Raw genomic sequence first — 56290 nt, forward strand, 5'->3', positions numbered from 1 at the left:
GTCATGGCGGGGGGCAGGTAGGTCGAAGGGGCGGCCGGTATTGTTCTTTATGATGCGGCCATCCGGGCTTGCGCGCAGTGTAGCCGGCAATGCCCGGCAAGAACATTCCATGGCGTGAAGGAGACCTCGCATGCTGCAGACTCAGGCCACGAGCGGCGCCGGGCCGGTGCAAGGGGATCGCGAGATGCACGCCCGGTTCCTGTCCCACAGCCTGCCCATGCAGCCCGGCACCGTGGCCCGCCACCTGCTGCCCGACGGCCGCACCGCCTGGATCAAGAAAGCCGGGCCGCGCCATGGGCGCTGGCGCTACTGGCTGATGGGCGCGCTGGCGGGCCTGCTGCGCCTGGGCGTGCTGCGACCGGTGCCCAACCTGGGCGGCGAAGCCGCGATCGCGCGCGAGGCCCAGCGCCTGCGCGAACTCTGGGCCCTGGGCCTGCGCGTGCCCGAGGTGCTGGCCCAGCAGGCCGACGGCCTGCTGCTGGCCGACCTGGGCGCGCCGGGCCAGGCCGCGCGCAGCCTGGGCCAGGAAATGGACCAGGCCGTGGCCCAGGGTGCGGCCGCGCTGCTGCCGCTGTGGCAGGACGGGCTGGACGCGATCGCCCTGGTGCATGCGCGCGGCAGCTGCCTGAGCCAGGCCTTCGCGCGCAACCTGGTGCGCTGCCCGGACGGGGCGATCGGCTACATCGATTTCGAGGACGACCCGCGCCTGGCGCTGAGCCTGGCGCAGTGCCAGGCGCGCGACTGGCTCAGCTACCTGCACGCCACCGCCGTACTGCTGCACGAGGCCGGCGCCCTGCCCCAGGCGGCGGCGCTGTGGCGGCGCCGGCTCGACCAGATGGGCCCCGAGGTGCGCGCCGAGTTGCGCCTGAGCGCGCAGCGCATGGCCTGGATGCGGCGCCTGCCGGCCCAGCGGCGCTGGGGGCGCGACGTGCAGCGGCTGGGCGCGGCGGCACAGCTGATGGCCTTGGCCCGCGCCGATCAGGCCGCCTGAACGCAGCCCATGGTCCGGCCGGTCGGAACCTGCAGCGCCAGCAGCCGGCGCGTCAGGCGCAGCACGGCGCGGTCCTTGCTCAGCAGCAAGGCCCGGTGGGCCACGGCCAGGTCGATGAACTTCTGGTCGTCGGGGTCCTTGCAGACCACCTGGGCCCGGGGCGCCGTGGGCAGGATGCGGGCGTGGCGGTCGAAGGCCGCCAGCACCTGGGCGGCGTCGAGGGCGTAGTAGGCCAGGCGCGGCCGGATCTGCGGGTAGCCGAGCACGCGCGCGAGCTCCTCGCGCATGGCGGCGTCGGCGATCCACTGCAGACCGCCGTCCTGCAAGCGCTCGCGCAGCGGCAGGGCCGCTTGGTCGCTGAACACGAAGGTGTCCAGCACGATATTCGTATCAAGTACGACCAGACTCGGCGGCAGGCTTGTCACGGGCGGATCCCTGGACCAGGTCGAAACGGAACAGCCGGCATTCGATCGGGCCGTTCCACATCGGCACGCGGCGCGACTCCTTCAGGCGCATGCGGCCCGGCAGCTTGAGGTCGGGGGTCAGCATCCAGGCGGTCCAGCCGCTGTAGTGCTTCTTCCAGTGCGCGGCCAGCTGCAGGAAGAAGTCGCCGCCGTCGTCGGTCTGCGCGGTCTCGCGGCCGGCGCGCGCAGTGCGGGACAAGGCCAGGGCGCCGGGCTGGAAGCCCTCGCGGCCGCGGCCGGCCACGCCGGCGGCGGCGATGCGCTCGCCATAGGGCGGGTTCAGCAGCATCACGCCGGGCCGCTCGCTGGGCGGCATGCGCTGCAGCGCGTCGCCGCCGCGCAGCTGCACGGCATGGCTCACGCCGGCGCGCTCGGCGTTGCGCTGGGCGAAGTCGACCATGCGGTGCGCCACGTCGCTGCCGAACACCGGCGCCACGGGGGCATGGACGGCGGCCTGGGCCTCGGCCTTGAGCGCCTGCCAGACATGGGGCTGGAACGGCAGCAGCTTCTCGAAGCCGAAGCGCCGCAGGCCGCCGGGCGCGATGCCGCAGGCGATCTGCGCGGCCTCGATGGCGATGGTGCCGCTGCCGCAGCAAGGGTCGTACAGCGGCAGGCCGTCGGCGCACTGCTGGTCCCAGCCGCTGGCCGCGATCATGGCGGCGGCCAGCGTTTCCTTGAGCGGCGCCTCGCCCTTGTCCTCGCGCCAGCCGCGCTTGAACAGCGGCTCGCCCGAGGTGTCAATGTAGAGCGTGGCCTGGTCCGAGGTCAGGTGGGCATAGATGCGCACGTCGGGCCAGCGCGTGTCCACGTCGGGCCGCACGCCGCCCTTGTTGCGGAAGCGGTCGGCCACCGCGTCCTTGATCTTGAGCGCTGCGAAGTTCAGGCTCTTGAGCGGGCTGTGCTGGGCCGTGATCTCGATCTTGAAGCTCTGCTTGGTGGTGAACCAGATCTCCCAGGCCACGCCGGCGGCCGCCTCGTAAAGGTCGGCCTCACCGCGGTAGGGGCGCTGCGCCAGCTGCACCAGCACGCGCTGCGCCAGGCGGCTGTGCAGGTTGAGAAGCATCGCGTCGCGCCAGGAGGCGCGCGCCAGCACGCCGCCGCGGCCGGTCAGCAAGTCCTGGCCGGTAAGACCGGTCAGTGCATGCACCTCGTCGGCCAGCAAGCCCTCGACGCCGGCGGCGCACGGAAGAAAAAGTTGTAGTTGATTCATGTATTGAGCGCCGCCGGGCCGCCCCAAGGCGCGAAGGCCCCCTCGGGGGGCAGCGCAGTACACGCAGTGACAAGCGTGGGGGCCATCCTTACAGGGCTTTTCTGAGGTTGGCGGGCGCGATGCGCAGCGCCTCGCGGTACTTGGCCACGGTGCGGCGCGCGCACTCTATGCCCTGCTCCTTGAGCATGTCGGAAATCTGGTTGTCGGACAGCGGCTTCTTGGGGCTCTCGGAGGCGACGAACTGCTTGATCAGGGCGCGCACCGCCGTGCTCGAGGCGTTGCCACCGGCCTCGGTGCCCAGGGCCGAGCCGAAGAAATACTTGAGCTCGAAGGTGCCGTAGGGCGTGGCCATGTACTTGGCGGTGGTGACGCGCGAGATGGTGGACTCGTGCAGGCCCAGTTCGTCGGCGATCTCGCGCAGCACCAACGGGCGCATGGCGAGCTCGCCGTGCACGAAGAAGCTCTTTTGCCGCTCGACGATGGCGTTGGCCACGCGCAGGATGGTGTCGAAGCGCTGCTGGATGTTCTTGATGAACCAGCGCGCCTCCTGCAGCCGCTGCTGCAGCGCCTGGTGGCCCTCGCCGCGGCCACCGCGCAGCGCGTTGGCGTAGATGTCGTGCACGCGCAGGCGCGGCATCACGTCGGGGTTGAGCTGCACGCGAAACTGCGGCTGCGAGGCGCGTCCGGTCTTGACCACGATCACGTCGGGCACCACCACCTGGCGCTCCACGTCGACGAAGCGCCGCCCGGGCTTGGGCTCGAGCCGGGCGATCAGGGCGATCGCGGCGCGGATCGCGGCCTCGGGCTCGCCGCACAGCTGGACCAGGCGGCGCATGTCGCGCCGCGCCAGCAGCTCGATGGGCTGGGCGCAGATGCGCAGCGCGGTGCGCGCCACCGCGTCCTCGGGCGCCTCGGCCAGGCGCGCACGCAGCTGCAGGCTCAGGCATTCGGCCAAGTTGCGCGCGCCCACGCCGGTGGGCTCCAGCGACTGCAGCAGGTACAGCGCCAGCGTGAAGCGGTGCACCAGCTCCTCGAACTGCTCCAGGTCCTCGCGCCCGGCCAGGCTCTCGGCCAGCGACTCGAGCGAGTCCTCGAGGTAGCCGTCGTCGTTGATCGACTCGATCAGGAAGCGCAGGACCGCACGGTCCAGTTCGGACAGGCGCAGCGCCAGGGCCTGGCGGTGCAGGAACTCGGTCAGCGACTCCTGGCTGCGCGCCAGCTCGCCGGCGTCTGCCACCTCGTCGTCATCGCTGTGCTTGCGCGCCGGCGCATCGCCGCCCCACTCGCTGTCGTCGGGTGCGAGCTCCACGCTGCCATCGCCCTCCCAGCTCTCGGTGCCGTCGAGCTCGGCCTCGACTGTCGCCGCGGGCCCCTCGTCGGCACCCGTGCCGACGGGCTCGGCCGCGGCCTCGGACAGGCGATCTCCGGCGCTGGGCCCGGCGTCGGCCTGCTCGAGGCCGTAGTCCTCGCGCGGCGCCTCGTCGTTGGCCAGCTCCAGGAAAGGGTTCTCGTCGAGCATCTGCTCGACCTCCTGGCTCAGCTCCAGCGTGGACAGCTGCAGCAGGCGGATCGACTGCTGCAACTGGGGCGTGAGCGCGAGGTGCTGCGAAACGCGCAGCGAGAGACCCTGTTTCATGGCACGGCCTGTGGCGCTTACATGCGGAAGTGCTCGCCCAGGTACACGCGGCGCACTTCGGCGTTGTTCACGATCTCCTGCGGCGTGCCCTGGGCCAGCACCCGCCCCTCGCTGATGATGTAGGCGTGGTCGCAGATGCCCAGCGTCTCGCGCACGTTGTGGTCGGTGATCAGCACGCCGATGCCGCGGCTCTTGAGGAAGGCGATGATGCGCTGGATCTCGATCACGGCGATCGGGTCGATGCCGGCGAAGGGCTCGTCGAGCAGGATGAAGCGCGGCGAGGTCGCCAGGGCGCGCGCGATCTCGACGCGGCGCCGCTCGCCGCCCGACAGGGCCACGGCCGGCGAGTCGCGCAGGGGCTCGACGCGCAGGTCCTGCAGCAGGTCCGTGAGGCGGCGCTCGATCTCCGCGTCGGCCAGCGGCTTGCCGTCGGCGCCGCGCTGCAGCTCGAGCACGGCGCGCACGTTGTCGGCCACGCTGAGTTTGCGGAAGATGGAAGCCTCCTGCGGCAGGTAGGACAGGCCCAGGCGCGAGCGGCGGTGGATGGGCATGTGCGCCACGGCTTGGCCGTCGATGCGGATCTCGCCCGCGTCGGCGCGCACCAGGCCCACGATCATGTAGAAGGAGGTGGTCTTGCCCGCACCGTTGGGGCCCAGCAGGCCCACGACCTCGCCCTTTTTCACCGACAGCGAGACGTCGTGCACGACCTTGCGGCTGCCGTAGGACTTCTGCAGCTGCAGGGCCTCGAGCCGCCCGTCGCCGGCGGCCTCATGCGACCCGGTGGCCGCCGGGTGGGAGCGCGCCACCGCCGTCACGGGCGCTCCCCGCCCAGGCTGGTGCTGGGGCGCAGGTTCGGCGTCCCCTGGGGCGCTGCCGGCGCCGAGGCGGCCGATCGCGGCGCCAGCATGGCACGCACGCGGCCGCCGGGTGCGGCGGCGCCGCTGGCGCCGGCCGGGCGCGGCGTGCCGTCCACGGTGAAGACCTCGGTGCTGTTGTTGTAGACGATCACGTTGCCGGTGATCTCGTCGTTCAGCGTGCTGCCGCGGTAGCGCCGCAACTCGGCGCGGCGGGTGAAGCGCACGCTGTCGGCGCGCCCGTCGTAGTCGATGACCTCGCCCTCGCCCTCGATGTACTCGTCGGGCGCGCCGCGCTTCTGGCGGAAGAAGGCGCGCTGGCCGGCTTCGGCGGTCAGAGTGCCGTACTGGCGCCCCTCGGCGTCCTGGCGCACGTCCAGCCGCGCGCCGCGCATGACGATGGTGCCCTTGGTCACGACCACGCGCCCGGTGAAGGTGCTGGTCTGCTTCTGGTCGTCGTAGCGCAGCGTATCGGCCTCGATGTTCATGGGCTTGTCGCGGTCGGCACGCTCGGCGGCCGCAGGCAGCGCGCAAAGGACCAGGGACAGGGCGAGCAAGTGCTTGGCGTAGGGCGTTTTCATAAGGGCATGAATCTTGCTCGATTGTAGCGGCGCAGGCCGCGGAGACCTGGCGCCGCCGCATGAAAAAGCCCGCATCGCGGGCTTTCGACATGACCTGGCCGCGCGCTCAGCGGCCCTTGCGCGTCTCGTCGACCAGGTAGTTGACCACCTGCAGGGCGCGCTCCATGCTGCCGGCCAGCGAGCCATCGGTGTAGTAGCGGCCCGCGATGCCCAGCGAGGGCACGCCCTCGACCTTGAAGGCCTCCTGCAGCTGCACCGCGCGGCGCAGCTTGCTGGCCACGCCGAAGGACTTGTAGACCTCGGCAAACTTGGCCTTGTCCAGGCCCTGCTTCTCGGCCCAGGCCAGGATGGTCTCGTCGCGGTTCAGCGCCTGGCGCTCCACGTGCACGGCGTGGAACACCTTGCGGTGCAGCTCCTCGAGCTTGTTCATGGCTTCCAGCGTGTAGTACAGGCGCTGCTGCGGCGCGAAGTCGTCGCGGAAGGCCACCGGCACGCGGCGCACGCTCACGTCCTTGGGCGCGGCCTTGACCCAGGCGTCGAAGGCCGGCTCGAAGGCGTTGCAGTGCGGGCAGCTGTACCAGAAGAACTCGATCACCTCGACCTTGCCGGCCCCGGTCTCGACCGGCACGCGCTTGTCCAGCTCGATGTAGTCCTTGCCCTCGCGCGGCTTGAAGGCCTGGGCCGAGGAAAGGGCCGGGACACCCGCCAGCGCGACTGCGGCCGCCCCCATGGAAAATTCACGACGTTTCATTGATTGATTCACTCCTGTTCCTCACAGAGCCCGGCCGGTGGCCGAAGTTCCTCAGCGCTGCACGCGCACCAGGGCCGCCTCCACGCCGTTGCCCTCCAGCCGCTCCTTGAGGCGCTCGGCGGCATCGCGCTGGTCGAACGGGCCCACGCGCACTCGGTAGACCGTGCGGCCGGCCTGCTCGCGCTCGCTCACGCGCGCCTCCACGCCCATCAGCGAGAGCTTGGCACGGTGCGCCTCGGCGTCCTCGGGGGTGCGGAAGGCGCCGGCCTGCACGAAGTAGCTGAACGGGTCGGCCGTCGCGGCGCCCGCCTTGGCGCGCGCCAGGTCGCCCAGCGGGTCGGCCGAGGCGGCCGGCCGGCTCGCCGGCGGCTTGGCGGCGGGCGCCGCGTTGGGACCCGCGCCGCGCAGGATGGGGATCTCGGGCGCCGGCGCCGGCGTGGCCGCAGGGGCCGGCGCGGGAACCACGGCGCCGACGGGACCGCTGGCCGCGGGCGGCGCGGAGCGCGCCGGGCTCTTGCCGTACAGCGGCGCGTTCGGGTCCCAGTCCTTGTTCTTCCTGGCCTCGGCCGCGTCCTGGTCGGCCGAGCGCGGCTGGTTCTTGTTCAAGAAGGGCACGGGCATCTTGGTCACGTAGATCGCCACAGCCAGCGCCACGCCCAGACCCACCAGCAGGCCGACGATGAAACCGAGGAAGGTTCCGCCTTGTTGCTCTCGTCTCATCTGGGCCCTCACATCTTGCTCGGAGCCGACACGCCGAGCACCGCCAGGCCATTGTGCAGCACCTGGGCGGTCGCGGCGACCAGGGCCAGGCGCGCGCGCTTGACGGCCTGGTCGTCGACCAGGATGCGCTCGGCGTCGTAGTAGCTGTGGTAGCTGGCGGCCAGCTCGCGCAGGTAGAAGCTCACGTCGTGCGGCGCGAAGTCCTGCGCCGCCGCGGCCAGCATCTCGGGGTACTTGGCCAGCTGCAGCATCAGGGCCTGGGCGGCCGGGCTGTCCAGCGCCCCGAGCTCGGCGTCCTTCAGCGCGGCCAGGTCGCCGCCTTCCTTGTCCTGCCAGGCCGCGAGCACCGAGCAGATGCGCGCGTGGGCGTACTGCACGTAGTAGACCGGGTTGTCGCTGTTCTGCGCCAGCGCCAGGTCGATGTCGAACACGTACTCGGTGTCGGGCTTGCGGCTGAGCAGGAAGAAGCGCACCGCGTCCTTGCTGGTCCACTCGATCAGGTCGCGCAGCGTGACGTAGCTGCCGGCGCGCTTGGAGATCTTGACCTCGTGGCCGCCGCGCATCACGCGCACCATGGTGTGCAGCACGTAGTCGGGGTAGCCCTCGGGGATGCCCGCGCCCACGGCCTGCAGGCCGGCGCGCACGCGCGCGATGGTGCCGTGGTGGTCCGTGCCCTGGATGTTGACGACCTTGCTGAAGCCGCGCTCCCACTTGGTGATGTGGTAGGCCACGTCGGGTACGAAATAGGTGTAGGAGCCGTCGCCCTTGCGCATGACGCGGTCCTTGTCGTCGCCGTACTCGGTGGTCCTGAGCCACAGCGCGCCGTCATGCTCGTAGGTCTTGCCGGCCTCGCGCAGCTTCTGCACCGCCGCGTCGACCTTGCCGCTGGTGTAGAGGCTGGACTCGAGGTAGTAGTGGTCGAAGCGCACCTCGAAGGCCTTGAGGTCCAGGTCCTGCTCGTGGCGCAGGTAGGCCACGGCGAACAGGCGCATGCCGTCCAGGTCGTCGACGTCGCCCGAGGCGGTGAACTCGCGGTCGTCCGAGCGCACGGTCTTCCTGGCCATGAAGTCGGCCGCGATGTCGGCGATGTAGTCGCCGTTGTAGGCGGCCTCGGGCCACTCTGGATCGCCCGGCTTGAAGCCCTTGGCGCGCAGCTGCACGCTGGTGGCCAGGGTGCCGATCTGCACGCCCGCGTCGTTGTAATAGAACTCGCGGTGCACGTCCCAGCCCTGGGTCTCGAACAGGTGGCAGATCGCGTCACCCAGGGCCGCCTGGCGGCCATGGCCCACGTGCAGCGGTCCGGTGGGGTTGGCCGAGACGAACTCGACCAGCACGCGCTGGCCGCGCACCGGCTGAAAGCCGAAGCGGTCTGCGGCCGCCAGCACCTCGCGCACGATCTGCTGCTTGGCAGCCGGCTTGAGGCGGATGTTGAGGAAGCCGGGGCCGGCGATGTCGATGGCGTCGACCCAGGTCATGAACGGGGTCGTGGTCTGCAGGCTGGCGCTCAGGCTCTGCGCGAGCTGGCGCGGGTTCGCCTTGAGCGGCTTGGCCAGCTGCATGGCGGCGGTGCAGGCCAGGTCGCCATGCGCGGCCACCTTGGGTGACTCGAAGGCCGCCTTGGAGCCGGCACCGGGGGAGAGTTTTTCCAGCTCGGCCGCGAGCGCGGCGAGCAATTCCTGTTTGACGGAGAGCATCGCCAGATTCTAAGTGCCGCCCAGCCCGGCGCCGGGCTGCAAGGCCAGCGAGGACACGTCAGTGCCGAGCGTGGGGGCCATGTCAGCGCGCCAGGAACACCGCCGCCAGCGGGATCAGCGGCAGCAGATGGGCCTGGACCATGACCATGCGGCGCGCGCGCCGCACCTGCCCGGCATCGGGCAGGCCGCCGCCGGCGTCCAGCGCTCGCCGCCAGCGCAGGAACATCAGGGTGGGCCGGATCGAGAGCAGGCCGATGACGACGAACAGCGTGAGCTTGAGGTGCAGCAGCGGGTGGCTCCAGTACCAGCCGCTGCCCTTGGCGCCGAAATAGATGCGCGCCAGGCCGGTCAGCAGCACGGCGCCGGCCGACAGGCCGTAGACCAGGTCCACGCGCGCCAGGCGCCGCACCACGGCCTCGTTCAGCCACTCGACGCGGCACAGGGCGGCCTCGCTGGACAGGAACACCACCATGGTCAGGAAGGCCAGGATATGGGCGTAGGCCAACAGGGCTTCGAGGGTCATGTCTCAACTCCGGTGGGTGGCGCAGGCGGCTCGCGTTTCCAGAAGCCGGGCTGGCCGTAATGGTGCTTGAGGTAGTCGATCCACAGGCGCACGCGCAGCGGCAGGTGCTTGCGCTGGGGGAACACCACGTAGATGCCGTTGGGCGGCGCAGCGAACTCCTCGAGCACGGCCACCAGCTGGCCGGCCGCGATCTCGGCCTCGACCTCCCAGGTGCTGCGCCAGGCGATGCCGTAGCCGGCCAGGCACCAGTCGTGCAGCACCTGGCCGTCCGAGCAGTCCAGCGGCCCGCCGGGGCGGAAATGCACCACCTCGGTGGTACCGCCACCCTCCACGGGCAGGCCCGCGCCCGAAAGGGCGCCCTCCTGGTCCCGCCCAAGGGCGTTGCGCGAAACGCCCGCGCCCAAGAGGGCGCCGTCCTGGTTCCGCACAAGGGCGTTTCGCGAAACGCGAAACGCCCAGCCACGCGTCTGCGAGGCGTCGCTGGACAGGGTCAGGCAGTCGTGCTGCGCCAGCTCGTTGGGGTGGCGCGGCGTGCCGCGCCGGCGCAGATAGTCGGGCGTGGCCACGCACAGGCGCCGGTTGTCGGCCATGCGTACGCTGACCAGCGAGGAGTCCGGCAGGTCGCCCACGCGCACCGCGCAGTCGAAGCCCTCGCCGGCCAGGTCGACCACGCGGTCGCTGAGGTTCAGCGAGATCGTGACCTCAGGGTGCAGCTCGCGAAAGCGCGGCACCAGCGGCGCCACATGGCGGCGCCCGAAGCCGGCCGGCGCGGTGATGCGCAGGTGGCCGCTGGCGCGCACGCCGCCGGCCGAGACGCTGGCCTCGGCGTTGGCCACGTCGGCCAGCAGGCGCTGGCAGTCCTCGAGGAAGGCGCTGCCCTCGTGCGTGAGCGAGATGCGCCGCGTGGTGCGCACCAGCAGCTTGACACCCAGGTGCTCCTCCAGCGCGTCCAGGCGCCGTCCCATGATGGCGGGCGCCACGCCCTCGGCCTTGGCGGCCGCCGTCAGGCTGCCCCGGGTGGCCACGGACACGAAGGACTCGAAAACCTTGAGTTTGTCCATGGCCGCAGATTATGCGGATAAAAGTCAAAGATCCAGCGCATCCGCAGCCTTTTCGCAACACCAGACCGCGGTTCAGGCCTGCTGCACCACCCCCTGTGCCAGCAGTTCATCGATCTTCTGCGCGCCGAATCCAAGCTCGGCCAGCAGCTCGGCGCTGTGCTCGCCCAACTTCGGCGGCGGCAGGCGCAGGCCCGGCCGCTGGCCGCCCAGCGTGAGAGGCAGCAGCACGGTCTTGGTGGTGCGGCCGTCCGGCAGCGCCATGGGTGCCAGGCCGCCCGTGGCGTTCAGATGCGGGTCGTCCAGCAGGTCCTGCGGCCGCGTGATCGGCGCGAACGGCAGGGCGTGCCGCTCGAACACCGCGGCGAGTTCGGCCGCGCTGTAGGCCGCGAGGCGCTCGCGCAGGATCGGCATCATCCAGTCGCGGGCCCGCACGCGCTCGTTGTTGTACTTCAGACGCGGGTCTTGCTTCAGGTCGGCGAAGCCGAAAGCGTCGCAGAACAGGGCCCAGGCGGTGTCGCTGACCACCGCCAGGAAGATCTGCTCGTCGCCCCTGACCTTGAACACGTCGTAGACCGCCCAGGCCGAGATGCGCGCCGGCATGGGCGCGGCCGGCTGGCCGGTGACGGCGAACTGCATCATGTGCTGCGCCACCAGGAACACGTTGTTCTCGAACAGCGCGCTCTGCACCTCCTGGCCCAGCCCGGTCTTCTCGCGCTGGGCCAGCGCCGCCATCGCGCCTATGGCGCCGAACATGCCACCCATGATGTCGTTGACGCTGGTGCCCGCGCGCAGCGGGTCGCCCGGGCGGCCGGTCATGTAGGCCAGGCCGCCCATCATCTGAACCACCTCGTCCAGCGCCGTGCGGTGCTCGTGGGGCCCGGGCAGGAAGCCCTTGTGGCTGACGTAGATCAGGCGCGGGTTCAGCGCCTTCAGGCTGTCGTAGTCCAGGCCCAGCTTCCTCATGGTGCCGGGCTTGAAGTTCTCGCTGACCACGTCGGCGGTGGCGATCAGGCGCAGCACGGCCTCCAGCCCCTCGGGCGTCTGCAGGTCCAGGGCCAGGCTCTTCTTGTTGCGGTTGAACATGGGGAAGAAGCCGGCCCCCGAGCCGAGCAGCCGGCGCGTGGCGTCGCCATGGCGTCCGTGGCCTACGGGCTCGACCTTGATCACCTCGGCGCCCAGGTCGGCCAGCACCATGCCGCAGGTGGGGCCCATGACCATGTGGGTGAACTCGACGACGCGCAGGCCCGCGTAGGGCAGGGACTGGGTCTCAGACATGGCGCGCCTCCTGCTGCCAGCCCAGCGGCAGGCCGGCTTCGGGTGTCATGCCGTAGAGCGGCTCGCCGGGCAGTCCGGCCTTGAGCGGCTCGCGCGCGGCGATCAGCTTTTCCAGGTTCACGCCGGTCCTCACGCCCATGGCCTCGAACATGAACACCAGGTCTTCTGTGACCACGTTGCCCGAGGCGCCCGGCGCGTGCGGGCAGCCGCCCAGGCCGCCCAGCGAGCCGTCGAAGCTGCGCACGCCCACGTCCCAGGCCGCCAGGCAATTGGCCAGGCCCAGGCCGCGCGTGTTGTGCATATGGGCCGATCCGGCGCGCTCGCCGAGCTCGGCCCGCAGGCGCGAGAACAGGCGCCGAACCTGGGCCGGGTTGGCCATGCCCGTGGTGTCGGACAGGCCGGCCTCTTCGGCACCGGCGGCCACGCAGGCCACCGCGAGGCGGATCACCTCGTCCTCGGGCACCTCGCCCTGGAGGGTGCAGCCGAAGGCGGTGGAGATGCCGGCTTCTATCTGCACGCCCGGCGCAATGTCGTCGCGCAGGCGGGCGATGGCGCGCACCACCTCGACCATCTGGTCCGGGGTCTTGCGCACATTCGCCAGCGAGTGGGCATGGCTGGCCGAGACCGGGATGGTGAGCTTGTGCACCCCGGCCCTGAGCGCCGCCTCGGCGCCCTTGGCGTTGGGCACCAGGGCCAGCACCGTGAGGCCGGGGTGGGTCAACGCATGGCGCACCACCTCGGCGGCGTCCGCCATCTGCGGCATCAGGCGCGGCGGAACGAAGGAGCAGACCTCGATCTCGCGCAGGCCGGCCGCGACCAGGGCGTCTAGCCACCTGAACTTGTAGCCCGTAGGCATGGTGGCCTGGACCGACTGCAGGCCGTCGCGCGGACCGACCTCGCTGACCAGGATTTCGGGTTTGGGGGGCATGGCAAGTTCTCCAGAAATTCCGTAAGATAGAACATAGTTCTTTCTTTCAAAATATTCGCAGACCCTGGGCCGCCTTGTCAAGCCGCGGCCGGCCCTGCCTCAGGAGTTCCCACCATGCCCCGCAAAGCCCAGACCGAATCCCTGGCCGACCAGCAAGCCGCCCCCGGCGGCGCCGCCGCCGTGGACCGCGCGCTCTCGCTGCTGGCCGCTTTCCGCACCGGCGACAACGCCCTGGGCCTGGCCGAGCTGGCCGCGCGCACCGGGCTCTACAAGAGCACGGTGCTGCGCCTGCTGGCCTCGCTCGAGCACGCACAGCTGATCCTGCGGCTGGACGACGGACGCTATGCGCTGGGCATCGAGGTGGCGCGGCTGCACGCCGTCTACGCGGCCTCGTTCTCGCTGGACCGCCTGGTGCTGCCGGTGCTGCGCCAGCTCGTGGCGCAGACCCAGGAAAGCGCGGCCTACCATGTGCTGCAAGGGCATGCGCCGCAGCTGAGCCGCCTGTGCCTGTACCGCGTGGACTCGCCGCAGCCGATCCGCGACCATGTCCGCGTCGGCGACCTGCTGCCGGCCGAACGCGGCGCGGGCGGGCGCGTGCTGATGGCCTTCGGCGCCCAGGGCCTGGGCCCCGGCCTGTCGGCCCAGGATCGCCAGCGCTATGCGGCGATCCGCGAGCGCGGCTACTACGCCGGCGTCGGCGACCGCGCCGCCGAGCTGGCCGGCATCTCGGCCCCGGTGTTCCACGCCGACGGCCGCCTTGCGGCGGCCCTCACGCTGACCATGCCGGCGCACCGCTACGACGAGCGCCATGTCAGGCCGGTGCTGGAGGCCGCGCGCCAGCTCAGCGCGCAGCTGCCCTGAGGCCAGCAACTTTTACGAAAAAGTCACTGGTTTAGAGCTTTCTTGCTTATTTATAAACCCAAAAAATTCGAATAAAGTCCAGTCATGCTGGCACCCGGCAGGCGTGCCTGACCGCTTCCCACTCTCACTCGTCGAGGTTTTTCACATGACCGCACGCACCCAAGTCCACCGACTGCAAGTCGCCACCAACCTCTACCGCTTCGTCGAAGACCAGGTGCTGCCCGGCACCGGTGTGGACAGCGCACGCTTCTGGCAGGGCTTCGACGCCATCGTGGCCGACCTGGCGCCCAAGAACATCGCCCTGCTGGCCGAGCGCGACCGCCTGCAGGCCGAGCTCGACGCCTGGCACAGCGCCCACCCGGGTCCGGTCACCGACATGCCGGCCTACCGCGCCTTCCTGGAGAAGATCGGCTACCTGGTGCCGCAGCCGGCCCAGGTTCAGACCACCACCGCCAACGTGGATGCCGAGCTCGCCACCCAGGCCGGCCCGCAGCTGGTGGTGCCAATCACGAACGCGCGCTACGCGCTGAACGCCGCCAACGCGCGCTGGGGCTCGCTCTACGATGCGCTGTACGGCACCGACGCCATCCCCGAGAGCGGCGGCGCCGAGAAGGGCAAGGGCTACAACCCGGCGCGCGGCGCCAAGGTGATAGCGTTCGCGCGCAATGTGCTCGACCAGGCCGCGCCGCTGGCCAGCGGCTCGCACCAGGACGCCACCGGCTATGCCGTGCAGGGCGGCCAGCTCGTCGTCACGCTCAAGAACGGCAGCACCACGGGCCTGCAGGACCCCGCCCAGTTCGTCGGCTACCTGGGCGGGACGGCGGCCCCGTCGTCCGTGCTGCTGCGCCGGCACGGCAACCACCTCGAGATCCGGATCGACCGCAGCACCCCGATCGGCGCCAGCGACTTGGCCGGCGTCAGCGACCTGGTGCTCGAGGCCGCGCTGTCCACCATCCTGGACCTGGAAGACTCGGTGGCCGCGGTGGACGCCGAGGACAAGGTGCTGGGCTACAGCAACTGGCTGGGCATCAACAAGGGCAAGCTGACCGAGACCTTCGAGAAGGGCGGCAAGCAGCTCACGCGCGGCCTCAACCCCGACCGCGTCTTCACCGCGCCGGGCGGCGGCGAGCTGCGCCTGCACGGCCGCTCGCTGATGTTCGTGCGCAACGTGGGCCACCTGATGACCAACCCGGCCATCCTCTACACCGCGGCCGACGGCTCGGTGAAGGAGATCCCCGAGGGCATCATGGACGCCGTGGTCACCACCACGATCGCGCTGCACGACCTGCAGGGCCATGGCGCCCTGCCCGACGGCACGGGCCTGCGCAACTCGCGCACCGGCAGCGTCTACATCGTCAAGCCCAAGATGCACGGCCCGGCCGAGGTCGGCTTCGCCAGCGAGCTGTTCGGCCGCGTCGAGCAGCTGCTGGGCCTGCCGGACAGCACCGTCAAGCTGGGCATCATGGACGAGGAGCGCCGCACCAGCGTCAACCTCAAGGCCTGCATCGCCGCCGCCGCCAGCCGCGTGGCCTTCATCAACACCGGCTTCCTGGACCGCACCGGGGACGAGATGCACACCGCCATGCTGGCCGGCCCGATGATCCGCAAGGGCGACATGAAGACCAGCGCCTGGATCCAGGCCTACGAGAAGAGCAACGTGCTGGTCGGCCTGTCCTGCGGCCTCGCTGGCCGGGCCCAGATCGGCAAGGGCATGTGGGCCGCGCCGGACCTGATGGCCGCGATGCTGGAGCAGAAGGTCGGCCATCCCAGGGCCGGCGCCAACACCGCCTGGGTGCCGAACCCGACCGGCGCGACGCTGCATGCCCTGCACTACCTGCAGATCAACGTGGCCCAGGTGCAGCAGGAGTTGGAGAAGATCGACGCCGAGGCCGAGCGCGAGACCCTGCTGACCGGCCTGCTGACCGTGCCCGTGGCCTCCGCGCCGAACTGGAGCGAGGCCGAGAGGCAGCAGGAGCTGGACAACAACATCCAGGGCATCCTGGGCTATGTGGTGCGCTGGATCGACGCCGGCGTGGGCTGCTCCAAGGTGCCCGACATCAACGACGTCGGCCTGATGGAAGACCGCGCCACGCTGCGCATCTCCAGCCAGCATGTGGCCAACTGGCTGCACCACGGCGTGGTCAGCGAGGCCCAGGTGCGCGCCACCTACGAGCGCATGGCGGCCAAGGTGGACGGCCAGAACGCCGGCGACCCCGGCTACAAGTCCCTGGTGGCCAACCCGCAAGGCGCCGCCTTCCAGGCCGCGCTGGACCTGGTGTTCAAGGGCAAGGCCCAGCCCTCGGGCTACACCGAGCCGCTGCTGCACGCCTGGCGCCTCAAGGTCAAGGCCGGCGCGGCCTGAATCCCGGCCCCGCGCTGACGCAGGCAACGGCACCTTCGGGTGCCGTTTTTTTATGATGTGGACGAACAGCCCGAAGGAGACAAGCCCATGAGCCCATTCAAGGCCTACCTGATCGAGCAGGACCCGCAAAGCGGCCAGGTCGCCGGCCGCCTGAGCATGCTGGACCCTGCCCAGCTCGACGCCGGCGCGGTGACGATACGCGTGCACTACTCGAGCATCAACTACAAGGACGCGCTGGCCGCCACCGGGGCGGGCAAGATCATCCGCCGCTTTCCCTGCGTGGGCGGCATCGACCTGGCCGGCGAGGTGGTCGAGAGCGCCGACCCGCGCTTTGCGCCCGGCGACCCGGTGATCGCCACCAGCTTCGACATCGGCGTGGCCCACCATGGCGGCTACGCCGAGTACGCGCGCCTGCCGGCCGGCTGGGTGCTGCCCCTGCCGGCGGGCCTCAGCCTGTTCGAGGCCATGGCACTGGGCACGGCCGGCTTCACCGCGGCGCTGGCCATACAGCGCATGGAGGACAACGGCCTCGCGCCGGAGCGCGGCCCGGTGGTCGTCACCGGCGCGACGGGCGGGGTCGGCGGGCTGGCCATAGACATGCTGGCCGGCGCGGGCTACCAGGTCGCGGCCCTGACCGGCAAGGCCGAGGAGGCCGACTACCTGCGCGGTCTCGGCGCGGCCGAGGTGCGCCTGCGCTCGGAGATCGCTTTCGACAAGCTGCGCCCGCTCGAAGCCGGTCAATGGGCCGGGGCCGTGGACAACGTGGGCGGCCAGGTGCTGCACTGGCTGCTGGCGACCATGAAGCAGGCCGGCACCGTGGCCAGCATAGGCAATGCGGCCAGCCACGAGCTGCACACCACGGTGTTCCCTTTCATCCTGCGCGGCGTCAGCCTGCTCGGCGTGGATTCCGGCTACATGGGCTTTCCCACGCGCCAGCGCGTCTGGGACCGCCTGGCCAGCGACCTCAGGCCGCGCCACCTGGCGGCGATGACGCGCCAGATCGACTTCGACGCCCTGCCCGGCGCCTTCGAGGATTTCGTGCAGGGTCGCGTCAGGGGCCGCACCGTGGTCAGGATTGGGGGCTGAGCAGACGCGCCCGCCCCGCGGCGGGGTCAGCGAGAATCAAGGCCGCCATTCACAACCGCACCCTGCCTCGATGATGCCGTCCACAGCCCCGCGCAAGCCCAGATCGAAATCGAAAGCGAAAGCCTCCCAGCCGCCCGAACCCCGCCTCTCGCGCACACGCCGCCCGCCCGAACTCGAGGTCGCCGACTGGCAAACCGCGCTGCGCCGCCAATTCGGCAGCGAACAGCCATTCGGCCTGGAGAACCTGGGACAGGAGCCGGTGTACTCGGACTTCCGTGTGCACAACCCCGCGAGCGGCACGCACTACCGCGTGGCCATCCGCGGCCAAGCCCCGGGCCAGAACTTCTGCACCTGCCCCGACTACGCCACCAACGACCTGGGCACCTGCAAGCACATCGAGTTCACCCTCGCCAAGCTGCGCGGCCGGCGCGGCGGCAAGGCGGCGCTGGCACGCGGATTCGAGTCCGTGTACAGCGAGATCTGGCTCGACTACACGCAGGCACGCCAGCTGCGCTTTCGCGCCGGCACGGGCTGCCCGCCCGTCCTGCAAAACGAGGCCGCAAGACTGTTCGACGCCGCTGCGGGCGGTGCGCTTGCGCGCCACAGGCTCGATGGTCTGGAGCAGCTGATGCGGACCGCCCAGGCTTGCGGCCACGAGCTGCGCTGCCACGACGACGTCTGGCAGTTCGTCGCCCAGCTGCGCGACGGCGAGCGCCGCCAGGCGGCCCTGCTGGAGGCCTACCCCAAGGGCATCCGGGACCAGGCGCTCGCCCGGCTCTTGAAAGTCAAGCTCTACCCCTACCAGGCCGAGGGCGCGCTGTTCGCCGCGCGTGCCGGCCGCTCGCTGATCGGCGACGAGATGGGCCTGGGCAAGACCATCCAGGCCATCGCCGCGGCCGAGCTGTTCGCGCGCCACTTCGGCGTGCAGCGCGTGCTGGTGGTGTGCCCGACCTCGCTCAAGCACCAGTGGAAAAGCGAGTTCGCACGCTTCACCGAGCGCCAGGCGCAGGTGATCCACGGCCTGCGCGCGCAGCGCCAGCTGCAATACCGCGAAGAGGCCTTCTGCAAGATCATCCACTACGAAAGCCTGGCGCGCGATGCGGACCTGATCGCCGACTGGGCACCGGACCTCGTGATTGCCGACGAGGCGCAGCGCATCAAGAACTGGAACACCATCGCCGCGCGTGCCCTCAAGCGCATCGCCAGCCCCTATGCCTTGGTGCTGACCGGCACGCCGCTGGAAAACCGGCTGGAGGAGCTGATCTCTATCGTGCAGTTCGTCGACCAGCACCGGCTCGGGCCCACCTGGCGCCTGCTCGACGAGCACCAGCTGCGCGACGAGGCCGGGCGCGTGATCGGCTACCGCGCGCTGGACCGCATCGGCCAGACCCTGGCGCCGGTAATGCTGCGCCGACGCAAGGCCGAGGTGCTGGCGCAGCTGCCCGAGCGGGTCGACAACCGCATCTTCGTGCCGCTGACACCTGAGCAGCGCGTACACCACGACGAGAACGGCGCCATCGTCACGCGCATCGTCTCGCGCTGGCGCAAGACCGGCTACCTGTCGGACGCCGACCAGCGCCGCCTGCAGTGCGCCTTGCAGAACATGCGCATGGCCTGCAACAGCACCTGGCTGCTCGACCACGAGACCGACCATGGCCACAAGGTCGACGAGCTGGTGACCTTGCTCGACGAGCTGCTCGAAGACCCGGCGGCCAAGGTGGTGGTGTTCAGCCAGTGGCTGGGCACGCATGAGCTGATCGCGCGCCGCCTGGTGCAGCGCGGCTGGGGCCATGTGCTGTTCAGCGGCAGCGTGCCGGGCGAGCAGCGCGGCGCCTTGGTGGAAAAGTTCCACGAGGATCCGGATTGCCGCCTCTTCCTGTCCACCGATGCGGGCGGGGTGGGGCTGAACCTGCAGCACGCGGCGGCCGTGGTGGTCAACATGGACCTGCCCTGGAACCCGGCCGTGCTGGAGCAGCGCATAGGCCGCGTGCACCGCATGGGCCAGTCGCGCGGCGTGCAGGTGGTCAACTTCGTCGGCCAGGGCAGCATCGAGGAGGGCATGCTGTCGGTGCTGGCCTTCAAGAAATCCTTGTTCGCGGGCGTGCTCGATGGTGGCGAGCGCGAGGTGTTCCTGCAGGGCACGCGCCTGTCCAAGTTCATGGAAAGCGTGGAGCAGGTGGCCGGCGCCATGGGCGAGGACGAAGCGGATGTGATCGCAGAGCCGATTGCACCCGGCGTCGCACAGAGCCATGCCCTCGGCGAACCCGAAGCTTCAGCCAGCCCCAGCGAAGCGAGCGCGGCACCCGTCGCCGAGCCTGGCAGCCCCACTGATGCCGCCGACCCCTGGGCCGCCGTCCTCGAAGCCGGCGCGGCGCTGCTGCAGGGCTTGGCGGCGGCTCGTGGCGCCGCTGGCGCGGCACCGATAGCCATCGAGCGCGACCCCGTCACCGGCCAGGCAAGCATGCGCCTGCCGCTGCCCGAGCCGGCCGTGCTGCAACGGCTGGCCAAGGCCTTCGAGCCCTGGCTGCGGTAGCCTCGCCGGCCTGGCCTTACGCCGCCTTCAGCAGGAAATCCACATGCACCGCGTCATACGGAAACTCGATCTTTCCGTCAGCGGTCTTGTCCAACACGCCGCAGGCCAGCAGGGCGTGCACATCACCATGCACCGCCTTCACATCGCGCCCCACCCGGCGGGCGGCTTCGCGAAGGGTAACGGGGCCGGCGCCGCTCAGGGCCTGGATCAAATCGAAGCGCTTGCCGCCCAGGGTGCGCATGAGCGCCTGCGCGGAGGAAAAACTGTATCGCGGTCCTACCTGCGCCTGTCCTGTTTCCATGGCTCGGGCGGCTTCAGCCAGGCTCTCGGTCAGAGAACAAACGTCAATCGTCAGCGTGTTCATGGTTGTACCTCTGGATATCACCGAAAAAATCGGCCATCAGTTGGCGCGGGGAGCTGAATGCATAGTCGGTTTCGATCTGTCCCAGGTGCCGGTGATCGCCCTTGCCGGCTTCGTTGTCATACCTGAGCACACAGACACCGTCCACCACATAAGCGAGCCGGTATTTGAAGCGGTGCACACTGCCCTTCAGCGGCACCGGCAGTTGCCAGATCACCAGTTCGGCAAATGCAAAGGCATGGACTTCAATACGCTGCCGGACCAGTAGCCGCGCTTTCATGTTGGAGATTTTGACAACACTTTGAACGGTTGTCAAAGGCAGCCGTCCCGGTCCGCCCGGGCCGGGGCGCTCAGGCGTGCCGCCGCCACCAGCCGAACAGCGGGTTCACGAGCAGCAGCACCGCCACCAGGCGGCAGACCTGGAAGGCCGTGACCACGGGCACGCCGAGTTGCAGCACCTTGGCCGTGATCGCCATCTCGGCGATGCCGCCCGGCGCGCTGGCCAGGATCATGGTCGCCGGGTGCAGGCCAGTGGCCCAGGCCAGCAGGCCGGCCAGGCCCGCGCACAGCAACAGCATGAACACCGTGCCCAAGGCCACCGAGAGCAGCCAGCGCGGCGCCGTGTGCAGGAACTCGGCCGTGAAGCGCACGCCCAGGCTCACGCCGATCACCAGCTGGGCGGCATTGGACAGCCAGGTCGGGATAGGCGAGAGCTGCAGGCCGGCCATGGCGAGGCCCATGGACACGGCCAGCGCGCCCATGAACCAGGGGTTGGCGCGGCCCAGGCGCTGCGCCAACCAGGCGCCCGCGCCGGTGGCCAGCGCCAGCCAGAGCAGGCCCGGCCATTGCGCGCTGCGCGGGCCGGGCGGCGTCATGTCCAGGGCCTGCAGCCCCCAGTGGCTGCGCGCCCACTGCATGGCGAAGGGGATGGCCAGCACCACGACCACCAGCCTCATGCTGTGCGCCGCCGCCACCAGGTCGGTGCGCGCGCCCTGGCGCTCGGCCAGCAGGGTCATCTCCGAGGCGCCGCCGATGGCGCCGGCGAAATAGGTCGTCGCGCGCATGGCCGGCGCCGCGACCTCGGGCATGGTCGGCGCGTGCAGGCGTTCCAGCCACAGGCCGAACAGGGCACCCAGGCCCAGGGCCCAGACCACGCCCAGCGCGATGGCCCACCACAGCCCCGCCACCAGGGCCGTGACCTGCGGCGTGAAATACAGGCCCAGGGCAGCGCCTATGACCCACTGGCCGCCGTTGCGCAGCGCGCCCGAGCTCAGGGTCGGCAGGCCGGCCATGGAGGCGAAGGCGGTGGCCAGCAGAGGGCCGATCATCCAGGGGATGGGCGTCTTGAGCCAGACACAGAGCTGGGCCGCCGCCAGGGCCAGCCCCAGCGTGGCCAGCACGCGGACAGCAGTTTGAAATCGCATGAACGGGAATCGGGAGTGCACGTAGTATCGCGGCATGCCCTGTCGATTCGCTGTCACCGCCCTGCTCGCCTCGGCCATGTTGCTGGGCGGCTGCCGCTCGTTGACGACGCCGGCCCTCGCGGCCGGCGAAGACCAGCGCCTGGCCGGCTTGCGGCCAGTCGATCTGCTGCTGTTCGGCGAGCAGCACGACGCGCCCGAGCATGCGAGCTTGCAGCACCGGCTGGTCGACAAGCTGGCCGCGCGCGGCGCCCTGGCGGGGCTGGTGCTGGAGATGGCCGAGCAGGGCCGCAGCACGGCCGGCCTGCCGCCCGCGGCCGACGAGGACCAGGTGCGTGCCGCGCTGGCCTGGCAGGACGCGGCCTGGCCCTGGGCGCGCTATGGCCCGGTGGTGATGGCCGCGGTGCGCGCCGGCGTGCCGGTGCTGGGCGCCAACCTGCCGCGCGCGCAGATGGGCGCGGCGGCGCAGGACGCCGCGCTCGAGGCGCGGCTCGACGCGGCGGGCCTGACCCGCCTGCAGGCGCTGATCCGCGACGGCCATTGCGGCCTGCTGCCCGAGCCGCGCATCGCGCCCATGCTACGCGTGCAGATCGCGCGCGACCAGGCCATGGCGGACACCCTGACCCGGGCGCGCAGCTCCGGCCGCAGCGTGCTGCTGATCGCCGGCAGCGTCCATGTGCGGCGCGACCTCGGTGTGCCGCGCCACCTGCCCAGCACGGCCTCGCTGCAGATCGTGCTGGCCCGCTCCGGCGGCGCCGAGCTGGCGCCAGCCGAGATCGGACTCGCCGATGGCGACCTGCTCTGGCCCACGCCGGCCCTGCCGCCGGGCGACCCCTGCGCGGGGCTGCGCGAGCGCCTGCCGCCCCGCCCCTGAGCGAGGCTGCGCTCAGGCCTGGCGCCGGATCGCCTCGGCCAGGGTGCCGACCAGCTGGTCGATCTGCGCCTGCTCGACGATGTAGGGCGGCGCCAGCACCAGGTTGTCGCCGGCCGGGCGGACCAGGGCGCCATGGTGGAAGCAGTCGAGGAAGACCTCGTAGCCGCGCTTGCCCGGCGCGCCGGGCCGCGGCGCCAGCTCCACCGCGCCGGCCAGGCCCAGCGTGCGTATGCCGACCACGTTGGGCAGTCCACGCAGGGCCTGGTGCATGGCGTCGCCTAGGGCCAGCCCCATGCGGCCGGCACGCTCGAACAGGCCCTCCTCGCGGTACAGGTCCAGCGTGGCGATGGCCGCGGCGCAGGCCACCGGATGGCCCGAGTAGGTGTAGCCGTGCAAGAACTCGACCGCATGCGCCGGGCCGCCGGCGCTCATCACGGCCTCGTGGATGAAGTCGCGGCAGATCACGCCACCCAGCGGCACCACGCCGTTGGTCACGCACTTGGCGAAGTTCAGCATGTCGGGCTGCACGCCGTAGAAGTCCGCCGCGAAGTTGGCGCCCAGGCGGCCGAAGCCGGTGATCACCTCGTCGAAGATCAGCAGGATGCCGTGCTTGTCGCAGATCTCGCGCAGGCGCTGCAGGTAGCCCTGGGGCGGCAGGTACCAACCGGCGCTGCCGGCCACCGGCTCGACGATGATGGCCGCCACGTTGGACGGGTCGTGCAAGGGCAGGATGCGGGTTTCCAGCTCGAGCAACGGGTCCTCGTCCCAGACCGGCTCCTGGTTGTGGATGTAGGCGTGCCGGACCGGGTCGTGGATGAAGCGCATGTGGTCCACGCGCGGCAGCAGCTGCCCGCCGAAGGCCTTGCGGTTGGCCGGGATGCCGCCCACGCTCATGCCGCCGAAGCCCACGCCGTGGTAGCCGCGCTCGCGCCCTATGAAGACCTGGCGCTGGCCCTCGCCGCGCGCGCGGTGGTAAGCCAGGGCCAGCTTGAGCGAGGTGTCGGCCGCCTCGGAGCCCGAGTTGCAGAACAGCACCTGGTTGAGGTCGCCCGGCGCCATCGCGGCGATCATCTCGGAGGCACGGAAGGCCTGGTCGTTGCTGGCCTGGAAGGCCGTGGCGTAGTCCAGCGTATCCAACTGCTTCTTGATGGCCTCGTTGATGGCCCGTCGGTTGTGGCCCGCGCCCACGCACCAGAGGCTGGACACGCCGTCCAGCACCTGCTTGCCGTCGTGGGTGCTGAAATGCATGCCGTCGGCGGCAACGAACACGCGCGGGTCCTGGCGGAAATCGCGGTTCGACGTGAAGGGCAGCCAGTGGTGGTCCATGCGGAAATCGTTGTGGTCCATGCGCTTGTCTCCTCAGCTGCCGAACGCGGCCAGGGGCTCATTCTGGCACCGAAGCCGGGCCGCCGCAGCCCCGGCGCCGGGCGCCCGGCCGTCCTGCGACAATTCGAGGCTTATGAACCACGCCTACATCCTGAACCTGTCCTGCCCGGACCGCCCCGGCATCGTGCACGCGGTCTCGGGCTTCCTGCTGGAGCGCGGCGGCAACATCGAGGAAGCCGCGCAGTACAACGACCACGACACCGGCCTGTTCTTCATGCGCGTGCAGTTCGCCTGCGACCAGGTCGCGCCCGAGGAGCTGCGGGCGCAGCTGCGGCAGTTCGCCGAGCCCTTCCAGATGGCCTGGCACCTGCACGCCACCACCGAGCCCATGCGCACCGTGATCATGGTCAGCAAGGAAGGGCATTGCCTGAACGACCTGCTGTTCCGCTGGAAGAGCGGCCTGCTGCCGCTTCATATTGCCGCCATCGTCAGCAACCACCGCGACTTCTACCAGCTCGCGGCCAGCTACAACGTGCCCTTCCACCACATCCCGGTGACGGCCCAGGCCAAGGCCCAGGCCGAGGCCCGGCAGTACGAGATCATCGAGGCCGAGGGGGCCGAGCTGGTGGTGCTGGCGCGCTACATGCAGATCCTGTCGGACGAGCTGTGCCGCAAGCTCGCCGGCCGCGCGATCAACATCCACCACAGCTTCCTGCCCAGCTTCAAGGGCGCCAAGCCCTACTACCAGGCGCACGACCGCGGCGTGAAGCTGATCGGCGCCACCGCCCACTACGTGACGGCCGACCTCGACGAGGGCCCCATCATCGAGCAGGACGTGGCGCGCGTGGACCACACGCACACGGTGGAGGACCTCACCACCGTGGGCCGCGACACCGAGAGCCAGGTGCTGGCGCGCGCCGTCAAGTGGCACAGCGAGCACCGCGTGCTGCTGAACGGGCACCGCACGGTAGTGTTCCGCTAACCCCCTGCCCCGAAAGCGTCACGCGAGACTCAGACATGACCATCAGGATTCCCCCGGTGCAATGCCTGCTGACCTTCGAGGCGCTGGCGCGCCTGCGCAGCGTGACGCAGGCGGCCGAGGAGCTGTGCGTGACGCCCAGCGCCGTCAGCCACCGCGTGCGCCAGCTCGAGCAGATCATTGGCACCAAGCTGTTCGGCCGCGCCGACTTCTCGCTGACCACCGAGGGCAGCGAGTACCTGGCCCATGTGCGCGAGGGCCTGGCCTCGCTGCAGAGGTTCCCCGGCGCCGCCGCCTCGCCGGGCAAGCGCAAGCTCAAGCTCGCCGTGACGCCGACCTTCGCGCGCTCCATCCTGATGCCGCGCCTGCGCCAGTTCGCCGAGGCCTACCCCGAGATCGACCTCACGCTGCAGGTCAGCATCCCGCTGCTGGACGTGGTGGCCGAGGACGCCGACCTGACCATACGCTTTGGCACCGGCCGCTACGCCGACGTCGAGCACCTGTGCCTGATCAAGGACGAGGTCACGCCGCTGGCCTCGCCGGCCTGGATACGCGAGAACGGGCCGTTCGACGCGCCCGAGGACCTGCTGCGCGCGCCGCTGCTGCGCAGCCCGCTGGAGCCCTGGCGCACCTGGTTCGCCGCCCACGGCCTGGACTGGCCCGAGCCCATGGAGGGATCGTCGTTCAACGACATCGGCCTGATGTGCGACGCCGCGGCCCAGGGTCTGGGCGTGGCCCTGGTGCGCCTCAAGCTCGGCGCGCCCTGGATAGAGAACGGCTCGCTCGAGCGCCTGTACGCGCGCAACGTGCCCAGCCCGCACGCGCATTACCTGTGCTGGCGCACCGGCGCCATGGAGCGCTGGGAATGCGCGGCCTTCGCCGAGTGGCTGAAGAAGAGCGTGGCCTGATCCCGCTCAGGGCGCGGCCGGCGCCTCGACCGAGGTGACGGGGCCGGCCGATTCGAGCAACTGGGGCGCAGCCGGCGCCACCGCATCCGCCGGCGCCTGGTCTTGTGCCGCCGGCTCCGGAGCGGCCACGGTCGTCTGAGGCAGTTCGCTCGAATGCACGGCCAGCGCGCGGTATTCGCAGTCGCGCTGCCAGCGCTGGCGCTCGGCCGGCGCCACGCGCGCCTCGCGCAACCGCTGGCGGCATTCGCGCAGCACCAGGCGCTCGCCGTCGGCGCGGCGTACCAGGCATGCGCGCAGCAGCTGCCGCCGCTCCTCGCCCTCGGCGCCCTGCAGTTCCTGCTGGCAGAACTGCATGCGCGTGGGCAGCGGCCCCTCGAACAGGGCGGTCTGTGCGCCGGCCCAGAGGCTGGCGCTCCCCAGCAGGCAGGCCAGCAGGGGCTGGGCAATGGTAGAGGGACGGACAGAGGGCACCATGGTCCGAGGTTAGGCCTGGGCCGCGGCCCGGCGCACGGTCACCACGTTTTTCCTGTAACTTTCTGTGCCGGCGGCCGCCATGCCGAAGAAAGCGCTTCAGCCTCCGCTGTAAAAATCCTCACGCGCCGGGCCCGCGCTTTCGCCTACAGTGACGGATGAATTCAGCCCGTCCCGCGCCATGAACGACCCAGCCACCCCCACCTCCCAGCCCGTGCCCGACAAGGCCCAGCGCCAGGCGCAGATCGTGCAGGCCCTGTCTACCGTGCTGCCCGGGCACGCCATCCTCTACACGCCCGAGGACACCGTGCCCTACGAATGCGACGGCCTGACCGCCTACCGCGAGCGCCCGCTGGTCGTGGCCCTGCCCGAGAGCTACGAGCAGGTGCAGGCCGTGCTGCGCACCTGCCATGCGCTGCAGGTGCCGGTGGTGGCGCGCGGCGCCGGCACCGGCCTGTCGGGCGGCGCCATGCCGCACCGCCTGGGCGTGACCCTGTCGCTGGCCAAGTTCAACCAGATCCTGAAAGTGGACCCGGCGAGCCGCACGGCCGTGGTGCAATGCGGCGTGCGCAACCTGGCCATCAGCGAGGCCGCGGCGCCCCATGGCCTGTACTACGCGCCCGACCCCTCGAGCCAGATCGCCTGCACCATAGGCGGCAACGTGGCCGAGAACTCGGGCGGCGTGCACTGCCTCAAGTACGGCCTCACGGTGCACAACGTGCTCAAGGTCAAGGGCTTCACGATCACGGGCGAGCCGGTGGAGTTCGGCGCCGACGCGCTCGACGCCCCGGGCTACGACCTGCTGGCCCTGGTGATAGGCAGCGAGGGCATGCTGGCCGTGACCACCGAGGTCACCGTCAAGCTGGTGCCCAGGCCCCAGCTGGCGCGTTGCATCATGGCCAGCTTCGACGACGTGCGAAAGGCCGGCGACGCCGTGGCCGCCGTGATCGCGGCCGGCATCATCCCGGCCGGCCTGGAGATGATGGACAAGCCCATGACGGCGGCCGTGGAGGATTTCGTGCATGCCGGCTACGACCTCAGCGCCGAGGCCATCCTGCTGTGCGAGAGCGACGGCACGCCCGAGGAGGTCGAGGAGGAAATCGGTCGCATGAGCGCCGTGCTGCGCGAGGCCGGCGCGACCGCCATCGCGGTGAGCCGCGACGAGGCCGAGCGCATGCGCTTCTGGAGCGGGCGCAAGAACGCCTTCCCGGCCTCGGGCCGCATCAGCCCCGACTACATGTGCATGGACTCGACCATCCCGCGCAAGCGCCTGGCCGACATCCTGCTCGCGATCCAGGACATGGAGAAGAAATACGGCCTGCGCTGCGCCAACGTGTTCCATGCCGGCGACGGCAACCTGCACCCGCTGATCCTGTTCGATGCCAACGACCCCGACCAGCTGCAGCGCTGCGAGCTGTTCGGCGCCGACATCCTCGAGACCAGCGTGGCCATGGGCGGCACGGTGACCGGCGAGCATGGCGTGGGCGTGGAGAAGCTCAACAGCATGTGCGTGCAGTTCTCGGCCGCCGAGAACGAGCAGATGTTCGGCGTCAAGCGCGCCTTCGACCCCCAGGGCCTGCTCAACCCCGGCAAGGTCATCCCCACGCTCAACCGCTGCGCCGAGTACGGCAAGATGCTGGTGCGCGGCGGCCGCCTGGCCTTCCCGGGGATCGAGCGGTTCTGAAGGGCGCCGCTTCGGCAGCCGCCGTCATGCCTGCGCCGCGACCTCCTGGGATACGCCCAGCGGCCGGCCCTCGGCGTCCCGGCGCAGCCGCGTGAACGGCGGCAGGCCCTGCAGCAGGCGCTGGCCGTAGGCGGTGCGCGTGAGGCGCCGGTCGTAGCAGGTGACCTCGGCGCGGTCGGTCTCGGTGCGGATCGCGCGCCCCGCCCATTGCGCCAGGCGTATCGCGGTGGCCGGCACCACGAGCTCGCTGAAGGGGTCGCGCCCGGCGCCGCGCAGCCACTCGGCGCGCGCCTCGCCCACCGGGTCGTCGGGCGGCGCGAACGGCAGCTTGGCGATGAACAGCGATTCGCACAGCGCCCCGGGCAGGTCCAGGCCCTCGCCGAAGGACTGCATGCCGAAGATCACCGAGGGCCCGCCGGCCTCCACCCGCTCGCGGTGGCGTCGCAGCAGCACGGCGCGCGGCAGCTCGGTCTGCACCAGCACGGTCTCGCGCAGCGCGGCCGGCAGGGCCTGCACGGCCACGCGCATCTGCTCGCGCGAGGTGAACAGCACCAGGGCGCCGCGGCGCACCGCGGCCAGGTCGCGCACCAGGGCTTGGGCCATCTCGGCGTTGAAGCCGGCCGCGTCCTTGGGGTCGGCCAGGGTCTCGGCGGCGATGAAGCGGCCCTGGGCCGCGTAGTCGAAGGGGCTGGCCACTTCCAGCGTGGCGACGGCCGGGTCGCCGTGCAGGCCGGCCTCGCGCAGGAAGAAGTCGAAGCGGCCGCAGCTGGTCAGCGTGGCCGAGGTGACCACGGCGCCGCGCACCGCCGACCAGAGCTGGTGGCGCAGCGTGGCGCCGGGCAGGATGGGGCTGGCATGGGCCTTGACCACGATGAACTCGCCGTCGACCTCGCAGCTGAACCACTTGGCGGCCGGCACCTCGCCGGGGCCGGCCTCCTGCAGCAGCAGTTGGGCCGTGGCGTGCACGGCCTCCAGCCGCGGCGCCAGCATGCCGATCTGCGCGTACAGCGTCGACAGGCGCCGCGCCTCCCCGGGCTTGTCGCGGATCTCGGCGCGCAGGGCCTTGGCCACCGCGCTCACGCAGGCCAGGAAGGACTCGGCCGTGACCGACAGCAGGCGCAGCGGCTCGTCGAGTGCCGCCGGCAGCTCGCCGCGCGGCAGGCGCGCGCGCGCCGGGCCGCCGCCGCGCGGCGCCTCCTTGAGCGCCGAGCCGTAGAGGTCCATCACCAGGCGCGACAGGTCCAGCAGGGTCTGGCGCAGCTGGGCCGCCAGGCGCGGCACATCGGCCACCTCGGACACCGCGACCAGGCCGCCTATGCGCAGCGTGCGGCGCGCCAGTTGCTCCACCCAGTGGCTGCGGCTGAGGTCCATCTGGCAGGCGAACTGGTCGAGCGCCGTGGCGGGCAGGTGGTGGCCCTCGTCCAGCACCAGCAGGCAGTTGTCGAGCTCGGGCAGCAGGCGCGAGCCCAGCGAGGACAGCAGCAGGTCGTGGTTGGCCACGATGACCTGGGCGCCGACCAGCTCCTTGCGCTTGTCGTAGTACGTGCAGTTGGCAAACGCCGGGCAGTGCTTGCCGGTGCAGGAGCTGGCCTCGGCCGAGACCGGACGCCAGAGCTCGGCCTCGGGCGGATCGGCCAGGCTGTCGCGGTCGCCGTCCCAGGCGCCACCGGCCAGTTCGCGCGCCATGGCGGCATAGGCCTGGCGCTGTGCCTCGCTGTCCTGGCGCGCGGGCGGCGGGCCGCCGGCCTCGGCCTCCTCGTCGGCGAACAGGTCCTCGTCCGCCTCGGCCTCGGCCTGGCCGGCCAGGCGCGCCAGCTTGAGCTTGCAGACATAGCGGCCGCGCCCCTTGGCCAGCGCATGGCGGAAGGGCTGGGGCATCTGCGCCGCCAGCGCCGGCAGGTCCTTGTGCACCAGTTGCTCCTGCAGGGCCACGGTGGCGGTGGCGATCAGCACCCGGGTGTTGCGCGCCAGCGCCAGGGCGACGGCCGGCGCGCAATAGGCCAGCGACTTGCCCACGCCCGTGCCGGCCTGGATCACGGCCACGGCGCGCGCCGGCTCGGCCTCGTCCTCCTGCGCCTTGCCCAGGCCGGCCTGGCTGAAGACGCGGGCGACCTGCTCGGCCATCTGGCGCTGGCCGGGGCGGTCGCGCAGCTCCCCGCTGGCCTGGACCAGGTCGTCGAAGGCCTGCAGGGCGGATTGGGCGAGCGCGGAGGGAGAAGACATCGGGGGCCGGGGTCTGAAAAACCCTCGAGTGTGGCACGAGCGCGCCCCACTCTCAGCCCCGGGGCGTCAAAGCCAGCAGATCGCCACCAGCACCAGGCCCGCCATCCACAGGGTCTCGGTCAGCAGCAGCAGCAAGGGGCGCCAGCCGGCGCTGGCCAGCTCGCGGAACGAGGTCTTCATGCCCAGGGCGGCGATGGCCGTGACCAGGCAGGCGCGCGAGAGGTCGCCCATCCCCTGCTGCAGCGCCGGCGCCACCGCGCCCAGCGAATTGGCCAGTACCAGGCCGACGAACAGCCACAGGAACCAGGGCACGAGGCGCTGGCGCCGGGCCGTGGGGCCGCCGTCCGCGGCCTCGCGCTGGCGCTTGAACGCCAGGGACACCACGAGCACGACCAGCGCCAGCATGGACACGCGGAACAGCTTGACGATGGTCGCGTAGTCGCCCGCCTCCTGGCCCAGGGTGTAGCCCGCGCCGACCACCTGGGCCACGTCGTGGATGGTGCCGCCCAGGAACAGGCCGGCCAGCTCGGGCGGCAGGTGCAACAGCCGCGCCACCAGCGGGTAGAGCACCATGGCCAAGGTGGACAGCACGGTCACCGTGACCACCACCATCAGGGTGAAGCGCTCGCCGTCCTTCTCGCGCGGCAGCACGGCCGAGATGGCCAGCGCGGCCGAGGCGCCGCAGATCGCGACCGCGCCGCCCGAGAGCACGCCCTGGGCGCGCGTCAGGCCCAGGGCGCGGCCCAGCAACCAGCCGCACAGCAGGGTGGTGAGCACGGCCGCGATCACGATGGCCGCCGTGTGCCAGCCCAGGCCTGCGATCTGGGCGGCCGTGATGCGCGCGCCCAGCAGGCCCACGCCCAGGCGCAGCACACCGCGCGCGCAGAACTCTATGCCGGGCCGGGTGCGCGCCTCCTGGCTCAGGTAGTGGAAGGCCACACCGAAGAACAGCGCGTAGAGCAGCTGAGGCCCGCCGTGCAGGGTGGAAACCAGGGTGGCGGCCATGGCCAGCACGGCCGACAGGCCGGCGCCGGGCAGCAGCCGGGCCAGCGGCGCGAAACGCGTGGCGGGTCCGGCCAGGGCGGCGGTATCGGGCAAGGCGCTCATGCGAGCCCCCACGCTTGCCACTTCGTGTGCGGCGCTGCCCCCCAAGGGGGCCTTCGCGCCTTGGGACGGCCCGGCGGCGCTCATGCCGCCTGCTCCAGCGGTGCGGCGGCGGCGCCCATCAGCACCGCCAGCGCGCAGGAGGCGATGCGGCTGGCCACCGAATCGGAGCGGCTGGTCAGCACCACGGGCACGCGCAGGCCCAGCACCAGGCCGGCGCATTCGGCGCCCGCCATGTAGACCAGCTGCTTGTAGACCATGTTGCCGGCCTCCAGGCTGGGCACCAGCAGCAGGTCGGGGCGGCCCGCCACCTCGGAGACGATGCCCTTGTTGCGCGCCGACTGGGCCGAGATCGCGTTGTCGAAGGCCAGCGGGCCGTCGAGCACGCCGCCGCGGATCTGGCCGCGGTCGGCCATCTTGCACAGGGCGGCCGCGTCTATGGTGCCGGGGATGGCCGGGTTCACGGTCTCCACGGCCGACAGCACGGCCACGCGCGGCCTCGCGATGCCCAGGGCCTGGGCCAGCTCGATCGCGTTCTGCGCGATGTCGCGCTTGTCCACCAGCGTGGGCGCGATGTTGACCACGCAGTCGCTGATCAAGAGCGGCCGGTCCATGCCCGGCACGTCGAGCACGAAGACATGGCTGGCGCGGCGCACGCCGCGCAGCCCGGCCTCGCGCGCCAGAGCCGCGGCCAGCAGCTCGTCGCTGTGCAGGCTGCCCTTCATCAAGGCCTGGGCCTGGCCGTCGCGGCACAGGGCGGCGGCGGCCGCCGCGGCGGCAACCGGGTCGTCGGCGGTCTCGTGCAGGCGCAGCGCGCCCAGGTCGACATCGGCCTCGGCGGCGGCGGCCGCGATGCGCGCGCGCGGCCCGACCAGGATGGGCTGGGCCAGGCCGGCGCGGGCGGCCGCGCGCGCCGATTCCAGCGAGTTGCGGTCGCAGGGGTAGGCGATGGCGAGGGGCAGCGGGCCGCGCTCGCGCGCGGCCTCGACCAGGGCGTGCAGGTGCGGATGCGGGTGCGCCGTTGCGGGTTCAGGGAGGGCCATGGCGGGTCTCGTGGAGGTGGGACGGGGCGCGCCGCTGGCGGTGAAGCCGGGCGGCGCGCGCAGGCTCAGACGCGGCGGCTCAGACGTAGTCCTTGTACTTCTCGAGCAGGCGCACCGGCTTGGCCAGGGCGTCGCGGCGGAACGGGTCGCCGAGCTCGCGCGTACACATGACCTCGATCACGCAGGTCTTGCCCTGGTTCATCTGCAGGTCCACCGCCTTCTTGAGCGCCGGGCCCACGTCCTCCAGCCGGTCGACCACGATGCCCTCGGCGCCCATGGCCTTGGCGATGCCGGCGAAGCTCTCGCTCTCCAGCTCGCCGGCGACGAAGCGGCGGTTGTAGAAGTCGACCTGGTTCTTCTTCTCCGCGCCCCACTGGCGGTTGTGGAACACCACGGCCGTGACCGGGATGTTGTGGCGCACCGCGGTCATGGTCTCCATCAGGCTCATGCCCCAGGCGCCGTCACCGGCGTAGGCGATGGCCGGGCGGTGCGGCGCCGCGACCTTGGCGCCCATGATGGTCGGCAGGGCGTAGCCGCAGTTGCCGAAGCTCATGGGCGCGAAGAAGCTGCGCGGCTTCTCGAAGCGCAGGTAGCTGTTGGCCACCGAGTTGATGTTGCCGATGTCGGTGGAGACCATCACGTCGGCCGGCATGGCCTTCTCGAGCTCGCGCAGCACCTGGCGCGGGTGCAGGTACTGGCCGCCCGAGAACGGCTTCTCGTTGGCGTTCTCCTCGATCATGTCCAGGCTGTAGGGGTCGCGCTCGTGCGTCCACTCGTCGAGCTCCTGCTCCCAGGCCGCCTTCTCGGTGGCGATGCGGTCGGCGCGCTGGCCGCGCGTGGCATCGCAGGCCAGGGTCTTGCCGGCCAGGCGCTGCACCAGGGCCACGGCCGCGGCCTTGGCGTCGCCGCAGATGCCGACCGAGATCTTCTTGACCAGGCCCAGCATCTTGTGGTCGGCGTCGATCTGGATGATCTTGGCGTTCTTGGGCCAGTAGTCCATGCCGTGCTGCGGCAGGGTGCCGAAGGGGCCCAGGCGCGAGCCCAGGGCGATCACCACGTCGGCCTGGGCCATCAGCTTCATCGCCGCCTTGCTGCCCTGGTAGCCCAGCGGGCCGCACCACAGCGGATGGCTGGCCGGGAAGCTGTCGTTGTGCAGGTAGCTGTTGACCACCGGCGCGCCCAGGCGCTCGGCCAGGGCCTTGCATTCCTCCACGCCGTCGGCCATGACCACGCCGCCGCCCGAGAGGATGACCGGGAACTTGGCCGTGGCCAGCAGCTCGGCCGCCTCGTTGAGGCTGGCTTCGCCGCCGGGGCCGCGGTCCAGGCGCTGGGGCTGGGGGATCTCGGCGCTGATCTCGCCGTAGAAATGGTCGCGCGGGATGTTGAGCTGGGTCGGGCCCATCTCGCTCATCGCGCGGTCGAAGCAGCGCGCCGTGTACTCGGCCATGCGCTTGGGGTTGTTCACATGGCCCTGGTACTTGGTGAACTCCTGGAACATGGGCAGCTGGTTGGCCTCCTGGAAGCCGCCCAGGCCCATGCCCATGGTGCCGGTCTCGGGGGTCACGATGACCACCGGGCTGTGCGCCCAGTAGGCGGCTGCGATGGCGGTGACGCAGTTGCTGATGCCGGGGCCGTTCTGGCCGATCACCACGCCGTGGCGGCCCGAGACGCGGGCATAGCCGTCGGCCATGTGGCCCGCGCCCTGCTCGTGCACCACGGGGATCAGGCGGATGCCGGCCGGCGCAAAGATGTCCATGGCGTCCATGAAGGCCGAGCCCATGATGCCGAACATGTCGGTCACGCCGTTGGCGACCAGGGTTTCGACGAAGGCTTCCGAGGGGGTCATCTTCTGCACGCCGCTGGCAACGCTGCGGCTATCGCGGGAGGGTTGGCTCATGAGGGTCTCCTGTGGTCTAGGATCGGTTGCACAAAAATTCGATACGTTTCATTCCGAATTTCGAAATGTGAGCGAAATATAGGATGGGAAACGGCGAAAGTCAACACAAATCTCGGAATTCAGAATTTTTTTCACTGTTTTTCGGAATTCGACTATCATGAAGCCATGGAAATCGTGCCCAACCCCAAGTCGGACCTGGTCGAGATCAACGGCGACACGCCCACCATGCGGCTGTTCGCCCTGCTCGAGGTGATCGCCTCCAAGGACCAGCTGTTCTCGCTGCAGGGCCTGGCGGAGGAGACCCGCCTGCCCAAGCCCACCCTGCACCGCATGCTGCAGCAGCTGGAGAGCGCGGGCCTGCTCGAGCGCAGCGTGGACGGCCGCCACTACGGCACCGGCGTGCGCCTGCGCCGGCTGGCCGAGAACCTGCTGCTCAACGACACCTTGCACGGCGCGCGCCACGCCGTGCTGCGCCGCCTGGTCGAGGAGGTCGGCGAGAGCTGCAACCTCACCGCCCTGTCGGGCAGCGAGGTGGTCTACCTGGACCGGGTCGAGACCGTCGCGCCGCTGCGCTTTTACCTGCACCCGGGCTCGCGCGTGCCGGTGCACTGCTCGGCCAGCGGCAAGGTCTTCCTGGCCGAGATGACGCCCTCGCAGCGCCAGCGCCTGCTCGCGCATGCGCCGCTGGAGGCCTACACGCCCAAGACCCTGACCGAGATGGCGCTGCTCGAGCAGGAGATCCGCGAGGTCAAGCGCCAGGGCTTCGCGCTCGACAACGAGGAGTTCCTGCCCGGCCTGCTGTGCGTGGCCGTGCTCGTGCCCTCGGCCAGCGGGCGCTCCAACCTCTGCGTGGCCGTGCAGGCGCCCATCATGCGGCTCACGCCGGACAAGGCCCTGCAGCTGCTGCCGCCGCTGCAGCGCGCCGCCGCGGCGCTGAGCCGCATCGAGGGCGACGCCATTCCCACGCACGGCGCCGCCAGCGCCTGAGACCCACCCCGAGGAGAAGCCATGGTCGAGCCCTGCACCGCCCGCCCCCAGCGCATGGTGTCCGTGCGCGAGCTGTTCGGCATAGACAGCGATCTGCAGGCGCCTGCCTTCGTCGAGCGCGACGAGCATGTGCCCGAGATCGACCCGGCCTACCGCTTCAACCCCGACGTCACCCTGGCCCTGCTGGCCGGCTTCGGCCGCGACCGGCGCGTGATGGTGCAGGGACTGCACGGCACGGGCAAGTCCAGCCACGTCGAGCAGGTGGCCGCGCGGCTGAACTGGCCCTGCGTGCGCGTCAACCTGGACGGCCACATCAGCCGCCTCGACCTGGTCGGCAAGGACGCCGTGGTGCTGCGCGAGGGCCTGCAGGTCACCGAGTTCCAGGAGGGCATCGTGCCCTGGGCCCTGCAGCGCCCGGTGGCGCTGGTCTTCGACGAGTACGACGCGGGCCGCCCCGACGTGATGTTCGTGATCCAGCGCCTGCTCGAGCGCGACGGCAAGTTCACGCTGATGGACCAGAACCGCGTGCTGCGCCCGCACCGCCATTTCCGCCTGTTCGCCACCTGCAACACCGTGGGCCTGGGCAACCTCAACGGCCTCTACCACGGCGCCCAGCGGCTGAACCACGCGCAGATCGACCGCTGGAACATCGTGGCCACGCTGAACTACCTGCCGCCCGAGGAGGAGACCGCCATCGTGCTGGCGCGCGTGCCGCGCCTGGACGACGAGGCCGGCCGCGCCCTCGTGGGCCGCATGGTGGCGCTGGCCGAGCTCACGCGCCGCGGCTTCGCGGCCGGCGACCTGTCCACGCTGATGTCGCCGCGCGGCGTGATCACCTGGGCCGAGAACCTGGAGATCTTCCGCGACCCGGCCCTGGCCCTGCGCCTGTCCTTCGTCAACAAATGCGACGAGGCCGAGCGCCCTCTGGTCGCCGAGTATTTCCAGCGCTGCTTCGACCGCGAGCTGGCCGAGTCCTACGCGCTGGCCTTGCCCGCCGCCTGATGCCATGGCCACGCCCCAGGCCGCCGCGCGCCACCAGCAGCGGGTCGAGGCGCTCTGCGCCGGGGCGATACGCGCGCTCTGCGGCGACCCGGCCCTGCATTTCCGCGGCCGGCGCCTGCACCGCGGCCAGCGCGCCCTGCCCTTGTTCGCCCCGCACCTCGCCCCCTCGCTGGAGCAGGACGACTTCGCCTCGTTTCGCGGCGCGGCCGACGGCATGGCGCTGCGCCTCGCGCATTCCGACGCCGCGCTGCACGCCGCGCTGAGCCCGGCCGAGCCGCTGCCGCGCCTGCTGTTCGAGATGCTCGAGCAGCTGCGCTGCGAGGCCCTGGCCGCGCCGCAGCTGCCTGGCCTGCTGAGCAACCTGCGGCACCGCCACGCGCAGTGGTCGCTGGCCTTCCACGACAGCGGCCTGACCGAGACCGCCACCGGCATCCTGCTCTACACCGTGGCCCAGGTCTGCCGCGCCCGCGTCACGGCCGAGCCCGTGCACGAGGCCACGGAGGACCTGATCGAGGCCACGCGCATGGCCCTGGTGCCGCGGCTGGGCCACGCGCTGGCCGGCCTGCGCCGCAGCCGCTTCGAGCAGGCCGCCTACGCGCGCCATGCGCTGGCCATCGCCGACGCGGTAAGCGGGATGATCCGCGAGGCCGGGCAGGAGGCCGGCGCCGCGCCAGGCGAGCAGGCGCCCGAGGCCGGGCGGCCACGGCGGCGCCAGGGCTTCAGCCTGTGGCCGGACCTCGAGGGCGGCGACGGCGGCGGCATCGCGACCGTGCACTCGGCCGACAGCCGCGTGCTCGCCGAGGCCGAGGACGGCTACCGCGTCTACACCCGCGCCTACGACTGCGAGCTGCCGGCGGCCTCGCTGGTGCGCGCCGCCCTGCTGCGCGAATACCGCGAACGCCTGGACCGCCGCATCGCCGGCCAGGGCCTCAACCTGGCGCGGCTGGCGCGCGAGCTCAAGGCCAGCCTCGCGCTGCCCCGGCGCGAGGGCTGGGAAGGCGGCCAGGAGGCCGGCCACATCGACGGGCGGCGCCTGCCCCAGCTCATCGTCTCGCCCAGCGAGCGCCGCCTGTTCCGCATCGAGCGCCAGGACCCGGCGGCCGAGGGCGTGGTGAGCTTTCTGATCGACTGCTCGGGCTCGATGAAGCAGCATGTCGAATCCGTGGCCCTGCTGGTCGACGTCTTCGTGCGCGCGCTCGAGCAAGCCGGCCTGGCCAGCGAGGTGCTGGGCTTCACCACGCGCGCCTGGAACGGCGGCCGCGCCCAGCGCGACTGGCTGCGCGCCGGCCGCCCCAGCCACCCGGGCCGGCTCAACGAGGCCTGCCACCTGGTGTTCAAGCATGCCGACCAGCCCTGGCGCCGCGCGCGACCCGGCATCGCGGCCCTGCTCAAGGCCGACCTGTTCCGCGAAGGCATAGACGGCGAGGCCGTGGACTGGGCCTGCGCGCGCCTGGCCGCACGCGGCGAGCCGCGCAAATGGCTGGTCGTGGTCTCGGACGGCTGCCCCATGGACAGCGCGACCCAGCTGGCCAACGACGCCCATTACCTCGACCAGCACCTGCGCGAGGTCGTGGCGCGGCGCGAGGCCGAGACCGGCATCGCCATCTGCGGCCTGGGCGTGGGCCTGGACCTCAGCCCCTATTACCGCCGCAACCTTGCCATCGATCTCCAAGCGCCGGTGGACAACGTCTTGCTCGGCAGGCTCGCCGCGATACTTGCACGCTGCCGTCCTTCCTATTCCGCCTGAATCCGACCACGGACGACCACCTCCGAAAACTTCTTCTCCTCGCGCTTGAGAAAGGCCGCGAAGTCCTCGGGGCCCAAGCCCAGGCTGGTCACGCCAGCCTCGGCGAATTTCTTTTGCAAATCGGGAGAACGAAGGACTTCCGTCAGTTCCCGATGCAGCCGGGCGATGATCGCGGCGTCGGTGCCGGCGGGAGCGAAAATGCCCTGCCAAACCGAAACCTCCACGCCCTTCCAAGCCGGCACCTGGGCCAGGGGAACGATGCCGGGCATGGCTGCAGATGCCGAGGCGCTCATGACACCGTAGGCCCGGATTTTGCCGGCCTGCACCTGCTGCATCACCAGCGACAGCGGCAGGACAGCCAGGTCGATCTGGTTGCCTGCCAGGTCGGTCACGATCTGGGCCCCTGCGCGATAGGGAATATGCACGACGGAGATGCCGCCCTGCTGCTTCAGGAGTTCGCCGCCCAGGTGCAGCGAAGTGCCCACGCCGGAAGTGGCGTAGCTGTACCTGCCGGGAGCCGCCTTGATGGCCGCATAGAGGTCGGCGGCCGTTTGGGGAGCGAGTTCGGGCTTGCCCACCAGCACCAGCGGCTGCGATCCGAGCAGCGTCACCGGCATCAAGTCCCTCAGGCCGTCGTACTTCACGGTCGAGGGCGTAACCATCTTGGCAATCACCACCGAACTCTCGACCGACAGCAGCAGGGTGTGGCCGTCCGGTTTGGCGCGTATCGCCTTCTCGGTGCCGATGACGCCGCCCGCACCGGCCACGTTCTCGATGACCACAGGCTGGCCGAGCCGTCTCGCGAGGTCGGGCGCCACCCAGCGCGCCATGAGGTCGACGTTGCCTCCGGCCGCGTAGGGCACGATGAGCGTGATCGGTCGGGACGGCCAGGGATCGGCCATGGCCGACAGGGCAGCCATCGCGGTGACCAGGGCGAATGCAGAGCGCAGCAGGGGGCGCAGGAAGGAACGGATATTCATGATGAAGTCTCTGGGCAGGATCAAACGGTTTCGTGATTCGGGGACGGGGCTTCCAGCGCAGCGATCTGGCACAGGAAATCCTGGCGCAGCTCGGCCTTCGCGGCAGCGTCCAGCCAGCAGGCGTCCACACCGGCCAGACTGAAGCGCTTGGCTTCGTCCCAGCCCCAGTTCAGCCCCTCGAGAACATGGCGGTAGGTGTGGGCCAAGTCCGTATGGAACATCGCAGGGTCGTCGGTGTTCAGCGTGACCTGGAGACCGGCCGAGGTCATGCGCTCGATGGCCGCCAAGCGGCGCGACCGGTTCGCCGCGACGCTCGTGATGCCGCAGACGGCGAAATAGATGCCGCTGTCGCGCGCACGGTGCACGGCCGACTCACAAGCCAGCAGGTTGTAGCCATGGTCCAGACGATCGCAGTGAAGAATGTCCAGGCAGGCGTCGAAGTTCGAAGGCGGCGCCTCGGCGAGCGTCTGGTTGTCTTCGCAGACATGCGCGGTCTTCTTCAGGCCGGCCCGCGTCGCGCGCCTATAGATGTCCTCGAAGCGTGCCGGTGGGCCGGCGCGCTCCGGGCCGTCGAGGCCAATGCCGACGATGCGCTCGTGCCGGTGACCAACGATCAGGTCCATCGTTTCGTTGGCGCTGGCGACACTCCATTCGCGGTCGAAAGAAGCCAGGAGCAAGGCAGAGACGGGGAAGTCACGCTCCGCGGCCTCGATGCCCGCGACCAGCCCTTCGACCTGCGCCGCATAGGCGGCGCCCGCGGGAATGAAGTACTGGGGATTGAACGACATCTCGATGTGACGGACATTGCTCGACCGGAACGCGTCCTCGATGGCTTCATACGCCACCCATTCGAAATCCTCTGGACGCCGCAGCACCCGGGCAACCAGCCGCAGCAGGTCGATGAAGTCATAGAAGTCGCGGTAGACATACAGCTCTTCCACCGGCCGGGGCAGAGGCTGGCCATACTTGCCGGCCAGCGCTGCGAGCGTCGCCGGCCGCAGCGTTCCGGCCAGATGGCAGTGCAGTTCCACTTTAGGCAACTGCGTGATGAGCGAGGGGATAGCTGGCATGTCTTGGGACTCCTTGGATGAGGATGTCCAAACATTAAGCAGTCGATGCGTCGAACGCCAGACCGCTTGAAGTACTTTGGCCTATAGCAGGGCTGTTATGACCGGTCCGTTGCGCGCTTCAAGGCGCGGGCCGCCGCCACGAGTTCCGAGCGGAACCACGCCAGCGCGCGATTCCTGTGCGTCCGTTCGTGCCAGACCAGGTTGTAGCGCAAGGGTTTGATGGCCACCGGGAACGGCAGCAGTTTCAGCGCATGGTCGCGCGCGAGCTGCTCGGCGAACAGCCGACCGGTCGAGAAGACCAGATCGCTGCTGGCCAGGATCTCGGGCGCCAGGCCGAGAAACTGGGTTCGCACGGCGGTATGGACCGACACCCCCAATTCCGCCAGCAGCGCGTCCATCACCGACCCTTGCCCAGCCAACTGCTCGAGAGACGCCAGGTGCGCCGCCCGGCGGTAGGCTTCCAGCGTCAGCGGCGCTTGCGTCAGCGGATGTCCTTCCCGCACGACGCACACGAATTCGTCGCTCAGAAGACGGGTGGCGCGCAGGTGCGGCGGCAGTTCAGGCCAGACCGTGATTGCCATGTCGATGTCACCCTCGCCCAGTTGCTTGTAGTAAGCGAACCGCTCGCCCAGTCCACGGATGACAATCTCTGAATCCGGTGACGCCTGGGACACTCGGCGTATGAGCTCGGCGTAGAAAGGCCGTGGCAGAAAATCGTAGGCGGCCAGAACGAAGCGCTGCCGCGCCGTCGCAGGACAGAACTCATTGCCACCGCCGCTCAGCAGGGAAAGGTCAGCGAGAATCCTGCGCACCGGAGCCCGCAGCGATTCGGCCTGCTCGGTCAGCACCATGCGGTTGCCGACGCGCACCAGCAGGGCGTCGCCCGTCAATTCCCGCAACGCCTTCAGATGCCGGCTGAGCGCCGGTTGCGCAATGCCCAGCCGCATCGCGGCTCCCGAGACACTCGCTTCCTGCAGCAAGGCATGGAGCGAGCGGATCAGGGATTCGTCAAGGCGGCGCCCGGGTTCTATTTCGTGGACGGTGGTCGCAGATTTCATGGGGCCAAAGATGCACCACTCGGGCATGAGTGGCAAGACCCGCCGTCACGCGCGCGCATCCTCGCGCACCATGTCGGCCGCCTTTTCGGCCGTCATGACGATGGGCGCGTTGGTGTTGCCCGAGACCAGGTGGGCATGGCCGAGCCGTCGACGACGATGTCGTCGAAGCGCTCGCTCATACCTGTGCCTGCGCCGCCGCGGCGCCGAAGACCGCATCCAGGGCGGTCGCTGGCAGCCGGTCGGCCAGGGCGATGGCGACCACGGCCGCGCCCTCGGCTGGCGCCCCGCCCGCCGGGCGCAGCGCGCCATGCCGGCCCGCGAACTGGATTTCGGCCCAGCCATGCTCGTCGGTGCGCACGATGCCCTTCAGGCGCAGCACACCGGCCGGCATGTCGCGCAGCACCGCGCGCAGGACCTTGGCCGACATCAGACCCGAAGGCCGGTAGCACCAAGTCTCGAACTGGCCGCCGTGGTCGGGCCCGGCTTCCGGCCCATGGTGGGCATGGCCGCAGCCGGGGTCGGCGCAGGCCTCTGCATGCGGCAGGGCCGCGCCGCTCAGCAGCGCCAGCGGCAGCTCGGCCTGCACGGTCTCGCAGACCGGCGCGCGCGGCGCCGCCTCGGCCAGCCAGTCGCGCACGCGCTGCAGCCCGGCGCCGTCGGCCACCAGGTCGGTCTTGTTGAGCACCACCAGGTCGGCCTGGGCCAGCGGGCGCCGCAGCGCATCGGCGAGCAGCGGGTCGGCGGCCTGGGCCAGCGCGGCACTGGCGTCGACCAGCACGATCACGCCGTCCAGCACCAGCTCGGGCGCGGCCATGCCGAGCTGGGCGATGCGCCAGGGGTCGGACACGCCGCTGGCCTCGACCAGCACGGCGTCAAAGGGCGGCTGCGCCTCCAGGACTTTGATCAGCGCGGCGCTGAGGTCGCCGCCGATGCTGCAGCAGACGCAGCCGTTGGTCAGGGCGATGGTGTCGCCGGCGCTCGAGGCGACCAGGCCGGCGTCGATGTTGAGCGCGCCGAAGTCGTTGACCAGCACGGCCAAGCGCCGCCCCGCCGCAGCGCGCAGCAGGCGGTTGAGCAACGTGGTCTTGCCGGCACCGAGGAAGCCGCCGATCACGGTGAAGGGGATGCCGGGCGTCATCGCCACCTAGCCCGCGGCGAACACGCGGCCCGAGAGCACCGTGCCCCAGACGCGCAGGTCCTTGAGGCGCAGCGGGTCCATGACCAGGGGGTCGTCCTCGAGCACGCAGAAGTCGGCGCGCTTGCCGCACTCGATGCTGCCGATCTCGTGGTCGAGCTTGAGCGTCCAGGCCGCGCCCAGCGTGATCGCGTGCAGGGCCTGCGGCACGCTCAGCCGCTCGGCCGCGCCGAGCACGCGGCCCTTGGGCGTGAGCCGGTTGACCGCGCACCAGGCGGTGAACAGCGGGCCCAGCGGCGTGACCGGCGCGTCCGAGTGGATGGCCAGCGGCACGCCCGCGGCGAGCGCGCTGGCGCAGGCGTCCAGGCGCTGCGCGCGGTCCGGACCCATGGTCATCTCTGCATGCTGGTCGCCCCAGTACCAGAGGTGGTTGGCGAACAGGTTGGCGCAAAGGCCCAGCGCCGCCATGCGGCGGAACAGGGCCGCGTCGATCATCTGGCCATGCTGCAGCGTGTGGCGGTGGTCGGGGCGCGGGTGGCGCGCCAGCACGCGCTCGATCGCGTTCAGCGCCACCTCGCTGGCCTCGTCGCCGTTGGTGTGGCTGTGGATGGTCAGGCCGGCGCGGTGATAGGTCTCGAAGTCGGCCTCGTACTGGGCCGGCGCCGTGACCCAGATGCCGTTGGGCGCGCCGTTGAAATAGCCCGGCCAGCGCAGCCGCGCCGAGAAGCCCTGGATCGAGCCGTCGAGCATCATCTTGACCAGGCCGTAGCGCAGGCGGTCGCTGTTGCGCGCCATCAGCGTGCGCACATGCTCGGCGCCCTCCCTGGCGCCATGCGTGCCGTGAAAGGCCTGGAAGGCCGGCAGGATGCGCACGCTGTAGTCCTCGCGCGCGCAGGCGCGCTCCAGCGTCGCGCAGTCGGCCTCGCCCAGCTTGTTGACCAGGTCGGTCGCGGTGGTCACGCCCTGCATGCGCGCGATCGCGGCGAAGCCTTCCATGCCGGCGTCGTCCATGGGCGCGAGCAGGCCGGCGTTGCCGACCTTGCGCAGCACCGGGAACATGGCGGCCGGCTCCTGCAGCTCGCCGGTCGGCTCGCCGTTGGCGAACTTGATCACGCCCTCGATCTCGCAGTCGCGCGTGATGCCGGCCAGGCGCAGCATGGCGCTGCTGACGTTCATCAAATGGCCGTTGGCATGGGCGATCACGATGGGCCGGGTGGCCGAGGCGCGGTCCAGGTGGACCACGCTCATGCGTTCGGCGCCGAAATAGATCGGGTCGAACCCCCAGGCGATCAGCGGCGCGTCGGCGGCCTGCCCCTGGTCCTGCATCTGGCGGTCGACTTCGGCGAGCCGCGCCACCACCGCGTCCATGGAGCGCAGGCCGGGCCAGACGCGGCCCTGCGGGTCGCGCCGCTCGAACCAGCCCAGGTAGGGCAGGCTCCACATGCCGCCTTCCTTGAGGTGGCAATGGCCCTCGACCAGGCCCGGCATCAGCACCTTGTCGGCAAAGCGTTCGTCGAGCTCGAAGTCGCCCCAGGCGCGCATGGCGGCCAGGTCGCCCACGGCCAGGATGCGCCCCTCGCGCACCGCCACATGGCTGGCCTCGGGCTGCATGGGGTTGAGGGTGAGGATCTTGCGGGCGACGTAGACGGTGGTGGGCATGCGGGGCGATGGGGTCAGGGGTAGGGAGAAGCTCAGTCCAGCGGCGGCAGCAGATCGCGGCCGTCGCGCGCGACCACGCGGCCGCGCTTGAGCACCCAGCGCGGGCGCGGGTGCAGGGCCACGGCCTCGGCCGCGCATTCGGCCGGCACCAGCACCAGGTCGGCCGCGCAGCCGACCTCCAGGCCATAGTCCTGGGCGCCCATCAGCTGGGCGCCGCCGTAGGTGGCCATGCGCAGCGCCAGTTCCAGGCCGGGGTCGTCGCGCAAGCCGTTGAGGTAGGCGATCAGGTAGGCGCGCTCCAGCATGTCGCCGGTGTTGAGCGGGCTCCAGCAGTCGCGCACCCCATCCGAGCCGGTGAACAGGCGCACGCCGCGCTCGGCCAGCAGGCGCACCGGCGGGAAGGGGATGCCGCCGACCGGGCCGTGGCTCATGATGGCGATGTCGTTGTCGAGCAGCAGCTCGATCATCTGCTCCAGGCGCTCCGGCTCCAGCCCGCCCAGGCAGAAGGCGTGGCTGATCGCCACCCTGCCCTTCAGGCCCAGGGTGCGGGTGCGCTCGGCAATCATCGCGATCGTCATGGCGCCGGTCTCGCCGCGGTCGTGCAGGTGGATGTCGATGCCGCAGCCGCGCCGCTCGGCGATCGCGAAGATGGCGTTGAGCTGGCCCTTGGGGTCCTGGTCCACGCCTATGGGGTCTATCCCGCCTATCACCTGCGCGCCCGCCAGCACGGCCTGGTCCAGCAGGTCCAGGGTGCCGGGGCGGATCATCACCCCGGTCTGCGGGAAGGCGACGATCTCCAGGTCGATGAACTCGCTGTGCGCGGCATGCATGGCCTGCACGCCGTGCAGGTAGGCCAGGCCCATGTCCAGGCCCACGTCCACATGGGTGCGCACATGGGTGGTGCCGCGCGCCACCATGTGGCGCAGCAGGCGCGCGCTCTGCAGCTCGGAGGACAGGCGCAGCTCCTTCATGACGCGGCGCTCGTTCTCTATGCGGTCGAGCAGCGTGGGCCCGGCCTGGTGCGGCTGCCAGGGCAGGCCCCACAGCGTCTTGTCGACATGGGCATGGGCATCGACATAGCCCGGCAGGGCCAGGCAGCCCGCAGCGTCGATGCGCTCGGTGTCCGGTCCGGCGTCGAGGCCGGTGCCCAGGGCGGCGATGCGCCCGCCACGGACCAGCAGGTCGGCGCGCGGCCCGCCCCACAGCCGCGCGCCCTGGATCAGCAGTTCAGGACCCTTCATGTCAAGCCGCCTTGGGCAGGAACAGCAGGGGCCTGGCCACGCCGCCGACCACCTCGATGCGCCGGCAGCGCACCCAATGGCCGGGCGTGAGCTCGCGCAGCGGCGGCAGCTCGGCCGCGCAGGCCGGCTCGGCCGCGGGGCAGCGTCCGGCAAAGCGGCAGCCGGGCGGCGGCGCGATAGGACTCGGCGGGTCGCCGACCAGGCGTATGCGCTGGGCCGCGCGTTCGCGCCCGCCCTTGACCGTGGGCACGGCCGACATCAGGGCCACGCTGTAGGGGTGCAGCGGGTTGGCGAAGAAGGCGCGGCGCGGCGCGCGCTCGACGATCTGGCCCAGGTACATCACGGCGATCTCGTCGCACAGGTGCTCGACCACGGCCATGTCGTGCGAGATGAACAGATAGGTCAGGCCCAGCTCGCGCTGCAGCCGCGCCAGCAGGTTGAGGATCTGGGCGCGTATCGCCACGTCCAGCGCCGAGACCGGCTCGTCGCAGACCACCAGGTCGGGCTTGGTCGCGAGCGCCCGCGCGATGTTGATGCGCTGGCGCTGGCCGCCCGAGAACTGGTGCGGGAACAGCTGCTGCTGCTCGGGCCGCAGGCCCACCTGGGTGAACAGCTCGGCCACGCGCTCGGTGCGCTGGGCCGGCGTGCCGACATTCATCAGGTCCAGCGGCGCGCGCACCGCGTCGCCCGCGCGCTGGCGCGGATTCAGCGAGGAGAACGGATCCTGGAAGATGATCTGCACGCGCCTGCGCGCCTGGCGCAAGGCCTCGCCTTCGAGCGTGCCGAGGTCGGTGCCGCCCAGCGTGACCTGGCCCGAGCTCATGGGCGCGAGCCGCATCACCGCCAGGGCCGTGGTGGTCTTGCCCGAGCCCGACTCGCCGACCACGGCCAGCGTGGTGCCGCGCGCGATCTCGAAGGACACGCCGTCCACGGCCTTCACGACCTCGGGCGGCTTGAGCCAGCCCGTGCGGGCGCGCGGGAAATGCACCTTGAGGTCGCTGACCTGGAGCAGCGGGGAGGAATTGGCTCTCATCATGCTGCCCTCCGCAAGGGTTGCGCCTGCAGCCAGCAGGCCACGCCGTGGCCGGCGCCGGTTTCGAGCATGGGCGGCACCTCGGCCGCACAGCGCGCCATGGCATGCGGGCAGCGCTCGCGGAAGGCGCAGCCGCTGCCGATCTCCCAGATCGAGGGCACGACGCCCGCGATCTCGGTCAGCTCTACGCGCTCGGCATGGCGGCTGCTGCCGAGCTCGGGCAGGCAGTCGATCAGACCCTGGGTGTAGGGGTGGCCGGGGCGGGAGAGCACCTGCTCGGCCCGGCCCTGCTCGATCACGCGGCCGGCGTACATCACCATCACGCGGTCGGCCATCTCGGCCACCGCGCCCATGTCGTGCGTGATCATCACGATGGCCGTGCCCTTGTCGCGCTGCAGCTCGCGCAGCAGGTCGAAGATCTGGGCCTGCACCGTGACGTCGAGCGCGGTGGTCGGCTCGTCGGCGATCAGGATGTCGGGCCGGCAGGCCAGGGCCATCGCGATCATCACGCGCTGGCGCATGCCGCCCGACATCTGGTGCGGGTATTCGTCGACGCGCCGCTCGGGCGCCGGGATGCCGACCTGGCGCAGCATCTCGATGGCGCGCTCGCGCGCCTGCTTGGCGTCCAGCCCGGCGTGCAGGCGCAGCGACTCGGCGATCTGGTCGCCCACGGTGTAGACCGGGTTCAGCGAGGTCATGGGCTCCTGGAAGATCATGGAGATGCGGTTGCCGCGCACCTCGCGCATGCGCGCCTCGCTGGCCTGCAGCAGGTCCTCGCCCTGGAAGCGGATGCGGCCACCGCGTATGCGTCCGGGCGGCGAGGGAATCAGGCGCAGCAGGGCCAGGGCGGTCATGCTCTTGCCGCAGCCGGACTCGCCGACCACGCACAGGGTCTCGCCGCGCCGGACCTCGAAGTCCACGCCGCCCAGCACCAGGGCCGTGCCGCGGCGCGTCCTGAATTCGACCTGCAGGTCCTCGACCTGCAGCAGGGTGTCGGGGGTAGCCATCAGCGTTCCCTCAGCTTGGGGTTGAGTGCGTCGTTCAGGCCGTCGCCGATCAGGCTGACGGCCAGCACGGTGAGGAAGATGGCCGCGCCGGGGAAGGCCACGGCCCACCAGCTGGTCAGCACGTAGGGGCGGCTGGAGCCTATCATCAGGCCCCAGCTCATCTGGTTGGGGTCGCCCAGGCCGAGGAAGGACAGGCCGGCCTCGAACAGGATGGCCGAGCCGACCGCCAGCGTGGCCGAGACCACCAGGGGCGGGAAGGCATTGGGCAGGATGACTTTCCAGATGATGCGTGCGTCGCGCGCGCCTATGGCGCGCTCGGCGCGCACGAACTCCATGCCGCGCACCTTCATGAACTCGGCGCGCGCCAGCCGCGCCGTGCCGGTCCAGCTGACCACACCTATGGCCAGGGTCACGGTGAGCAGCGAGGGCGAGAACAGCGTCACCACCACCATGGCGAACAGCAGGGCCGGCAGCACCTGGAAGAACTCGGTCACGCGCATCAGCAGGGCGTCGACGCGGCCGCCGTAGTAGCCCGCCATGGCGCCCAGGGTCACGCCTATGCTGACCGAGAGCAGGGCCGCGACCACGCCGACCAGCAGGGTGGCGCGGCCGCCGTGGATCAGGGCCGCGAGCACGTCGCGGCCCAGGTAGTCGGTGCCCAGCCAGGCCTCGGCACTGAACGGCGGCGTCAGCGGCGCCGCCACGATCTCGAAGGGGTCGGCCGGCCACAGCCAGGGCCCGAGCAGGGCCAGGGCCAGCACCATCGCCAGCAGCAGGCTGCCGGCGATGGCCGAGGGGTTGCGCGCGAACATGCGCAGCGCCTCGCGTGTGGGGCTGTAGCCGCGCGCGGGCGCTAGCCGCGGCGCCGGGCTGGGCTTGCCCTGTGCCTGCGGAAGGGTCAGGCTGGTCTTCATGATGTCTTGATCCTCGGGTCGATCAGGCGGTAGGCGTAGTCGGTCAGCAGGTTCATCACCACCACCACGATGGCCGAGAAGAGCAGCACGCCCAGGATGGTCGGGTAGTCGCGCCGCAGCACGGACTCGAAGGCCAGGCGGCCCAGGCCGGGCCAGTTGAACACGGTCTCGACCAGGATGGCGCCGGCCATTACGTTGCCGAACTGCAGGCCCAGGATGGTGACCACGGGCAGCACGGCGTTGCGCAGCGCATGCTTGTAGAGCACCACGCGCTGGGCCAGGCCCTTGGCGCGCGCGGTGCGGATGTAGTCCGAGCCCAGCACGTCCAGCATGGAAGCGCGCGACAGCCGGCTGTACTGCGCCAGGTAGACCAGGCCCAGGGTCAGGGCCGGCAGCACCAGGTGGTGCAGCACGTCCAGCGCATCGACCAGGCCGCTGGCGCCGGCCGAGTCGATGGCGCGCATGCCCGAGATCGGGAACAGCGGCAGGGCCGAGGCCAGCAGCAGCACCAGCATGATGCCGGTCCAGAACACCGGCGCCGCGAAGCCGACCAGCGACAGCGCGTTGATGCACTGCGACAGCAGGCCGTTGGGCTTGCGCGAGGACAGCACGCCCAGCGTGGTGCCGACCACGAAGGCGCCGAGCACCGCGCTGAGGACCAGCAGCAGCGTGGCCGGCACCCGCTCGGCGATCAGCTCGGCCACCGGCAGGTTGAAGAAGTAGGAATGGCCCAGGTCGCCGCTCGCCACCTTGCCGAGGTAGACGCCCAGCTGGGTGTGCAGCGGCTGGTCCAGCCCGTACTGCCTGCGCAGCTCGGCCTTGAGCTCCTCGCTCATGCCGCCGCTGGCGCCGGCGATGGTTTCCACCGGGTCGCCGGGCGCGGCATGCACCAGCACGAAGTTGAGCACCACCACGGCCAGCACCAGGGCCAGGGCCTGGCTGAGGCGCGACAGCGCGAATTGAAGGGCACGCATCAAGCTCTCCTGAGTCGCCGCTTACTTGAGGTAGACCTCGTCGTAGGGCGCCAGCGGCCCCCAGATCGTGGTCGGCAGGTTGCCCAGCTTCTTGCTCGCGGCGGTGTGGAAGGGCACCTGGTTGATGAAGTGGATGGGCAGGTCGTCGGTGACGAGCTTCTGGAAGGTCGCGTAATAGGCCTTGCGCTGGGTCGCATCGAGCAGGCCGCCGGCGGCGTTGAGCAGTTCGTCGACCTTGGGGTTGTTGTAGGACTGGGTATTGGTCCAGACGATGGGCTTGATGTTGCTCGACAGGTAGGTGCGGTGCACGCCGATGATGGGGTCGCCCCAGTTGAAGACCACGTCCATGGTGAGGTCGAAGTCCTGGCTCGCGATGCGCTTGGCCCAGGCCGGGAAGTCGGCCGAGGCGCGCGTCTCGGCGATGACGCCGATCTTCTTGAGCTGGGCGCGCACGTACTCGGCCACGGTCTTCTGCTGGTCGTCGCTGCCCGGCGCGTAGTCTATGGTCAGCTTGAAGCGCTCGCCGTTGGCGCCCGGCTTGTAGCCCGCCGCGTCGAGCATGGCGGCGGCATTCTTGAGGTCCACCGGGTACTTGACGACATCCGCGGTCGCGAAAGGGCTGGCGGCGACGATGGGGCCGTCGGCCGGCTGGGCGAAGCCGCCCATCAAGGCCTTGGCGACGAAGTTCTTGTCGATGGCCGTGGCGATGGCCTTGCGCACCTGCGGGTCGGAGAAGGGCTTGCGCGCGGTGTTGAAGGCCAGCCAGTTGAGCGCGCCTATGCCTTCGTAGCCCTTGGGCGTGAGCGTGACCTGCGGGTTGTCCTTCAGGCGCCGCAGGTCGGTAGGCACGCTGACCATGGGCAGCATCTGTATGCTGCCGCGCTCGAAGCCCAGCATCAGGCTGGAGGCGTCGGGCGTGTAGTCGATCACCAGCTTGTCCAGGTAGGGCTTGCCGGCCAGGAAGAACTTGTCGAAGCGCTCCAGCGTGACGCGCTGGCCGGGCTTGAAGTCGACGAACTTGAACGGGCCCGAGCCCACGATGTCGGTGCTGTTGCGCGGATGGCTCTTGAGGTCCTGGCCGTCGCCGTAGACATGCTTGGGCAGGATGGGGCACAGGGCCGGCGACATGGCCAGCACGATGGCCGGGTGCGGCGTGCTCATGCGCACGATGGCTGTCTGCGGGTCGGGCGTGTCGACCTTCTCGACCGGGCCCAGCATGGTGGTGAACGGATGGTTGGCCTTGATGGCCATGATGGAGAAGGCCACGTCGGCCGAGGTGATGGGCTTGCCGTCATGGAACAGCGCGCCCTTGCGCAGGTTCAGCGTCAGCGACTTGCCGTCCTTGGACAGGGCCCAGCTCTCGGCCAGGTAGGGCTGGGCGTTCCACTTGTCGTCGAAGCGCAGCGGGCTCGCGAACAGCTGGGTCGAGGGCAGGGCCGTGGCCACGCCCGACTGCACGGCGCCGTTGAGATGGCGCGGCGTCTGCGTGTAGCCGACCACCAGGGTGCCGCCGCGCTTGGGCGCCTCCTGTGCCTGGGCGGCGGACCAGGGAGCGGCGAGCGCGGCGCTCAGCCAGAGCAGCGCGGCGAGGCTGCGGCGCCGGGGGGCTTGGGGGGTTGGCATGGTTTGTCTCCTGGAGTATTCGTGCAGCGCGGAACGGCTTGGCATGCAACGAAGTCTCGTCAAGGCCACCGGTGCGGCGTAGAGCCAAACGCCCGCATTCGATGGGGCCAGAGGCCTGGGGTTTTCACGGGTGCGTGCCCCCCTGGGGTGCAGGCGCGCACGGACCCGGTGCGGCGGGGCCGTGCGCAGAAGCTTTTGGGGACCCGCCGCCGGAGCTGGCGGCGCGAGAAAGGGACGGCGAGGCCTAGCGCGCCGCGCCGCTGGCGCGCGACACGTAGAGCGCCAGCGCCTGGATCTGGGCTTCGGACAGGCTGTCCTTGTAGGCCGGCATGCTGCCCAGGCCGTTGCGCAGCGCGCTGGCCACGCGCGCGGCGTCGGGCCTGAGCTCGTCGAGCACCGGGCCCACGGCGCCCTGACTGCCCGCGTCCTTGAGCGTGTGGCACAGGGCGCAGGCGGGCTGGGCCGCCTGGGTGAAGAGCTTCCTGCCCAGCGCCATCTGCTCGGCCTCGCCGGCGCCCAGGGCCGGCAGCGCCGCAGCGGCCAGGCCCAGGGCCGCGGCCAGGCGCCGCAGTGCGCAAGCGCGCGGCCTCATGCGACCGTGAGCTGGACCGCGTGGTCGGCCCAGCTGGTGTTGTTGTAGCCGCCGGCGTTCTCGAGCCGGGCCTCGGGCTGCACATGGCCCGCCATGTCGGTGGCGCGGCTGGCCAGCTGGTAGCGGCCCGGCGCGAGCCGCGCCTCGAGCACGAACTGGCGCCAGGCGAAGCGGCCCAGGTCCGGGCCGACGAAGCGCGCCTCCTGCCAGCGCCGCCCGCCGTCCAGCGAGACCTCGACGCGCCGCACCGCGTGCAGGCCGCCGAAGGCCACGCCGTGGATCTGCACCAGGCCGGCCCGCAGCTCGCCCTCGGGCGCGTTGATCCAGGACTTGACGCCCATCTCGAGCACCGAGGGCTGGCTGGGGTCGGCCTTGGCGCCCGGCGGCGAGATCCGGTAACCGTGCGACATGATGCGCGCGTCGGTCTCGGCCGCGGTGAAGGCCAGGCGGCGGATGTACTTGATGTTGTTGACCCCGGTGTAGCCGGGCACGATGAGGCGCAGCGGCCCGCCGTGCGCGAGCGAGAGCGGCGCGCCGTTCATCTCCCAGGCCAGCAGCGCGTCCTCGAGCGCGCGTATCGGCAGCGAGCGCTCGACCACGATGCTCTTGGGGTCTATGCCCTCGGGCAACTTCTCGCCGCCGGTGCCGGTGAGGTAGCGCATGCCCTGGTCCACGCCGCCCAGGGCCTGGGCCACGGCCTTGAGCGGCACGCCGCTCCACAGCACGCAGCCGGCCGCACCCACGGTCCAGGGCGTGCCGCTGGGCTTGTTGGGGAAGAAGCCGCGGCCGTTGCCCGAGCATTGCAGCACCGTGGCCACGGTCTCCACGCCCAGGGTCCGCAGCTCGCGCAGCGTGAGGCTGCGCGGCTGCTTCACGCCCTCGATCGCGATCTGCCAGCCCTCGCGGTCGTCGAGGATGGAGGCGTCGGGCGCCGGCAGGTTGTTGCGCACGTAGAGCCGCTCGGCCGGCGTGACGACGCTGGTGCCGAAGGCACTGCGCTTGGTTTCGAGGGTGCCGGCGCTGTGCACGATCAGGCTGGCGGGGTCCTTCCAGGCCGCGTAGGCGGGCAACGGCTTGGCCGCCACGGGCGCCGCGGCCGCCTGCGCCGCGGACTTGCCGCTGAAGCCGGCCAGGCCGGCGGCGGCCAGGGCGCCGGCGCTGCCGGCCAGCCACTGGCGGCGCCCGAGGGCGGAGGTCTTGAGGGTGTCGCTCATGGCTGTCTCCCGGAGTTTGGTTTTGTCGTTATGGCTCACAGGTGCTCGTCGCGCAAGTGGTACCAGTGGTAGAGGAAGCGCTGGCCCAGCCGCCGGAAGGGCGCGAAGGCGCGCGACTCGACCAGGTTGAACACGTTGGGATAGGGCAGCGGCGAGTTGTAGATCGGCAGCTCGAAGGCCGGGTTCGGCTTGCCGGCGATGCGCTCGGCCATGCGCCGTCCGGCATGCGCCGAGAAGCTGACGCCGTTGCCGCCATAGCCCAGGGCGTAGAACACGCTCTGCTTGGCGTCGGGCTGCCAGACGCGCGGCATCATGTCGTGGCTCACGTCCACCCAGCCCCACCAGGAATGGTCTATGTCTATGCCGCGCAGCGCCGGGAACTTGCGGTGCAGGCCTTCGACCAGCACCTGCATGTGACGCGGGTGGGGCGCATCGGCGCCGGTGATGGCGCTGCGGCTGCCGATCTGCACGCGGTTGTCGGGCAGCTTGCGGTAGTAGTAGCGCAGCGTGCGCGTGTCGGTGATGAAGATGTTGGTCTTGAAGCCGGTGGCTTCGAGCTCGGCCGGCGTGAGCGGGCGCGTGACCAGCGAGTTCGACAGCACCGGCATGATCTTGGAGTCCAGGCTCTTGTGCAGACCGTTGCTGGTGTAGCCGCCGGTGGCGAAGCCCACGGCGCGCGCGCGCACCGTGCCGCCCGGCGTGCGCAGGTGGTGCACGCCGTTGCGCGTCTCGCAGGACAGCACCGGGCTGGCCGGGTGCAGCTTGACGCCCAGGGCGCGCGCCGCGCGCAGGTAGCCGAAGGCCAGCTTCAGCGGGTGCACGCCCACGCCGTCGGGCTCGAGCATGGCGCCGCGCGCCTCGGCCTCGTCGACATACTGCTCGCGCAGCTCGGCGGGGCTGAGCATGCGGGTGTCGTAGCCGAACACCTCGCGCATCACGCGGGCCTCGTTGCGCAGGAAGTCCATCTTCTTGTCGCGGTGCGCCAGGTAGAGGTGGCCGCCGGGCTGGGCGTCGCAGGGGAACTCGGAGACCAGGCTCTTGAAGGTCTCGAAGCCGGCGCGGATCTCGGCGTCGAGCTTGAGCGCCGTGGCCTTGCCCCAGCGCTCTATCCACTGCGAGCGGTAGAGCCGGCCACTGGCGTTCTGCCCCTGGCCGCCGTTGCGGCTGGTGCAGCCCCAGACGCTCTGGTTGGCCTCGAGCACGGTGGCCTTGATGCCATGCTCGCGCGCCAGGAACAGCGCCGTGGCCAGGCCGGTGAAGCCGGAGCCGACGATGACCACGTCGGCGTCGGTGTCTTGCGTGATGGGACCGTCGTCCGCGGGCGGCTGGCCGGCGCTGGCCACCCAGTAGGTGGGCGCATAGTCGCGACCGTGGCCGGGGTGCGGCGCGACCAGGGGGTCGTACTGCGGGTCGAAGGCCGACAGCGGCTTGGACGGCCGCAGGTGGTCTGATTCGGCGTGGCGGCCCTGGGGGCCGGCGGGATTGCGCAACAGCCAGGTATCCATGGCTCAGGCTCCTTGCAGTGGCGGACGGTCCTTGCGGAAGGCGTTCTTGACGGCGATCAGGCCGTCGCGGAACTGGAACAGGTCGCAGCCGTCGGCCTCGATGCGCGTGCCGTCGGCACGGGTGCCGGTGAAGGTCCACTCGGAGACACCGCGCTCGCCCGCGACGAAGTGGCGGCCGTTGCGCCATTGCGCGTCGGGGAAGTTGACCCAGGCCTGTGCGAAGGCCGCGCGCACGGCCTCGCGGCCCTCGTGGCGCGCGCCGCAGGCGCTGGGGCCGGCCGCGGCCTGGAACACGCAGTCGTCGGTCATGAACGACATCAGGGCGTCGATGTCGTGGCGGTTCCAGGCATCGGCAAAGGATTGCAGGGTGGCGGCGTCGACTTGCTCGCCCGGCGAAGGTTGGCTCATTGCAGCTCCGGTCTACTGAGGTGTGTGACTCGAAGCGTAGGCGCAGGCCTGGCGCGGCCATAGCGCCAGATGCGCGGATTCGCTGGGGCCAGCCGCGGCCCCAGCCCCGGTCAGCGCCGGCGCTCGCGTTCGCGCTCGAGATCGCGCACCAGACCGCCCAGCACCTCGATGCCGGGCTCTATGGCCTGGGGCGCGATCGAGGCATAGCCGAGGCGGAAGAACGCGGCCGGCGGCGGCTCGGCCATGAAGAAGACCGCGCCGGGCTCGATCACCACGCCCAGCGCCAGGGCCCGCGTCGCCAGCTCGGTGGCGCTCAGGCCCTCGGGTAGCCGCACCCAGCAGGAGCCGCCGCCCGAGGCCGGAACGACCTCGCATTGCGGCAGGTGGCGGGCCAGGGCGGCGCGCAGCAGGCCCGCGCGCTCGCGCTGGGCGGCGGCGAGCCGGCGCAGCAGCGCGTCGTGGTGGCCCAGCGAGAGGAACAGCGCGAAGGCGCGCTGGATGTAGGCCGGCGGATGGCGCAGCATGAGCCGGCGCAGCGCGCGCAGCTCGGCGATCAGCTCGACCGGCCCCACCACGTAGCCTATGCGCAGGCCCGGCGCCAGGGTCTTGGACAGGCTGCCGACGTAGATCACGCGGTTGCTGCGGTCCAGGCTCTTGAGCGCGGGCGTGGGCTCGCCGTCGAAGCGGTTCTCGCTCTCGTAGTCGTCCTCGATCAGGATCAGGTCGGACTCGTCGGCCAGCTTGAGCAGGGCCTCGCGCCGCTCCAGCGGCATGGTCACCGTGGTGGGGCACTGGTGGCTGGGCGTGGTGTAGACGTAGTCGAGGCCGCGCAGCACCTGGTCGACCACCAGGCCTTCGCGATCCACGCGCAGCGGCACGAGCTGCGAGCTGCGGCTGGCGAAGATGTTGCGCGCGTCCGGGTAGCCCGGGTCCTCCATGCCCACGCGCGTGCCCTCGCGCACCAGCAGGTCGGCCACCGAGTACAACGCGTGCTGGGCCCCCACCGTGATCACGATCTCGTCGGCCTGCGCCCAGACGCCGCGGCGCGGCAGCACGCGGGTGCGGATCTGCTGCACCAGGGCCTCGTCGTCGCGCGCGATCTGGTCGGGCGCCCACTCGCGGATGTCCAGCACGCTCAGCGCCTTGATGCAGCACTCGCGCCAGTCGGCCGTCGGGAACAGCATGGGGTCGAACTGGCCGTAGAGAAACGGATAGGGGTACTGCTGCCAGTTGGCCGGCTTGACGATGCTGCGCTGCAGCGAAGGGCGCTGCTTGAAGCGGCGCGACCAGTCGGGCTCGCGGTTCGGGCTGGACGCGGGCGGCGCCGGCCGGGCGCGCTCGGCCGGCATGTGGCCGGTCAGCATTTCCGGGTTGACGAAATGGCCGCTGCGCTGGCGCGAGATCAGGTAGCCCTCGTCGGCCAGCTGCTGGTAGGCCAGCACCACGGTGTTGCGCGCCACGCCGAGCTGCTCGGCCATCTCGCGGCTGGAGGGGATGGGCACGCCGGCGGGCAATTGGCCGTCCAGGATGGCGCTGGCCAGCATTTCGCGGATCTGAGCCTGCAGGCTCAGGTTCTGGCGCGCCGAACGCTGCAGCAACTGCTTCCACAAGGCATCGTTCAGGTGTTGGGCCATCGTGTCAAACTGCGGTGATGAAGTGGCGCGATTGCACCGGAACGGGAACTTGCCGACCCTGGGACTTTCCCTGAGGCACGGCGATGGTGCCAAGGTGGTCTCATCGATTGGTCGCATCTGGCGCTATCGACGCGCCGGCATGCCGACCAAACTTCAAGCGCTTGCAGACCAAGCTGTCAATTCAGTTTAGCAATTTTGCACGCCAATCAACATCCACTTCGGAGACGAGACATGAGCAGCATTCGAGCATTGAGCCGCCGCGCCGCACTGGCGATCGGCATTGCCGCCGCCCTGGGAGGGGCCCAGGGCGCCCTGGCGCAGGGCAAGGAGGTGACCATCGCCTACCAGCAGATCGCCGGGCCCATGATCGCCGCCATGAGCAGCGGCAGCATAGAGAAGGCCACGGGCTACAAGATCCACTGGCGCCAGTTCGAGTCGGGCGCCAAGGTGGCGACCGCCATGACCTCGGGCGACGTGCAGATCGGCGTGATCGGCTCCAGCCCGCTCGCGGCTGCCGTCAGCCGCGGCGTGGAGCTGCAGCTGTTCTGGATCCTGGACGACATCAACGAGGCCGAGGCCCTGGTGGTGCGCAACGGCTCGGGCATCGCCAAGCCGGCCGACCTCAAGGGCAAGAAGCTGGGCGTGCCCTTCGTCTCGACCACGCATTTCCACGCCATGTACGCGCT

The 56290-nt window shown here is 70.8% G+C and carries 50 protein-coding genes (1 of these 50 cut by a window edge); 13 read left to right on the plus strand and 37 right to left on the minus strand.

Going from position 1 to position 56290, the window contains the following annotated elements:
* Positions 1–130: 130 nt before the first annotated feature.
* Positions 131–991: a BUD32 family EKC/KEOPS complex subunit gene (locus tag FFS10_RS04155; RefSeq protein ID WP_171016208.1), complete on the plus strand. Its 861-nt coding sequence runs from the start codon at positions 131–133 to the stop codon at positions 989–991.
* Here FFS10_RS04155 and FFS10_RS04160 read toward each other — a convergent pair.
* The 12 genes from FFS10_RS04160 to FFS10_RS04220 all read right to left on the minus strand — a co-directional run bounded on the left by FFS10_RS04160 (position 979) and on the right by FFS10_RS04220 (position 12688).
* Entirely contained in the window at positions 979–1371 is a 393-nt protein-coding gene (locus FFS10_RS04160) for a PIN domain-containing protein (protein ID WP_349654574.1), read from the minus strand. The two genes, FFS10_RS04155 and FFS10_RS04160, sit on opposite strands and share 13 nt — an antisense overlap.
* Positions 1372–1381: 10 nt before the next feature.
* A complete protein-coding gene (locus FFS10_RS04165) occupies positions 1382–2665 on the minus strand; it encodes a THUMP domain-containing class I SAM-dependent RNA methyltransferase (protein WP_137891802.1) in 1284 nt (427 codons plus the stop codon).
* Between the two features lie 88 nt (positions 2666–2753).
* The gene (locus tag FFS10_RS04170) at positions 2754–4301 is read right to left on the minus strand and encodes an RNA polymerase factor sigma-54 (RefSeq protein WP_137891804.1); all 1548 of its coding nucleotides are present in this window, start codon (positions 4299–4301) and stop codon (positions 2754–2756) included.
* Positions 4302–4318: 17 nt separating this feature from the next.
* Complete coding sequence (gene lptB, locus FFS10_RS04175; protein ID WP_137892033.1) at positions 4319–5107, minus strand: LPS export ABC transporter ATP-binding protein; 789 nt, start codon at positions 5105–5107, stop codon at positions 4319–4321.
* A gap of 5 nt (positions 5108–5112) precedes the next feature.
* Positions 5113–5736 (minus strand): lipopolysaccharide transport periplasmic protein LptA, encoded by a 624-nt coding sequence (lptA, locus tag FFS10_RS04180; RefSeq protein WP_137891806.1) that lies wholly within the window; start codon positions 5734–5736, stop codon positions 5113–5115.
* Between the two features lie 106 nt (positions 5737–5842).
* Positions 5843–6487 carry a thiol:disulfide interchange protein DsbA/DsbL gene (locus FFS10_RS04185; RefSeq protein ID WP_137891809.1) on the minus strand — a complete coding sequence of 215 codons (645 nt, stop codon included), beginning with the start codon at positions 6485–6487 and terminating at the stop codon, positions 5843–5845.
* Between the two features lie 51 nt (positions 6488–6538).
* Complete coding sequence (locus FFS10_RS04190; protein ID WP_137891811.1) at positions 6539–7207, minus strand: SPOR domain-containing protein; 669 nt, start codon at positions 7205–7207, stop codon at positions 6539–6541.
* Between the two features lie 8 nt (positions 7208–7215).
* Positions 7216–8901: an arginine--tRNA ligase gene (gene argS / locus FFS10_RS04195; RefSeq protein ID WP_137891814.1), complete on the minus strand. Its 1686-nt coding sequence runs from the start codon at positions 8899–8901 to the stop codon at positions 7216–7218.
* An 82-nt stretch (positions 8902–8983) separates the two neighbouring features.
* Entirely contained in the window at positions 8984–9424 is a 441-nt protein-coding gene (locus tag FFS10_RS04200) for a DUF2214 family protein (protein WP_137891816.1), read from the minus strand.
* Positions 9421–10485 (minus strand): LysR family transcriptional regulator, encoded by a 1065-nt coding sequence (locus tag FFS10_RS23365; protein WP_249931165.1) that lies wholly within the window; start codon positions 10483–10485, stop codon positions 9421–9423. Before FFS10_RS23365 ends, FFS10_RS04200 begins: the two co-directional genes overlap by 4 nt.
* Positions 10486–10557: 72 nt before the next feature.
* Positions 10558–11760 carry a CaiB/BaiF CoA transferase family protein gene (locus FFS10_RS04215; protein WP_137891818.1) on the minus strand — a complete coding sequence of 401 codons (1203 nt, stop codon included), beginning with the start codon at positions 11758–11760 and terminating at the stop codon, positions 10558–10560.
* On the minus strand, positions 11753–12688 hold the full coding sequence (locus FFS10_RS04220) for a hydroxymethylglutaryl-CoA lyase (RefSeq protein WP_137891821.1): 936 nt from the start codon (positions 12686–12688) through the stop codon (positions 11753–11755). The genes FFS10_RS04215 and FFS10_RS04220 overlap by 8 nt, the downstream gene beginning before the upstream one ends.
* A gap of 114 nt (positions 12689–12802) precedes the next feature.
* Here FFS10_RS04220 and FFS10_RS04225 point away from each other — a divergent pair, with 114 nt between their 5' ends.
* From FFS10_RS04225 to FFS10_RS04240, 4 genes are all read left to right on the plus strand, one after another.
* On the plus strand, positions 12803–13549 hold the full coding sequence (locus FFS10_RS04225; RefSeq protein WP_137891823.1) for an IclR family transcriptional regulator: 747 nt from the start codon (positions 12803–12805) through the stop codon (positions 13547–13549).
* A gap of 145 nt (positions 13550–13694) precedes the next feature.
* Positions 13695–15911: a malate synthase G gene (locus FFS10_RS04230; protein WP_137891825.1), complete on the plus strand. Its 2217-nt coding sequence runs from the start codon at positions 13695–13697 to the stop codon at positions 15909–15911.
* Between the two features lie 87 nt (positions 15912–15998).
* Positions 15999–16997: an oxidoreductase gene (locus FFS10_RS04235; RefSeq protein ID WP_137891827.1), complete on the plus strand. Its 999-nt coding sequence runs from the start codon at positions 15999–16001 to the stop codon at positions 16995–16997.
* A gap of 70 nt (positions 16998–17067) precedes the next feature.
* The gene (locus FFS10_RS04240; RefSeq protein ID WP_249931166.1) at positions 17068–19530 is read left to right on the plus strand and encodes a DEAD/DEAH box helicase; all 2463 of its coding nucleotides are present in this window, start codon (positions 17068–17070) and stop codon (positions 19528–19530) included.
* Between the two features lie 16 nt (positions 19531–19546).
* Here FFS10_RS04240 and FFS10_RS04245 read toward each other — a convergent pair whose 3' ends face one another.
* The 3 genes from FFS10_RS04245 to FFS10_RS04255 all read right to left on the minus strand — a co-directional run bounded on the left by FFS10_RS04245 (position 19547) and on the right by FFS10_RS04255 (position 21315).
* Positions 19547–19894, minus strand: coding sequence for an HVO_A0114 family putative DNA-binding protein (locus FFS10_RS04245; protein ID WP_137891829.1), 348 nt, complete (start codon positions 19892–19894; stop codon positions 19547–19549).
* On the minus strand, positions 19875–20171 hold the full coding sequence (locus FFS10_RS04250) for a toxin-antitoxin system TumE family protein (RefSeq protein WP_137891831.1): 297 nt from the start codon (positions 20169–20171) through the stop codon (positions 19875–19877). Before FFS10_RS04250 ends, FFS10_RS04245 begins: the two co-directional genes overlap by 20 nt.
* 70 nt (positions 20172–20241) lie before the next feature.
* Complete coding sequence (locus FFS10_RS04255) at positions 20242–21315, minus strand: AbrB family transcriptional regulator (RefSeq protein ID WP_137891833.1); 1074 nt, start codon at positions 21313–21315, stop codon at positions 20242–20244.
* A 34-nt stretch (positions 21316–21349) separates the two neighbouring features.
* Here FFS10_RS04255 and FFS10_RS04260 point away from each other — a divergent pair, with 34 nt between their 5' ends.
* Positions 21350–22186 (plus strand): ChaN family lipoprotein, encoded by an 837-nt coding sequence (locus tag FFS10_RS04260; RefSeq protein ID WP_171016014.1) that lies wholly within the window; start codon positions 21350–21352, stop codon positions 22184–22186.
* A 12-nt stretch (positions 22187–22198) separates the two neighbouring features.
* Here FFS10_RS04260 and aptA read toward each other — a convergent pair whose 3' ends face one another.
* Positions 22199–23533, minus strand: a complete 1335-nt coding sequence (gene aptA, locus FFS10_RS04265) for an omega-aminotransferase AptA (RefSeq protein ID WP_137891835.1) — start codon at positions 23531–23533, stop codon at positions 22199–22201.
* Between the two features lie 112 nt (positions 23534–23645).
* On the opposite strand from aptA, the gene purU reads away from it, so the two are divergent.
* Positions 23646–24494: a formyltetrahydrofolate deformylase gene (purU, locus tag FFS10_RS04270; RefSeq protein ID WP_137891837.1), complete on the plus strand. Its 849-nt coding sequence runs from the start codon at positions 23646–23648 to the stop codon at positions 24492–24494.
* Between the two features lie 35 nt (positions 24495–24529).
* Complete coding sequence (locus FFS10_RS04275) at positions 24530–25399, plus strand: LysR substrate-binding domain-containing protein (protein ID WP_137891840.1); 870 nt, start codon at positions 24530–24532, stop codon at positions 25397–25399.
* A 6-nt stretch (positions 25400–25405) separates the two neighbouring features.
* Here the strand turns inward: FFS10_RS04275 and FFS10_RS04280 are convergent, their stop codons facing one another.
* A complete protein-coding gene (locus FFS10_RS04280; RefSeq protein WP_137891843.1) occupies positions 25406–25873 on the minus strand; it encodes a hypothetical protein in 468 nt (155 codons plus the stop codon).
* Positions 25874–26051: 178 nt separating this feature from the next.
* Between FFS10_RS04280 and FFS10_RS04285 the strand changes: the two genes are divergently transcribed.
* Positions 26052–27554: an FAD-linked oxidase C-terminal domain-containing protein gene (locus tag FFS10_RS04285; RefSeq protein WP_137891846.1), complete on the plus strand. Its 1503-nt coding sequence runs from the start codon at positions 26052–26054 to the stop codon at positions 27552–27554.
* A gap of 24 nt (positions 27555–27578) precedes the next feature.
* On the opposite strand, the gene dinG is transcribed toward FFS10_RS04285, so the two are convergent.
* From dinG to xsc, 4 genes are all read right to left on the minus strand, one after another.
* Positions 27579–29777 (minus strand): ATP-dependent DNA helicase DinG, encoded by a 2199-nt coding sequence (gene dinG / locus FFS10_RS04290; RefSeq protein WP_137891848.1) that lies wholly within the window; start codon positions 29775–29777, stop codon positions 27579–27581.
* A 66-nt stretch (positions 29778–29843) separates the two neighbouring features.
* Positions 29844–30884, minus strand: coding sequence for a YeiH family protein (locus tag FFS10_RS04295; RefSeq protein ID WP_137891851.1), 1041 nt, complete (start codon positions 30882–30884; stop codon positions 29844–29846).
* An 80-nt stretch (positions 30885–30964) separates the two neighbouring features.
* Complete coding sequence (locus FFS10_RS04300; protein ID WP_349654575.1) at positions 30965–31993, minus strand: bifunctional enoyl-CoA hydratase/phosphate acetyltransferase; 1029 nt, start codon at positions 31991–31993, stop codon at positions 30965–30967.
* Positions 31994–32003: 10 nt separating this feature from the next.
* On the minus strand, positions 32004–33821 hold the full coding sequence (gene xsc, locus FFS10_RS04305; protein WP_137891855.1) for a sulfoacetaldehyde acetyltransferase: 1818 nt from the start codon (positions 33819–33821) through the stop codon (positions 32004–32006).
* A gap of 165 nt (positions 33822–33986) precedes the next feature.
* Between xsc and FFS10_RS04310 the strand changes: the two genes are divergently transcribed.
* From FFS10_RS04310 to FFS10_RS04320, 3 genes are read left to right on the plus strand one after another with little or no spacing between them, the layout of a single operon-like run.
* Complete coding sequence (locus FFS10_RS04310; protein WP_137891857.1) at positions 33987–34808, plus strand: IclR family transcriptional regulator; 822 nt, start codon at positions 33987–33989, stop codon at positions 34806–34808.
* Between the two features lie 21 nt (positions 34809–34829).
* Positions 34830–35810: an AAA family ATPase gene (locus FFS10_RS04315; protein ID WP_137891860.1), complete on the plus strand. Its 981-nt coding sequence runs from the start codon at positions 34830–34832 to the stop codon at positions 35808–35810.
* Positions 35811–35814: 4 nt separating this feature from the next.
* Positions 35815–37557, plus strand: coding sequence for a cobaltochelatase CobT-related protein (locus FFS10_RS04320; RefSeq protein WP_137891862.1), 1743 nt, complete (start codon positions 35815–35817; stop codon positions 37555–37557).
* Here the strand turns inward: FFS10_RS04320 and FFS10_RS04325 are convergent.
* The 16 genes from FFS10_RS04325 to pdxR all read right to left on the minus strand — a co-directional run bounded on the left by FFS10_RS04325 (position 37545) and on the right by pdxR (position 55604).
* On the minus strand, positions 37545–38537 hold the full coding sequence (locus FFS10_RS04325) for a Bug family tripartite tricarboxylate transporter substrate binding protein (protein WP_249931167.1): 993 nt from the start codon (positions 38535–38537) through the stop codon (positions 37545–37547). The two genes, FFS10_RS04320 and FFS10_RS04325, sit on opposite strands and share 13 nt — an antisense overlap.
* Positions 38538–38557: 20 nt before the next feature.
* Positions 38558–39607, minus strand: a complete 1050-nt coding sequence (gene add / locus FFS10_RS04330; protein ID WP_137891864.1) for an adenosine deaminase — start codon at positions 39605–39607, stop codon at positions 38558–38560.
* Between the two features lie 95 nt (positions 39608–39702).
* Positions 39703–40665, minus strand: a complete 963-nt coding sequence (locus FFS10_RS04335) for a LysR family transcriptional regulator (protein WP_171016015.1) — start codon at positions 40663–40665, stop codon at positions 39703–39705.
* A gap of 175 nt (positions 40666–40840) precedes the next feature.
* Entirely contained in the window at positions 40841–41803 is a 963-nt protein-coding gene (locus FFS10_RS04340) for a CobW family GTP-binding protein (protein ID WP_137891868.1), read from the minus strand.
* A gap of 6 nt (positions 41804–41809) precedes the next feature.
* Complete coding sequence (locus tag FFS10_RS04345; RefSeq protein WP_137891871.1) at positions 41810–43459, minus strand: amidohydrolase; 1650 nt, start codon at positions 43457–43459, stop codon at positions 41810–41812.
* 32 nt (positions 43460–43491) lie between these two features.
* Positions 43492–44700 carry an amidohydrolase family protein gene (locus tag FFS10_RS04350; RefSeq protein WP_137891873.1) on the minus strand — a complete coding sequence of 403 codons (1209 nt, stop codon included), beginning with the start codon at positions 44698–44700 and terminating at the stop codon, positions 43492–43494.
* A 1-nt stretch (position 44701) separates the two neighbouring features.
* Positions 44702–45736 (minus strand): oligopeptide/dipeptide ABC transporter ATP-binding protein, encoded by a 1035-nt coding sequence (locus FFS10_RS04355; RefSeq protein ID WP_137891875.1) that lies wholly within the window; start codon positions 45734–45736, stop codon positions 44702–44704.
* Positions 45733–46740, minus strand: coding sequence for an ABC transporter ATP-binding protein (locus FFS10_RS04360; RefSeq protein ID WP_137891877.1), 1008 nt, complete (start codon positions 46738–46740; stop codon positions 45733–45735). Before FFS10_RS04360 ends, FFS10_RS04355 begins: the two co-directional genes overlap by 4 nt.
* Positions 46740–47654, minus strand: coding sequence for an ABC transporter permease (locus FFS10_RS04365; protein ID WP_137891879.1), 915 nt, complete (start codon positions 47652–47654; stop codon positions 46740–46742). The genes FFS10_RS04360 and FFS10_RS04365 overlap by 1 nt, the downstream gene beginning before the upstream one ends.
* The gene (locus FFS10_RS04370; protein ID WP_137891881.1) at positions 47651–48628 is read right to left on the minus strand and encodes an ABC transporter permease; all 978 of its coding nucleotides are present in this window, start codon (positions 48626–48628) and stop codon (positions 47651–47653) included. The genes FFS10_RS04365 and FFS10_RS04370 overlap by 4 nt, the downstream gene beginning before the upstream one ends.
* Positions 48629–48649: 21 nt before the next feature.
* A complete protein-coding gene (locus FFS10_RS04375; RefSeq protein WP_137891883.1) occupies positions 48650–50251 on the minus strand; it encodes an ABC transporter substrate-binding protein in 1602 nt (533 codons plus the stop codon).
* Positions 50252–50495: 244 nt separating this feature from the next.
* Positions 50496–50843, minus strand: a complete 348-nt coding sequence (sorU, locus tag FFS10_RS04380) for a SorU family sulfite dehydrogenase c-type cytochrome subunit (RefSeq protein ID WP_137891885.1) — start codon at positions 50841–50843, stop codon at positions 50496–50498.
* Positions 50840–52057, minus strand: a complete 1218-nt coding sequence (gene sorT / locus FFS10_RS04385; RefSeq protein WP_137891887.1) for a SorT family sulfite dehydrogenase catalytic subunit — start codon at positions 52055–52057, stop codon at positions 50840–50842. Before sorT ends, sorU begins: the two co-directional genes overlap by 4 nt.
* Before the next feature lie 35 nt (positions 52058–52092).
* Positions 52093–53562, minus strand: coding sequence for an NAD(P)/FAD-dependent oxidoreductase (locus FFS10_RS04390; protein WP_137891890.1), 1470 nt, complete (start codon positions 53560–53562; stop codon positions 52093–52095).
* Between the two features lie 3 nt (positions 53563–53565).
* Complete coding sequence (locus tag FFS10_RS04395) at positions 53566–53970, minus strand: nuclear transport factor 2 family protein (RefSeq protein ID WP_137891893.1); 405 nt, start codon at positions 53968–53970, stop codon at positions 53566–53568.
* A 110-nt stretch (positions 53971–54080) separates the two neighbouring features.
* Positions 54081–55604 carry a MocR-like pyridoxine biosynthesis transcription factor PdxR gene (gene pdxR, locus FFS10_RS04400; protein WP_137891895.1) on the minus strand — a complete coding sequence of 508 codons (1524 nt, stop codon included), beginning with the start codon at positions 55602–55604 and terminating at the stop codon, positions 54081–54083.
* Between the two features lie 231 nt (positions 55605–55835).
* On the opposite strand from pdxR, the gene tauA reads away from it, so the two are divergent.
* Positions 55836–56290, plus strand: partial view of a taurine ABC transporter substrate-binding protein gene (gene tauA, locus FFS10_RS04405; RefSeq protein ID WP_137891897.1) — the beginning only. Its footprint extends 586 nt past the window's final position; the window shows 455 of its 1041 coding nt (coding positions 1–455); it begins with the start codon at positions 55836–55838; its stop codon lies off the right edge, out of view.

This window comes from Ramlibacter sp. 2FC (genome assembly GCF_005503345.1).
In the GTDB taxonomy this organism is placed as follows: domain Bacteria; phylum Pseudomonadota; class Gammaproteobacteria; order Burkholderiales; family Burkholderiaceae_C; genus SCMQ01.

Coding starts and splice junctions, on each gene's coding strand:
- FFS10_RS04155 (WP_171016208.1), top strand. CDS start 131: ATGCTGCAGACTCAGGCCACGAGCGGCGCCGGGCCGGTGCAAGGGGAT.
- FFS10_RS04165 (WP_137891802.1), bottom strand. CDS start 2,665: ATGAATCAACTACAACTTTTTCTTCCGTGCGCCGCCGGCGTCGAGGGC.
- FFS10_RS04170 (WP_137891804.1), bottom strand. CDS start 4,301: ATGAAACAGGGTCTCTCGCTGCGCGTTTCGCAGCACCTCGCGCTCACG.
- lptA (WP_137891806.1), bottom strand. CDS start 5,736: ATGAAAACGCCCTACGCCAAGCACTTGCTCGCCCTGTCCCTGGTCCTT.
- FFS10_RS04185 (WP_137891809.1), bottom strand. CDS start 6,487: ATGAAACGTCGTGAATTTTCCATGGGGGCGGCCGCAGTCGCGCTGGCG.
- FFS10_RS04190 (WP_137891811.1), bottom strand. CDS start 7,207: ATGAGACGAGAGCAACAAGGCGGAACCTTCCTCGGTTTCATCGTCGGC.
- argS (WP_137891814.1), bottom strand. CDS start 8,901: ATGCTCTCCGTCAAACAGGAATTGCTCGCCGCGCTCGCGGCCGAGCTG.
- FFS10_RS04200 (WP_137891816.1), bottom strand. CDS start 9,424: ATGACCCTCGAAGCCCTGTTGGCCTACGCCCATATCCTGGCCTTCCTG.
- FFS10_RS23365 (WP_249931165.1), bottom strand. CDS start 10,485: ATGGACAAACTCAAGGTTTTCGAGTCCTTCGTGTCCGTGGCCACCCGG.
- FFS10_RS04215 (WP_137891818.1), bottom strand. CDS start 11,760: ATGTCTGAGACCCAGTCCCTGCCCTACGCGGGCCTGCGCGTCGTCGAG.
- FFS10_RS04220 (WP_137891821.1), bottom strand. CDS start 12,688: ATGCCCCCCAAACCCGAAATCCTGGTCAGCGAGGTCGGTCCGCGCGAC.
- FFS10_RS04225 (WP_137891823.1), top strand. CDS start 12,803: ATGCCCCGCAAAGCCCAGACCGAATCCCTGGCCGACCAGCAAGCCGCC.
- FFS10_RS04230 (WP_137891825.1), top strand. CDS start 13,695: ATGACCGCACGCACCCAAGTCCACCGACTGCAAGTCGCCACCAACCTC.
- FFS10_RS04235 (WP_137891827.1), top strand. CDS start 15,999: ATGAGCCCATTCAAGGCCTACCTGATCGAGCAGGACCCGCAAAGCGGC.
- FFS10_RS04240 (WP_249931166.1), top strand. CDS start 17,068: ATGATGCCGTCCACAGCCCCGCGCAAGCCCAGATCGAAATCGAAAGCG.
- FFS10_RS04245 (WP_137891829.1), bottom strand. CDS start 19,894: ATGAACACGCTGACGATTGACGTTTGTTCTCTGACCGAGAGCCTGGCT.
- FFS10_RS04250 (WP_137891831.1), bottom strand. CDS start 20,171: ATGAAAGCGCGGCTACTGGTCCGGCAGCGTATTGAAGTCCATGCCTTT.
- FFS10_RS04255 (WP_137891833.1), bottom strand. CDS start 21,315: ATGCGATTTCAAACTGCTGTCCGCGTGCTGGCCACGCTGGGGCTGGCC.
- FFS10_RS04260 (WP_171016014.1), top strand. CDS start 21,350: ATGCCCTGTCGATTCGCTGTCACCGCCCTGCTCGCCTCGGCCATGTTG.
- aptA (WP_137891835.1), bottom strand. CDS start 23,533: ATGGACCACAACGATTTCCGCATGGACCACCACTGGCTGCCCTTCACG.
- purU (WP_137891837.1), top strand. CDS start 23,646: ATGAACCACGCCTACATCCTGAACCTGTCCTGCCCGGACCGCCCCGGC.
- FFS10_RS04275 (WP_137891840.1), top strand. CDS start 24,530: ATGACCATCAGGATTCCCCCGGTGCAATGCCTGCTGACCTTCGAGGCG.
- FFS10_RS04280 (WP_137891843.1), bottom strand. CDS start 25,873: ATGGTGCCCTCTGTCCGTCCCTCTACCATTGCCCAGCCCCTGCTGGCC.
- FFS10_RS04285 (WP_137891846.1), top strand. CDS start 26,052: ATGAACGACCCAGCCACCCCCACCTCCCAGCCCGTGCCCGACAAGGCC.
- dinG (WP_137891848.1), bottom strand. CDS start 29,777: ATGTCTTCTCCCTCCGCGCTCGCCCAATCCGCCCTGCAGGCCTTCGAC.
- FFS10_RS04295 (WP_137891851.1), bottom strand. CDS start 30,884: ATGAGCGCCTTGCCCGATACCGCCGCCCTGGCCGGACCCGCCACGCGT.
- xsc (WP_137891855.1), bottom strand. CDS start 33,821: ATGAGCCAACCCTCCCGCGATAGCCGCAGCGTTGCCAGCGGCGTGCAG.
- FFS10_RS04310 (WP_137891857.1), top strand. CDS start 33,987: ATGGAAATCGTGCCCAACCCCAAGTCGGACCTGGTCGAGATCAACGGC.
- FFS10_RS04315 (WP_137891860.1), top strand. CDS start 34,830: ATGGTCGAGCCCTGCACCGCCCGCCCCCAGCGCATGGTGTCCGTGCGC.
- FFS10_RS04320 (WP_137891862.1), top strand. CDS start 35,815: ATGGCCACGCCCCAGGCCGCCGCGCGCCACCAGCAGCGGGTCGAGGCG.
- FFS10_RS04325 (WP_249931167.1), bottom strand. CDS start 38,537: ATGAATATCCGTTCCTTCCTGCGCCCCCTGCTGCGCTCTGCATTCGCC.
- add (WP_137891864.1), bottom strand. CDS start 39,607: ATGCCAGCTATCCCCTCGCTCATCACGCAGTTGCCTAAAGTGGAACTG.
- FFS10_RS04335 (WP_171016015.1), bottom strand. CDS start 40,665: ATGAAATCTGCGACCACCGTCCACGAAATAGAACCCGGGCGCCGCCTT.
- FFS10_RS04340 (WP_137891868.1), bottom strand. CDS start 41,803: ATGACGCCCGGCATCCCCTTCACCGTGATCGGCGGCTTCCTCGGTGCC.
- FFS10_RS04345 (WP_137891871.1), bottom strand. CDS start 43,459: ATGCCCACCACCGTCTACGTCGCCCGCAAGATCCTCACCCTCAACCCC.
- FFS10_RS04350 (WP_137891873.1), bottom strand. CDS start 44,700: ATGAAGGGTCCTGAACTGCTGATCCAGGGCGCGCGGCTGTGGGGCGGG.
- FFS10_RS04355 (WP_137891875.1), bottom strand. CDS start 45,736: ATGATGAGAGCCAATTCCTCCCCGCTGCTCCAGGTCAGCGACCTCAAG.
- FFS10_RS04360 (WP_137891877.1), bottom strand. CDS start 46,740: ATGGCTACCCCCGACACCCTGCTGCAGGTCGAGGACCTGCAGGTCGAA.
- FFS10_RS04365 (WP_137891879.1), bottom strand. CDS start 47,654: ATGAAGACCAGCCTGACCCTTCCGCAGGCACAGGGCAAGCCCAGCCCG.
- FFS10_RS04370 (WP_137891881.1), bottom strand. CDS start 48,628: ATGCGTGCCCTTCAATTCGCGCTGTCGCGCCTCAGCCAGGCCCTGGCC.
- FFS10_RS04375 (WP_137891883.1), bottom strand. CDS start 50,251: ATGCCAACCCCCCAAGCCCCCCGGCGCCGCAGCCTCGCCGCGCTGCTC.
- sorU (WP_137891885.1), bottom strand. CDS start 50,843: ATGAGGCCGCGCGCTTGCGCACTGCGGCGCCTGGCCGCGGCCCTGGGC.
- sorT (WP_137891887.1), bottom strand. CDS start 52,057: ATGAGCGACACCCTCAAGACCTCCGCCCTCGGGCGCCGCCAGTGGCTG.
- FFS10_RS04390 (WP_137891890.1), bottom strand. CDS start 53,562: ATGGATACCTGGCTGTTGCGCAATCCCGCCGGCCCCCAGGGCCGCCAC.
- FFS10_RS04395 (WP_137891893.1), bottom strand. CDS start 53,970: ATGAGCCAACCTTCGCCGGGCGAGCAAGTCGACGCCGCCACCCTGCAA.
- pdxR (WP_137891895.1), bottom strand. CDS start 55,604: ATGGCCCAACACCTGAACGATGCCTTGTGGAAGCAGTTGCTGCAGCGT.